Source organism: Erwinia sp. V90_4 (assembly GCF_029967685.1).
GTDB classification, from domain to species: Bacteria; Pseudomonadota; Gammaproteobacteria; order Enterobacterales; family Enterobacteriaceae; genus Erwinia; species Erwinia aphidicola.
The window spans coordinates 1-54322 of record NZ_JASCAQ010000047.1; the positions used below are offsets into that span (position 1 = coordinate 1).

Annotated in this window: 54 protein-coding genes and 1 pseudogene; 26 read left to right on the forward strand and 29 right to left on the reverse strand. The window is 57.3% G+C overall.

Annotated features, from left to right (window positions below; translation table 11 throughout):
• Nucleotides 1-724: 724 nt before the first annotated feature.
• The 11 genes from QLG07_RS11805 (at nucleotide 725) to QLG07_RS11855 (ending at nucleotide 9380) form a co-directional block, all read left to right on the forward strand.
• Nucleotides 725-919 carry a hypothetical protein gene (locus tag QLG07_RS11805; protein WP_282469278.1) on the forward strand — a complete coding sequence of 65 codons (195 nt, stop codon included), beginning with the start codon at nucleotides 725-727 and terminating at the stop codon, nucleotides 917-919.
• Nucleotides 920-1209: 290 nt separating this feature from the next.
• On the forward strand, nucleotides 1210-1899 hold the full coding sequence (locus tag QLG07_RS11810; RefSeq protein ID WP_282469279.1) for a hypothetical protein: 690 nt from the start codon (nucleotides 1210-1212) through the stop codon (nucleotides 1897-1899).
• A 224-nt stretch (nucleotides 1900-2123) separates the two neighbouring features.
• Nucleotides 2124-2603: a type VI secretion system tube protein TssD gene (tssD, locus tag QLG07_RS11815; RefSeq protein ID WP_187497458.1), complete on the forward strand. Its 480-nt coding sequence runs from the start codon at nucleotides 2124-2126 to the stop codon at nucleotides 2601-2603.
• Nucleotides 2604-2884: 281 nt separating this feature from the next.
• Nucleotides 2885-3661, forward strand: a complete 777-nt coding sequence (lldR, locus tag QLG07_RS11820; RefSeq protein ID WP_048914669.1) for a transcriptional regulator LldR — start codon at nucleotides 2885-2887, stop codon at nucleotides 3659-3661.
• Nucleotides 3658-4803, forward strand: a complete 1146-nt coding sequence (gene lldD, locus QLG07_RS11825) for an FMN-dependent L-lactate dehydrogenase LldD (RefSeq protein ID WP_133622773.1) — start codon at nucleotides 3658-3660, stop codon at nucleotides 4801-4803. The genes lldR and lldD overlap by 4 nt, the downstream gene beginning before the upstream one ends.
• Before the next feature lie 128 nt (nucleotides 4804-4931).
• Nucleotides 4932-5123 carry a stability determinant gene (locus QLG07_RS11830; protein WP_282469280.1) on the forward strand — a complete coding sequence of 64 codons (192 nt, stop codon included), beginning with the start codon at nucleotides 4932-4934 and terminating at the stop codon, nucleotides 5121-5123.
• Nucleotides 5123-5398, forward strand: a complete 276-nt coding sequence (locus QLG07_RS11835) for a type II toxin-antitoxin system RelE/ParE family toxin (protein ID WP_133622771.1) — start codon at nucleotides 5123-5125, stop codon at nucleotides 5396-5398. The genes QLG07_RS11830 and QLG07_RS11835 overlap by 1 nt, the downstream gene beginning before the upstream one ends.
• 125 nt (nucleotides 5399-5523) lie before the next feature.
• Nucleotides 5524-5985, forward strand: coding sequence for a nuclear transport factor 2 family protein (locus QLG07_RS11840; protein WP_048914667.1), 462 nt, complete (start codon nucleotides 5524-5526; stop codon nucleotides 5983-5985).
• A gap of 3 nt (nucleotides 5986-5988) precedes the next feature.
• Nucleotides 5989-6534: a TetR/AcrR family transcriptional regulator gene (locus QLG07_RS11845; RefSeq protein ID WP_282469281.1), complete on the forward strand. Its 546-nt coding sequence runs from the start codon at nucleotides 5989-5991 to the stop codon at nucleotides 6532-6534.
• A 245-nt stretch (nucleotides 6535-6779) separates the two neighbouring features.
• Entirely contained in the window at nucleotides 6780-8918 is a 2139-nt protein-coding gene (locus QLG07_RS11850) for an EAL domain-containing protein (protein ID WP_230049657.1), read from the forward strand.
• 126 nt (nucleotides 8919-9044) lie between these two features.
• A complete protein-coding gene (locus QLG07_RS11855) occupies nucleotides 9045-9380 on the forward strand; it encodes a hypothetical protein (RefSeq protein ID WP_048914664.1) in 336 nt (111 codons plus the stop codon).
• 6 nt (nucleotides 9381-9386) lie between these two features.
• Here QLG07_RS11855 and QLG07_RS11860 read toward each other — a convergent pair whose 3' ends face one another.
• A complete protein-coding gene (locus QLG07_RS11860; protein WP_187497041.1) occupies nucleotides 9387-10838 on the reverse strand; it encodes a methyl-accepting chemotaxis protein in 1452 nt (483 codons plus the stop codon).
• A 490-nt stretch (nucleotides 10839-11328) separates the two neighbouring features.
• Here QLG07_RS11860 and QLG07_RS11865 point away from each other — a divergent pair, with 490 nt between their 5' ends.
• The 3 genes from QLG07_RS11865 to QLG07_RS11875 are packed head-to-tail and all read left to right on the forward strand — an operon-like array spanning nucleotide 11329 to nucleotide 13771.
• Nucleotides 11329-11739 (forward strand): GNAT family N-acetyltransferase, encoded by a 411-nt coding sequence (locus QLG07_RS11865; RefSeq protein ID WP_048914663.1) that lies wholly within the window; start codon nucleotides 11329-11331, stop codon nucleotides 11737-11739.
• A 21-nt stretch (nucleotides 11740-11760) separates the two neighbouring features.
• A complete protein-coding gene (locus QLG07_RS11870) occupies nucleotides 11761-12450 on the forward strand; it encodes a PAS and helix-turn-helix domain-containing protein (protein ID WP_062818080.1) in 690 nt (229 codons plus the stop codon).
• 22 nt (nucleotides 12451-12472) lie between these two features.
• Entirely contained in the window at nucleotides 12473-13771 is a 1299-nt protein-coding gene (locus tag QLG07_RS11875; protein WP_048914661.1) for a cytosine permease, read from the forward strand.
• A gap of 42 nt (nucleotides 13772-13813) precedes the next feature.
• On the opposite strand, the gene wzz(fepE) is transcribed toward QLG07_RS11875, so the two are convergent.
• From wzz(fepE) to QLG07_RS11890, 3 genes are all read right to left on the reverse strand, one after another.
• The gene (gene wzz(fepE) / locus QLG07_RS11880; protein ID WP_099754408.1) at nucleotides 13814-14956 is read right to left on the reverse strand and encodes an LPS O-antigen length regulator Wzz(fepE); all 1143 of its coding nucleotides are present in this window, start codon (nucleotides 14954-14956) and stop codon (nucleotides 13814-13816) included.
• Nucleotides 14957-15280: 324 nt separating this feature from the next.
• The gene (locus tag QLG07_RS11885) at nucleotides 15281-15865 is read right to left on the reverse strand and encodes a YceI family protein (RefSeq protein WP_187497043.1); all 585 of its coding nucleotides are present in this window, start codon (nucleotides 15863-15865) and stop codon (nucleotides 15281-15283) included.
• A gap of 156 nt (nucleotides 15866-16021) precedes the next feature.
• The gene (locus QLG07_RS11890; protein WP_282469282.1) at nucleotides 16022-17044 is read right to left on the reverse strand and encodes a LacI family DNA-binding transcriptional regulator; all 1023 of its coding nucleotides are present in this window, start codon (nucleotides 17042-17044) and stop codon (nucleotides 16022-16024) included.
• 348 nt (nucleotides 17045-17392) lie between these two features.
• Between QLG07_RS11890 and QLG07_RS11895 the strand changes: the two genes are divergently transcribed.
• From QLG07_RS11895 to QLG07_RS11915, 5 genes are all read left to right on the forward strand, one after another.
• On the forward strand, nucleotides 17393-17716 hold the full coding sequence (locus QLG07_RS11895) for a PTS sugar transporter subunit IIB (RefSeq protein ID WP_048914657.1): 324 nt from the start codon (nucleotides 17393-17395) through the stop codon (nucleotides 17714-17716).
• Nucleotides 17713-19035, forward strand: coding sequence for a PTS sugar transporter subunit IIC (locus QLG07_RS11900; RefSeq protein WP_133622763.1), 1323 nt, complete (start codon nucleotides 17713-17715; stop codon nucleotides 19033-19035). The genes QLG07_RS11895 and QLG07_RS11900 overlap by 4 nt, the downstream gene beginning before the upstream one ends.
• Nucleotides 19035-19358, forward strand: coding sequence for a PTS lactose/cellobiose transporter subunit IIA (locus tag QLG07_RS11905; RefSeq protein WP_048914675.1), 324 nt, complete (start codon nucleotides 19035-19037; stop codon nucleotides 19356-19358). The genes QLG07_RS11900 and QLG07_RS11905 overlap by 1 nt, the downstream gene beginning before the upstream one ends.
• Before the next feature lie 65 nt (nucleotides 19359-19423).
• A complete protein-coding gene (locus QLG07_RS11910) occupies nucleotides 19424-20851 on the forward strand; it encodes a glycoside hydrolase family 1 protein (RefSeq protein ID WP_048914655.1) in 1428 nt (475 codons plus the stop codon).
• 150 nt (nucleotides 20852-21001) lie between these two features.
• Nucleotides 21002-22441, forward strand: a complete 1440-nt coding sequence (locus tag QLG07_RS11915) for a 6-phospho-beta-glucosidase (RefSeq protein ID WP_282469283.1) — start codon at nucleotides 21002-21004, stop codon at nucleotides 22439-22441.
• A gap of 148 nt (nucleotides 22442-22589) precedes the next feature.
• Here the strand turns inward: QLG07_RS11915 and QLG07_RS11920 are convergent, their stop codons facing one another.
• From QLG07_RS11920 to QLG07_RS11940, 5 genes are read right to left on the reverse strand one after another with little or no spacing between them, the layout of a single operon-like run.
• A complete protein-coding gene (locus QLG07_RS11920; RefSeq protein ID WP_048914653.1) occupies nucleotides 22590-23471 on the reverse strand; it encodes a MurR/RpiR family transcriptional regulator in 882 nt (293 codons plus the stop codon).
• Nucleotides 23468-24424, reverse strand: coding sequence for an ABC transporter substrate-binding protein (locus tag QLG07_RS11925; RefSeq protein ID WP_099754409.1), 957 nt, complete (start codon nucleotides 24422-24424; stop codon nucleotides 23468-23470). Before QLG07_RS11925 ends, QLG07_RS11920 begins: the two co-directional genes overlap by 4 nt.
• A gap of 21 nt (nucleotides 24425-24445) precedes the next feature.
• Entirely contained in the window at nucleotides 24446-25498 is a 1053-nt protein-coding gene (locus tag QLG07_RS11930; RefSeq protein WP_282469284.1) for an iron ABC transporter permease, read from the reverse strand.
• Nucleotides 25495-26520 carry an iron ABC transporter permease gene (locus QLG07_RS11935; protein ID WP_282469285.1) on the reverse strand — a complete coding sequence of 342 codons (1026 nt, stop codon included), beginning with the start codon at nucleotides 26518-26520 and terminating at the stop codon, nucleotides 25495-25497. Before QLG07_RS11935 ends, QLG07_RS11930 begins: the two co-directional genes overlap by 4 nt.
• Nucleotides 26517-27362: an ABC transporter ATP-binding protein gene (locus QLG07_RS11940; protein ID WP_048914649.1), complete on the reverse strand. Its 846-nt coding sequence runs from the start codon at nucleotides 27360-27362 to the stop codon at nucleotides 26517-26519. Before QLG07_RS11940 ends, QLG07_RS11935 begins: the two co-directional genes overlap by 4 nt.
• A 454-nt stretch (nucleotides 27363-27816) precedes the next feature.
• On the opposite strand from QLG07_RS11940, the gene QLG07_RS11945 reads away from it, so the two are divergent.
• Nucleotides 27817-29988 carry a TonB-dependent siderophore receptor gene (locus tag QLG07_RS11945; RefSeq protein WP_048914647.1) on the forward strand — a complete coding sequence of 724 codons (2172 nt, stop codon included), beginning with the start codon at nucleotides 27817-27819 and terminating at the stop codon, nucleotides 29986-29988.
• A 124-nt stretch (nucleotides 29989-30112) separates the two neighbouring features.
• Here QLG07_RS11945 and QLG07_RS11950 read toward each other — a convergent pair whose 3' ends face one another.
• The 8 genes and pseudogenes from QLG07_RS11950 to QLG07_RS11985 all read right to left on the reverse strand — a co-directional run bounded on the left by QLG07_RS11950 (nucleotide 30113) and on the right by QLG07_RS11985 (nucleotide 34768).
• Nucleotides 30113-30238 (reverse strand): type I toxin-antitoxin system Hok family toxin, encoded by a 126-nt coding sequence (locus QLG07_RS11950; protein ID WP_282469293.1) that lies wholly within the window; start codon nucleotides 30236-30238, stop codon nucleotides 30113-30115.
• Nucleotides 30180-30329: pseudogene (locus QLG07_RS11955) on the reverse strand (DUF5431 family protein); the annotation flags it as partial. The pseudogene QLG07_RS11955 and the gene QLG07_RS11950, both read right to left, overlap by 59 nt.
• A gap of 245 nt (nucleotides 30330-30574) precedes the next feature.
• Complete coding sequence (locus QLG07_RS11960; protein ID WP_048914646.1) at nucleotides 30575-30877, reverse strand: hypothetical protein; 303 nt, start codon at nucleotides 30875-30877, stop codon at nucleotides 30575-30577.
• Nucleotides 30878-30892: 15 nt separating this feature from the next.
• Nucleotides 30893-32158, reverse strand: a complete 1266-nt coding sequence (locus tag QLG07_RS11965) for a PTS sugar transporter subunit IIC (protein ID WP_048914648.1) — start codon at nucleotides 32156-32158, stop codon at nucleotides 30893-30895.
• A gap of 41 nt (nucleotides 32159-32199) precedes the next feature.
• Nucleotides 32200-32499, reverse strand: a complete 300-nt coding sequence (locus QLG07_RS11970) for a PTS sugar transporter subunit IIB (RefSeq protein ID WP_062818079.1) — start codon at nucleotides 32497-32499, stop codon at nucleotides 32200-32202.
• Nucleotides 32500-32588: 89 nt separating this feature from the next.
• Nucleotides 32589-33032 carry a PTS sugar transporter subunit IIA gene (locus tag QLG07_RS11975; protein ID WP_099755201.1) on the reverse strand — a complete coding sequence of 148 codons (444 nt, stop codon included), beginning with the start codon at nucleotides 33030-33032 and terminating at the stop codon, nucleotides 32589-32591.
• Between the two features lie 229 nt (nucleotides 33033-33261).
• On the reverse strand, nucleotides 33262-33843 hold the full coding sequence (locus QLG07_RS11980) for an AAA family ATPase (RefSeq protein WP_282469286.1): 582 nt from the start codon (nucleotides 33841-33843) through the stop codon (nucleotides 33262-33264).
• Nucleotides 33836-34768 carry a tagatose-bisphosphate aldolase gene (locus QLG07_RS11985; protein ID WP_048918056.1) on the reverse strand — a complete coding sequence of 311 codons (933 nt, stop codon included), beginning with the start codon at nucleotides 34766-34768 and terminating at the stop codon, nucleotides 33836-33838. Before QLG07_RS11985 ends, QLG07_RS11980 begins: the two co-directional genes overlap by 8 nt.
• Before the next feature lie 267 nt (nucleotides 34769-35035).
• On the opposite strand from QLG07_RS11985, the gene QLG07_RS11990 reads away from it, so the two are divergent.
• Together QLG07_RS11990 and ftnA are read left to right on the forward strand one after the other, a co-directional pair.
• The gene (locus QLG07_RS11990; protein ID WP_133622752.1) at nucleotides 35036-35941 is read left to right on the forward strand and encodes a sugar-binding domain-containing protein; all 906 of its coding nucleotides are present in this window, start codon (nucleotides 35036-35038) and stop codon (nucleotides 35939-35941) included.
• A gap of 326 nt (nucleotides 35942-36267) precedes the next feature.
• The gene (ftnA, locus tag QLG07_RS11995; protein ID WP_048914644.1) at nucleotides 36268-36780 is read left to right on the forward strand and encodes a non-heme ferritin; all 513 of its coding nucleotides are present in this window, start codon (nucleotides 36268-36270) and stop codon (nucleotides 36778-36780) included.
• Nucleotides 36781-37047: 267 nt separating this feature from the next.
• On the opposite strand, the gene QLG07_RS12000 is transcribed toward ftnA, so the two are convergent.
• The 4 genes from QLG07_RS12000 to QLG07_RS12015 form a co-directional block, all read right to left on the reverse strand.
• Nucleotides 37048-38175: an ABC transporter substrate-binding protein gene (locus QLG07_RS12000; protein ID WP_133622751.1), complete on the reverse strand. Its 1128-nt coding sequence runs from the start codon at nucleotides 38173-38175 to the stop codon at nucleotides 37048-37050.
• 142 nt (nucleotides 38176-38317) lie between these two features.
• Nucleotides 38318-38815, reverse strand: a complete 498-nt coding sequence (locus QLG07_RS12005; RefSeq protein ID WP_282469287.1) for a GNAT family N-acetyltransferase — start codon at nucleotides 38813-38815, stop codon at nucleotides 38318-38320.
• A 126-nt stretch (nucleotides 38816-38941) separates the two neighbouring features.
• Complete coding sequence (locus tag QLG07_RS12010) at nucleotides 38942-40024, reverse strand: porin (RefSeq protein WP_282469288.1); 1083 nt, start codon at nucleotides 40022-40024, stop codon at nucleotides 38942-38944.
• A 142-nt stretch (nucleotides 40025-40166) separates the two neighbouring features.
• Nucleotides 40167-41075 (reverse strand): LysR family transcriptional regulator, encoded by a 909-nt coding sequence (locus tag QLG07_RS12015; protein WP_048914638.1) that lies wholly within the window; start codon nucleotides 41073-41075, stop codon nucleotides 40167-40169.
• A gap of 132 nt (nucleotides 41076-41207) precedes the next feature.
• On the opposite strand from QLG07_RS12015, the gene QLG07_RS12020 reads away from it, so the two are divergent.
• The 3 genes from QLG07_RS12020 to abgT all read left to right on the forward strand — a co-directional run bounded on the left by QLG07_RS12020 (nucleotide 41208) and on the right by abgT (nucleotide 45597).
• Nucleotides 41208-42527: an amidohydrolase gene (locus QLG07_RS12020; RefSeq protein ID WP_133622749.1), complete on the forward strand. Its 1320-nt coding sequence runs from the start codon at nucleotides 41208-41210 to the stop codon at nucleotides 42525-42527.
• Nucleotides 42524-43972: a M20 family metallopeptidase gene (locus QLG07_RS12025; protein ID WP_282469289.1), complete on the forward strand. Its 1449-nt coding sequence runs from the start codon at nucleotides 42524-42526 to the stop codon at nucleotides 43970-43972. Before QLG07_RS12020 ends, QLG07_RS12025 begins: the two co-directional genes overlap by 4 nt.
• A gap of 101 nt (nucleotides 43973-44073) precedes the next feature.
• A complete protein-coding gene (gene abgT / locus QLG07_RS12030) occupies nucleotides 44074-45597 on the forward strand; it encodes a p-aminobenzoyl-glutamate transporter (RefSeq protein ID WP_133622748.1) in 1524 nt (507 codons plus the stop codon).
• Nucleotides 45598-45685: 88 nt separating this feature from the next.
• Here the strand turns inward: abgT and QLG07_RS12035 are convergent, their stop codons facing one another.
• The gene (locus QLG07_RS12035) at nucleotides 45686-46951 is read right to left on the reverse strand and encodes a phosphatase PAP2 family protein (RefSeq protein ID WP_282469290.1); all 1266 of its coding nucleotides are present in this window, start codon (nucleotides 46949-46951) and stop codon (nucleotides 45686-45688) included.
• A 178-nt stretch (nucleotides 46952-47129) separates the two neighbouring features.
• Nucleotides 47130-48353: an oxalate decarboxylase family bicupin gene (locus QLG07_RS12040; protein ID WP_048914633.1), complete on the reverse strand. Its 1224-nt coding sequence runs from the start codon at nucleotides 48351-48353 to the stop codon at nucleotides 47130-47132.
• Nucleotides 48354-48766: 413 nt separating this feature from the next.
• On the opposite strand from QLG07_RS12040, the gene QLG07_RS12045 reads away from it, so the two are divergent.
• Nucleotides 48767-49696 carry a LysR family transcriptional regulator gene (locus QLG07_RS12045; RefSeq protein WP_099754840.1) on the forward strand — a complete coding sequence of 310 codons (930 nt, stop codon included), beginning with the start codon at nucleotides 48767-48769 and terminating at the stop codon, nucleotides 49694-49696.
• On the opposite strand, the gene mdcH is transcribed toward QLG07_RS12045, so the two are convergent.
• The 6 genes from mdcH to mdcC all read right to left on the reverse strand — a co-directional run bounded on the left by mdcH (nucleotide 49686) and on the right by mdcC (nucleotide 54211).
• A complete protein-coding gene (gene mdcH, locus QLG07_RS12050) occupies nucleotides 49686-50585 on the reverse strand; it encodes a malonate decarboxylase subunit epsilon (RefSeq protein ID WP_099754842.1) in 900 nt (299 codons plus the stop codon). The genes QLG07_RS12045 and mdcH overlap by 11 nt on opposite strands.
• Nucleotides 50585-51193: a malonate decarboxylase holo-ACP synthase gene (locus QLG07_RS12055; RefSeq protein WP_282469291.1), complete on the reverse strand. Its 609-nt coding sequence runs from the start codon at nucleotides 51191-51193 to the stop codon at nucleotides 50585-50587. The genes mdcH and QLG07_RS12055 overlap by 1 nt, the downstream gene beginning before the upstream one ends.
• Nucleotide 51194: 1 nt before the next feature.
• Nucleotides 51195-52154, reverse strand: a complete 960-nt coding sequence (locus QLG07_RS12060) for an AEC family transporter (RefSeq protein WP_133622739.1) — start codon at nucleotides 52152-52154, stop codon at nucleotides 51195-51197.
• Nucleotides 52155-52285: 131 nt separating this feature from the next.
• Entirely contained in the window at nucleotides 52286-53086 is an 801-nt protein-coding gene (gene mdcE, locus QLG07_RS12065) for a biotin-independent malonate decarboxylase subunit gamma (protein WP_282469292.1), read from the reverse strand.
• Between the two features lie 2 nt (nucleotides 53087-53088).
• Nucleotides 53089-53919, reverse strand: a complete 831-nt coding sequence (locus tag QLG07_RS12070; RefSeq protein ID WP_048914628.1) for a biotin-independent malonate decarboxylase subunit beta — start codon at nucleotides 53917-53919, stop codon at nucleotides 53089-53091.
• Nucleotides 53912-54211: a malonate decarboxylase acyl carrier protein gene (gene mdcC / locus QLG07_RS12075; protein ID WP_187496976.1), complete on the reverse strand. Its 300-nt coding sequence runs from the start codon at nucleotides 54209-54211 to the stop codon at nucleotides 53912-53914. The genes QLG07_RS12070 and mdcC overlap by 8 nt, the downstream gene beginning before the upstream one ends.
• Nucleotides 54212-54322 lie beyond the last annotated feature (111 nt).

Sequence of the window (54322 nt, forward strand, 5' to 3'; positions counted from 1 at the left end):
TCACGCGGCATCCCTGCCGCGTGACGTCCGACTTACCTCAGGCCGAGCTCATCCTCCACTCGCATCGTGCTCGCTGTGGGTTTAAAACCGCGACGATGAGGCTTTGGGTGCAAGGAGGGAGGGCTGACTGCAGCAGGCTCCCGGGCAGGGATGGCCGTGCGGCCTCGCTACAGGGACGTATTCATGCCGGTGCGCAAAGCAGTCACCCCCCCTGAAACCTGGCACCTGTCATCCCGCGATAATATTCAAATCACTTTTTGTGAGGATCCCTCAGGGGCCGACCTTCTCTTCCGGTCGGCCTCAAGCACGATGGGGCGACCGAAAAGAAGGTCGCCCCTACAGCAATTCAATCCGCACTGGTTTTCATCATCGTTACATCTTTTTTCGAGGCAGATTCCAGTGTTGAACACTGATGGCACAACCTGGTGGCATAGTGAGATGAAAGGAGTAAGGTTTCTCTACCGGCAAAATCCGGTACAGGATTGGCGTCCTGAAATGCATACAGCGACAAATTGAGACGCGCTGGCGTCTTTTTTTTGTCGCAGCCTGAGCATCTCCTATTTTTGCGGTACACTACCGCAGAAAGCCTATGGTGAGCTGGCAAGGGGCTTCTCATGAAGCACCGGGAACTGTATGCACCGGTACGCCAACCTTGTTCAGCTCGCCACCATGAATTGGCGTTTCTGGTTGCGAAGTTATTTAATTGCATATGGATACAAAAATCATGAACTATGGAATGGCCGATACATCAATCCTGGAAACTAACGAACTATGCGATCAGTGTCGCGCGCTGGCTTTTGCTATCACCGAGTTAACACATCCCATTGCACGTGATGTGCTGCTGTGGGTTTTAGTGGAGCGCCTGGATTTGTTGGGGTTACGTTTTGAAGACGAAGAGTTAGTGCTGCAACTGGCCTGATTAAGTTAAAATACTTGATATTAGTGAAGCCCGTCGCATATCAGCACGGGCTTTTATGCCACTGTCTATAATAATCCTATAAAGAGCAACGATAATATTCTTTAGTGGATTCGTTAATAACACCCCAAACATCAACCTCTAGACTAAAATTAACATTAGCCAAAAGTGCGTTTTTTCAAAACAATAAAATATCTCTCTTGAACATATTTTCGATTGCTATAACCTGATTGCAAACTGAACTCTTTCTTCTAAAGATGCTAAGGATTAGCTCTCAACATTCAGGGATGACCATGTACTATAGCGATTCAATTATCACTTCGATGCAGGCCGAAAAAATCCTGGCGCTGAAGCTGGAACATGCACTTTCCGGCGTGAAAGATAACTTTATCGAACAGGCAAAACAGATGAGTTCCGGCGCGCAGCGTCTGGCATTTTACACTTCGTGTTTTACCGAAAATTATCAGGATATCTGCGCAAACCTAAGGCATGAGGAAGTCAGGTTTATTCAAGGTGCCTTTCAGTTTTTTAAAGACCGTAACATCATATTCTTGATGATTAAAATTTACATTGAGCTACTGATTAATAAGCATGATGATAAAAAAATATCGAACTTACAACGTTTGCTAATAGGTGCTAACGTTAAAGTTTCATCAATACATCTTAATAGGGAAGCATTCATAGCCGCAATAACTACAACCATATTCCTTAGTTTCAGGACTAGCACACTGATAAGTAAATACTCGAATAAGATAGCTGCACTTTCAACAAGTATCTTAAGTTACAGTGGGTTAGTTCAAAAATCTGCTGATAGTGCAAACCAACTCAAATCATTTAATTCAGTATACTATGCTGCACTGTATGCCAGGAAACTTGAAATGATGTATTTTATTATAGAGCCTGTAATTAAAAAAACACCCTTATCTACAATGACAACCTTATCTGACATGGACATTGTAAAAAAAATTGAAGAGATGATTTAATAATGAAATCATTTTTTAAAAGGTGGATTAAAATTCAGCTATCCCATTTCCTCTGGGGAGAACTACCTGTCATTGTTATTTTTATTTTCGCAATACTGGCATTAGCTTACTTCCCTGACCTTGCGGGATGGGCAACAGCCATCTTTGCCATTTTCATAATTTTTATTGTTTTCAAATATCTCTAATTACGCTGAATCATTTCAACATTTCATAAGGATATCACCATGTCTATTCCCGCTTATCTTTGGTTAACCGACGAAAATGGTTCGCCAATTGTCGGAGGATCTCTGGTGGCTGGTCGCGAAGGCGCTATTGAACTGCAATCGGTCACGCATAACATCTGGATACCCACAGATGGCAATACCGGCAGGCTGACCGGCACCCGAGTTCACGCCCCCATTACCGTACAAAAGGAATTTGATCAGACCACTCCGCTACTCTATCGTGCACTCAGTCAGGGCAGAATACTGCAATCGGCGACGCTGAAAATGTATCACATCCTCGATGCAGGTTTAGAAGGAGAATACTTTAACGTCATTCTTGAGAAGGTAAAGCTGGTGGCGATTACCCCGCACCTGTTCCCTAGCGGAATGACCAGCACGCATTTGGAGGAGATCCAGATGCGCTATGAAGCAATCACCTGGAAGCACTGCAATGGCAATATTATCTATAAAGATTCCTGGAATGAGCGCTGCGTGGCATAGAGACGGGCCAGCCAGACCCGCCCCCACATAAAACCTCCCCCGAGTTTCCCCCTCGTAGAGGCGGGGCATGCCCCGCCAATCGAAACGCACGAGAGTTTAATGGTCCTACCAATTCAGAAAAAATCTGAATCCCGTCCACAGAAAACTAAAAAACTGCGCGCTGCGATTGTCTTTTCTGCACAAAATATTAACTATCAGCCCCTGAAAGCCGTAGATGCGCTGAATTGGTCGGACCGAGTTCAGCGGCGGAAATCCCTTCCACCAGCAGGAGCTGCCCAGACATGACCACCCGCGCTGACCACCTGGCGAGCCGCATTCAGGCGCTGATCGCGCAGCGACAGCTGGCCCCCGGCAGCCGCCTGCCTGCGGAGCGCAAGCTGGCGCAGGAGCTGACGGTATCACGCTCTTCGCTGCGCGAAGCACTGCAGAAGCTGGTCGGCGAAGGCGTCCTGTTCAGCCGCACCGGCGGTGGACACTTTCTGTGTGATGCGCCCTCGCCGTGGTCTGAACAGCGTATTGTGCAGCCGCTGAAAGCGCTGGTCGCCGCCGATCCGGACTATCGCGATGACATTCTTGAGGCGCGCCACGCCATTGAAGCCAGCACCGCCTGGTTTGCCGCACTGCGCGCCACCGATGCCGATAAAGCAAAGCTGCAAACCTGCTTCGATGCCACGCTGAATTGTACCGAGAGCGATGCCCCGGAGCTGGCGGCGCAGGCCGACGTGCGCTTTCATCTGGCGATTGCCGAAGCCTCGCACAATGTGGTGCTGCTGCAGACCATGCGCGGCTTCTTCGATCTGCTGCAATCTTCGGTGATGCACAGCCGCCAGCGCATTTACAGCGCGCCGCACATTTTTGCCCAGCTGACCGAACAACACGAGGAGCTGCTGCTGGCGATCCTCGCCGGGGAGCCGGAGCGCGCCAGCCGCGCCGCCCGCGTCCACCTCGGCTTTGTCCACAGCACGTTGAAAACCATGCAGGAAGATGATGCCCGGCAGCAGCGCAGTACCCGCCTGCCGGACGATACAATCGATACACTCCAGGGAGAGAAACGATGATTATTTCAGCCGGCACCGACTACCGCGCCGCCGCAAAACGCATTCTGCCACCGTTCCTGTTTCACTATATCGACGGTGGTGCCTACGCCGAACATACCCTGCGCCGCAACGTGGATGACCTGGCGAATATCGCCCTTAAGCAGCGCGTGCTGAACAACATGTCCGAGTTGAGTCTGCACACTACGCTGTTCAACGAAACTCTGGCGATGCCGGTGGCGCTGGCACCGGTCGGGCTGTGTGGCATGTACGCACGCCGTGGCGAAGTGCAGGCGGCGAAAGCGGCGGCGGCGAAAGGCATTCCATTTACCCTTTCCACCGTCTCGGTGTGCCCGATTGAAGAGGTGGCTCCGGCGATTAACCGCCCGATGTGGTTCCAGCTCTACGTGCTGAAAGATCGCGGCTTTATGCGCAACGCGCTGGAACGCGCTAAAGCCGCGGGCTGCTCAACGCTGGTGTTTACCGTGGATATGCCCACCCCGGGCGCGCGCTACCGCGATGCCCACTCCGGTATGAGTGGCCAGAACGCCGCGCTGCGCCGCTACTGGCAGTCGGTTACCCATCCACAGTGGGCGTGGGACGTCGGGCTGAACGGCAAACCGCACGATCTCGGCAATATCTCCACCTACCTTGGTAAACCGACCGGGCTGGAAGACTATATCGGCTGGCTGGCGAACAACTTCGACCCGTCGATCTCGTGGAGCGATCTGGAGTGGATCCGCGAGTTCTGGGACGGCCCGATGATCATCAAAGGCATCCTCGACGCTGACGATGCGCGCGATGCGGTGCGCTTCGGCGCCGACGGCATTGTGGTCTCTAACCACGGCGGTCGTCAGCTTGATGGGGTGCTGTCAACGGCGCGTGCGCTACCCGCCATTGCCGACGCGGTAAAAGGCGACATCACCATTCTGGCCGACAGCGGCATCCGCAACGGCCTGGACGTGGTGCGCATGATTGCGCTGGGTGCCGACAGCGTGCTGCTGGGCCGCGCTTATCTTTATGCGCTGGCGACCGCGGGTCAGGCGGGCGTGGAAAACCTGCTGACGCTGATTGAGAAAGAGATGCGCGTGGCGATGACGCTGACCGGCTGTAAAACCATTGCCGATATTTCGCGGGAATCGCTGGTGAACCGCGGCCTGGCATAAGGCTTGCCTCACTTTCCGCAGTGAGCGGAAAGTGAGGCTAACGTTTCCTGAACCCATAAATAACTTAATTGGTTTGCCCGCCAGGAACCGTTATACTGATTATAAATCCATCAGTTATGGAGCGAATCATGACCCACAAATTATCCCCAATCGTCTCGGAGTTTGAGACACAGGAGCAGGCGGAAAGCTATGACCGCTGGTTTCGCGATAAAGTCGAAACGGCCATCAACAGCAAGGCACCGCACTCCCCGCATGATGAAGTCATTGCCGGGGCAAAAAAAATGATTGAACAAGTGAAAGCAAGGAGAAAGCTGGCTTAATGCTCCCCATCAAATGGACTGATGAAGCAAAGAGGGACCTCTACGCACTTATTGCTTTCATTGCTGAAGAAAACCCTTACGCAGCGGAATCGCTGCTCCAGCAATTGCAGGAGTCTATTCTGCCTGTCGCTGAGCATCCCTATATGTTTCGCGCGGGCAGGGTTCCCGGAACCCGAGAAATTGTGGCCCATCCCAATTACATCCTCATTTACAAGGTCCTTAATGATGCCATTCTGGTGCTGGGCGTGCTTCATTCGCGTCGTGAGTATCCGTAGCGCATTATCACTCCCTCTCGCTTTTGTCTGTTTGAACATAAAAGGGCGCACAATCATTCCGCACTGGACACGGACTGTAACGATCAGTACAGTCAATGCTCTTTAGTACACAAGCGGAGTTTTCCATGTCAGCTCTTGTCCCTCCCTTTACCCGTGAAAGCGCCATCCAGAAAGTTCGCCTGGCGGAGGATGGCTGGAACAGCCGCAACCCTGAAAGAGTATCGCGGGTCTACACCCCCGACAGCCAGTGGCGCAACCGCGCCGAGTTCGTCAGCGGGCGTGAGGAGATCGTCTGCTTCCTGACACGCAAATGGGCCAGGGAGTTGGACTACCGCTTGATCAAGGAGCTGTGGGCGTTTGGCGATAACCGCATCGCAGTGCGCTTTGCCTACGAATGGCATGACGATAGCGGCAACTGGTTCCGCTCCTTCGGCAATGAGAACTGGGAGTTTGATAAGCAGGGGCTGATGCAACAGCGCTTCGCCTGCATCAACGATCTGCCGATTAGCGCGGACGATCGCAAGTTCTTCTGGCCGCTCGGCCGCCGCCCGGACGATCACCCCGGCCTGTCTGAGCTGGGACTGTAAGCGATGCGCAGCGTATATCAACGCGAGGACGTGCTGCCGCTGGTGGCGGGCGTATTCCGCGAGCTGGGCTATGACGGCACCAGCATCAGCCGCATTACGGAAAAGACCGGGCTGGGAAAAGGCAGCCTGTATCACTTTTTCCCCGGCGGTAAAGAGGAGATGGCCGCCGCGGTGCTGGCCGAGGTCGACAGCTGGTTTACGCTGAATATCTTCACTCCGCTGCATGAGCAGGCAGCGGCCAGTGCCATCTCTGCCATGTGGCAGGCGGTGGAGAGCTATTTTCACTCCGGCCAGCGCATCTGCCTGCTGGGCGCATTTGCACTGGATGAGACGCGCGACCGCTTTGCCAGCACCATCAGCCGCTACTTCTCGCGCTGGATTGAGGCGCTGACTGCCGCGCTTATTCGCAACGGGCAGCAGGCCGCATCAGCGCGGGAGAACGCTCAGGACGCGGTGCTCGGCATCCAGGGGGCCATCACTCTGTCGCGTGCAATGAACGACCCCGCACTCTTTACTGCCGCGCTGGTGCGCCTCTCGCAGCGCCTGTAACGCGGGTTTCGTACCAGGCAAATCGACCGCCACCCGCTCAATCTGCGGGCTGCCGATGGCGTAAATCCGCAGTGACGGTTATACACAACCTTACGCCTCCTTTCCGCATGATTTTTTTCACTAATTTCAGACAATGCGTCATTTAATAACATCTTAATATTTGCCAATAATAGCCGATAAGGTAGTGTTTACTCTTTACAGAACCCGTGCTTACTGGGGCTACTCATCGTCTTTCCGGAACTTCAATGAAAATCGAACACAGCACGGTTGCTGAACTACGCCGCGAGTTTATGCGCAACGTTGTCGCACCAGTGGTTGCGGTCGTGGTGTTCGCCCTGCTGGGATGCGGATTTACCGCGTACTGGGTAACGGCACAGAGCAATGCGAAAGCAGAAGAAAAACAGCAGCAGGTCATTGAAAATATTTTTGCCCAGCATCTGGCTGATTTTGGCAACCAGCATAAAAACCTGCTGAAAGGCGCGGATTTACTGGTACAGATGGCGAAGCCGGACGAGTTTGGCAGCTGGCTCTACAGCCTCGCCGGTGACAACGAAATCTATCTGATGGACGCGCAGCACCGGCCAATTGCCGCCTGGCTGGCTGGCCGCGCAGCCCCGCTTTCCCGCTATGGCGGTGTCAGTCAGTCGCTAGCCAACTGGCTGCATCCTGCCGGCGGGGAGGATTTCACCCGCGATTTTATCCGCCTGCGCGGGCGGGTGGCGGAAGTGGTCATTGGCAGCCTGCCGGGCGATCGGGCTAATCGCCAGCTGGTGTTTATCCGCTATCTGCACTACAGCTTTATCGATTTTCTTGAACACCGTGGCGTCGTCAGCCGCTTCCGCTTTATCCCCAGCGATCCTGAACAGGCCAACAGCGCCGGTTTTCTGCTGACCTCGCAGCGCGGTATCCCGGTCAGCAGCGTCTCGTGGGAGCCGATGCGCCCGGGCACGCAAATGCTGAAAGTCACCGGGCCGCTGATTGCGGTGGCGATCCTCAGCATTACTCTGATGTGCATCCTGATGACGCACCGCCTGTGGTTCTCCTCGCTTAAACTCTCCAGCTCAATGCGTCGCCTGGCCGCCAGCGAAGCGCACGCCAGGCATCTGGCGCATCACGATACCTTAACCGGCTTGCCAAACCGTGCCTGGATTGAGGAGCAGCTCAACCGTCGCCTCTTCCAGCTGCCGCTAAAGGGCGAAAAACTGGCGCTGCTGCTGCTCGATCTCGACCGTTTTAAAATGATCAACGATACCTACGGCCATCATACGGGTGACGATCTGATCGTCGAAATCGGCCAGCGCCTGTCAAGACTGCTGCCGGGAGAGAATGCCGTGGGCCGTCTCGGCGGCGATGAGTTTGTGGTGATGCTCAGCAAGATCGAGAGCGAACAGCAGGTCGCGGAGATGTGCCAGCAGATCATCACCCAGCTGGCCGCGCCGATGACGCTGCGCGGCCACAAGCTGTGGGTTGGCGTCAGCATCGGCGTGGCGCTGGCTCCCGAGCACAGCACGGACCTGCTAGAGCTGATGCGTAAGGCGGATATTTCGCTGTACGCCGCCAAAGCAGAGGGCGGCGGGCGCTACTGCCTGTTTATCCCAACGATGGATGAAGCGCTGCAAAAGCGTCAGCGGCTGGCCCAGCAGCTGCGTGTGGCGCTGGAAAACAATAATCTCGGACTGATGCAGTGGTATCAGCCGATTATGGATATCAGCGGCACTAAGCTGTTCGCCGTCGAAGCCCTGCTGCGCTGGCAGCACCCGACGCTGGGCGCCATTTCGCCGGCGGAGTTTGTGCCGATAGCGGAGGAGACCGGGCTGATTATCCCGCTCGGCGAGTGGGTGATTGAGCAGGCGTGCAGGCTGGCAACCCGCTGCCCGAAGCTGATCGTCGCAATCAATGTTTCGCCACTGCAGTTCCTGGCGCCCGGCTTTGTTGATACGCTGCGCGAAATTATCACCCGCCACAACGTAAATCCGCGTCAGATCGAGCTGGAAATTACCGAGGGCGTGTTGCTGGAAGATGAGCAGCAGGCGCTGAGAACCATCCGCACCCTGCGCGCGGCCGGGTTCTGCATCGCGCTGGATGATTTTGGCACCGGCTACTCCAGCCTGAATTATTTGATCCAGTTCCCGGTGGATACGATTAAAATCGACCGCGCATTTATCCAGTCGCTGGGGGTACGTGCGAATTCAGCCACCATCGTGAAGTCGGTGATCAACCTCGGTCACAGTCTGGGGATAACGGTCACAGCGGAAGGCGTGGAAACCGAAGAGCAGCGTTTAATGCTGGAAGCCGCCGGCTGCGACCGGCTGCAGGGTTTCCTGCTGAGCCGCCCGCAGCCGGCGGAGCAGTTACGTCAGCTGCTCCTGGAAAAATTCACCTGACCAACGGGCGGACCGAACAAAATGGTCCGCCCCTACAGGACAATATAACCGTAGAGAGCGACCCTTTTTTCCGGTCGCCCCGTGCCAATGATTCGCAGCAAAATTTAACCTAATAAACGGAATAAAATGAAAAAGCTCTCCCTGGCAATAATCATGCTGGCCATCGCACTGCTGACCTGGTGGTTTGGTTTTCGCACTCCGCCGCACGACCCGCACTATGACGCCGCCGCCTGCGTGGCGCTGGATGTGCTGGGCACGCCAACCAGCGAGCAGGATTTTGTCGAGAAAATCCGCACGGTGATCGTCAACGAGAACAACTCATACTCGTTCAAACAGGTGAGCTACGACGACCAGCAGGGCCAGATGTCGATCGCTAAATATCGGGCGTTAAGCGCAGAGCAGAAAGCCACGGCGGCCAAAGACGTCGACAGCTGCATCCGCGTGATCTCCGCCAGCCACTGATTGTCCTCAGGCGAAGCGGAACACCGCAATCGCCTGCTGAAGCGCCTCAGCCTGCTGCTGCTGCTGCTGTGCAACCTCCAGCGTCTCCGCTACGTGCTGCAGGTTGTGCTGCACGCTGCTGTCAATGCTCTCCACACTCTCCTTCATCTGCGTAATACTGCTGAGCTGCTGGTCGTTCATCTGCATCAGTTCCTCAACCAGCTGCGCCAGGCCGCTGATAGTGGCGATCGCTTCCTGCATGGTTTTGCCTGCTGCGGCTACCTGCTCGCTGCCGCTTTGGCTGCGTTCCACCGAGGTGGCGATCAGTGTACGGATCTCCTTCGCCGCGTTTTCACAGCGCATCGCCAGGGTGCGCACCTCCGCCGCTACCACGGCAAAGCCCTGGCCGTGCTGACCGGCGTTGGCGGCTTCTACCGATGCATTAAGCGACAGGATATTGGTCTGGAAGGCGATGCCGTCGATCAACTCCAGAATCACATTAATGCGCCGCGACTCCTGCTCGATCTGCGCCATTGAGCCGATGGCCTGTTCGAGATTTTCACCTCCACGCCGCGCCACCGCATTAGCCTCGTGCGCCAGCTGCTGTACCGCATGGGCTTTTTTGCTGGTCAACGAGGCCGCCGCATTCATCTGCTCCATCGCGCTCGCCGCCACAGCCAGCGCGCGCGCCTGCTCATCGGTGCGCTGCGACAGTGCGGCATTACGTTGCAGAATACTGTCGGACTCCTCCAGCAGCAGCCCGACGCCATCACTGACGCGGTTTAGCGTGCCGTGCATGGCGCCGAGCGTGGTGCTGAAGGTCCGGGCGAACGGCGTGGTGCTGCGGCTGTCTTCCGCCGTCAGCGTCAGGCGGCCCGGCTCGCGGTTGATCCACGCGGCTAACTGCGCCACTTCGCTGGCGGCACGGGCATCCGCCGCCATGCGCTGCGCAATGAAAATCAGAATGGCGGTTTGTGCCACGACGAATACCGCGTGGAACAGCACCATATGAAAACCAGGGTGCGTAAAGCAGACGATGCCGTAAAGGTCGTTTTCCTGCAAATAGTTGAACAGGGCGTGATGAATCGCGGCGGTGGCGGCACCCATCAATAACGGGCGGTAGTCGCGGTAGGCTAGCAGTGCCGAGAGCAGCACAAAAATAGAGAAGTGATATTCGACTTCACCTTCTCCAAGCTGGATCATCAGCGCCGAAAAGGCGATCAGGGTAACGGCAAACCACAGGCGGGTGGCCAGGCTTCCCGGCAGCAGCGCGCGCAGCAGTGTGCTGGCGAACGCCAGCGCGCCGCCGACAATCAGCGCCAGCATCAGCGAATCCATCACCCAGCCCACCACACTGGTGATAGTGAACATCCCCCACACCAGAAACAGCATCAGCAAATCGGCCTGGCGCCAGATTTTTTCCAGCGAGATAACTTCTACCGCCTGACCATTGCCCTGCTGAAACGTTGTAGCGTCCATAGGTACCCCAAAAAGAGAGATTATTGAGCAGATCATCGGCACGCGCTGGGTAAACATGAATCACTGCGAGGCTTTTTGTGATTGCGCTCACCTTTCAGCCAATGAAAAAGGGACCGCGAGTTAGGCGGTCCCTTTAGGCAGGAATTTTCTTTTATAAAAGATTAGCTGAAGTTACTTTTGGCATCATCTTCAGTAATCTTTACTATTTCTCTTTCTGTCCGCTACCTGAGGTAGTCGCCGAAAAAGGTGCTGCGTGAGTAATTTCCCTGGTGAGGCGGAATATTTGCCTTGCCAAACTGGCGAGACGAAATGATATTAGTGTGATCTTGTTCACGGCTTCGTCTGATGGGTGACACCATAAGCGTTTTTGGCACCCGAGGGAACGGGGGGAAAACACTCTTGAAAAAAAGGCAAATTAATGATAATTACCCCTCAGTAATATGCAGGTTATCTTATTAATTTTTAGTCAAATAATGAGTGCACGAAGCCAATGAAGATCCTTGTTACCGATACACCCGCTGCTGCTGATGAAGAGTACGTCATCGACAGCCTGTGGGCACATAATGCAAAAATAACGCCGGTGGATATCCACCCGCTGTTTATCACCCTGCGTGATGACGACAACCAAATCTACGCCGGGCTGGTTGCCAGAACCTGGTGGGGTGGACTGGAAGTTCAGTATTTATGGGTCAGCGATGCGTGCCGGGGGAAAGGGACCGGTCGTGACCTGATGCAAACCGCCGAAGCAGAAGCCCGCAAGCGCGGCTGCCATATGGCGTATGTCGACACCTTTGATTTTCAGGCGAAAGGTTTCTACGAAAAATTAGGTTATGCGCCTTACGGTGAGCTGGGCGATTACGCCCATCTGCACACCCGCCACTACCTGGCAAAAAAACTCTGACCGCACGCCCCCAGGAGGAAAATGGAATTGTCACCGGATAAGCCCGCATCCAGCTTCAGCGCATTGATTGCGATGATGGAGCATTTAACCGATCCCTGGGGGATTAAAGATCCCGAATCGCGCCATCTGTATATGAACCGCGCCGCATACAGCTACACCAATACGCCGGCGGATTTTAATATTGAAGGTCGCCTGGACAGCGAGTTTCCCGCTGCCTGGGCCGAATGCGAAGATGAGCTGATCGAACACGACCGCCGCACTCAGGCTTCTAACAGCCGGGTGGCGGTGATTGAGACCCACTACTGGTTCGGTCAGAAAACCTTAACGCCGTACGTCAGCGAGAAGCTGCCGCTGTATGACGAGCGCGGCGAGTATATCGGCGTAGCCTGGAATGCCAGGATCCTCGATACCATGTCGCCACTGAAATACATCACCCAGCAGAAGCCGGGGGTGCTGACCACCGAAGTCAGCAGCGATCTGTTCACCCGCTCCGAGCTAGATACGCTGTTTTTAATGCTGCAGCGCCTGTCGACCAAGGAGATTGCCCGCATTTATAACCTCAGCCATCGCACGGTAGAAAACCGTATTTACAACATCTACCAGAAAGCTGGCGTACATACGCTGAGTCAATTTGAAGAGTACTGTCGCCACACCGGGCTGGACAACTTTATACCGGACCGCCTGATCGAAAAGGGCATTCAGTTTATTTAACTTTTAAGCAAGGAACCTCTCTGTGATCCGTATTGAAGATTACCCGCTCGAGCGCGTGCCGGACAATAAGCGCGTCTCATTTCTCAGCGTTGCGGTGGTGCACATGGGCATGCTCACCGCGCTCGATCAGTTTATGCTCGGCGCCGTGCTGGGCGACTCCATGAGTCTGGCCTCGGCCTTTATCGCTATTCTGGCCGGCAGTGTGATTTTCGGTATTGTCACCTACGGACTGGGCTATGCCGGGATGCGCGAAGGAATTTCCGGCAGCCTGCTGGCGCGCTGGTGCGGATTTGGCCGTATCGGGTCGGTGCTGATTGGCCTGGTGGTGGCGGTCAGCCTGCTGGGCTGGTTTGGCATTCAGAATGCTATCTTCGCCAAGTCGCTGAACTTTGCGCTTGGCGGCGTGCTGGGCTTCCCGCTGGCGGCCAGCCTTTCCGGCCTGCTGCTGACGGTGCTGGTCACCTTTGGCTTTAAGGCGCTACGCGTCACCGCACGCATTGCCGTGCCGCTGTTTATCTGCCTGGTCGGCTTTATCTCCTTCCATACCCTGGCTGGCCACACCCTGCAGCAGATTATCGACCTGCCGCCAACGGGCAGCCCGCTGACCATCAGTGCGGCAATCACCATGGTGGTGGGCGGGGCGATTGTTGCCAGCCTGATGACCCCCGACCTGACGCGCTATTCGCGCTCGTCGAAGCACGTGGCGGGTATCACCCTGATGACCATTATTGCCGGGGAGTTTATCGTGAACGGGCTGGCGATTATGATTGCCCGCACGCTGCAAACCGCTGATGTGGTGACGATTATGTCGCAGGTCGCGGGCGGGGTTGGCCTGCTGGTGGTGATCCTCTCCACCCTGCGCGTCAATGACCTTAACCTTTACTCTTCGTCCCTTGGGGTGATAAACGCCGTTGAGGGCATCTGCGGCGTCAAGCTGCAGTACCGTTACACCACGCTGGTGATTGGCCTGCTCGGTACGCTGCTGTCGGTGCTGGGCATTCTCGACCGCTTTGTCGACTTCCTGACGGTACTGGGCGTGGTGTTCCCACCGATCCTCGGTATCATGCTGGTCGATTATCTGCTGCTGCGCAGCCATCGCGCCGCACTGGATAGCAGCCGCGCCGCCGGCAAGCTGCCAACGGATGCCGAGACGCCGGTGATTGGCTGGACGGCGATTGTCGCCACGCTGATAGGAAGTGTGATTGGCCTGATGACCGAGTGGGGCGTACCAACCATCAATTCGCTGCTGGTGTCCTGTGTGATCTACATCGTGCTGTCGCTGGCGCTGCGCCGCAACCGCGTGGTGCAACCTTCCGTATAAATGTTCAGGGCGACGCACGCTGCGTCGCCCTGCTGTTCCTGATTACTTCACGCGCTCAGGCAGTAAATCAATCGTCTGGCTGCGCCTCTTCATCACGCTGTTCAGCAGTACCCAGGCACAGCTTGCCACCAGCCCCGCCAGAGCAAACAGAACCGCAATCAGCATCCGCTTCGGACCATCACGCTTAATGGGCTCGTAAGGCGCACGCATGTACTTGAACGGCTCAACGGTCAGCTCATCAATTTTCAGGTTGTTCAACTTTTCAATATACAGGCGTCGGTTTTGCAGGTCAGCGCTCAGTTGCGACGGGTCGGTAATGGACTTCTCAATCGCCAGTTTACGCTCCAGACCGTCGGCCCCCAGGGTGACGGAAAAGTCCGGGTCGTCCTGAATGGCAGTGCCATTGCTCCAGGAAGGTTTTTTCAGACCGGCAGAGCGGGCGATATCGAGGGCATACTGCAGGCGGTCAAGCTTAATCTGATGCAGATTTTTCGCCTGCACTAAATCAAATTCATAGCGCCCAATCTCTTTGCCTTTCAGCATATCAACCTGATATTTCAGGCGCTGATGCAGCTCCTGCTCCACCACCGTGGTGACATAGTTGATATAGCCTTCCAGCAGGTCGCGTGCGGCGGTGGGCGTTTCGGCGGTGTATTTGATCTCGTAATAACGGTACTCTTTTTTATCACCGTCTTTGTCCTGCACCGAACTGTGCGAATCGATATTGCCATTGAGAATGGCATTGATCAGGTGATTACGCATCTCCGGGCTGTCGGCTTTGTCCTGCACCAACTCTTTAAAATAGGTAGTGTTAACCAGATATTTTTCGCGCAGAGTGCGTGAATCGAAGTTGCGCATAAAATCAGACAGCAGCGAGTCCGGGTTGATATCGGTTTTGATATTCAGCACCGCCAGCTCGGTCAGTACCTTTTCCATGCTGCGCAGCTGCGGCGCTTCGGCAGGTACCAGCACAGTGGAGCTGGTCCAGCGCTGCGGCATCAGATAGCTGACGCCAATCCCCGCCAATAATGCCAGCATGGTAAAACCCGCAATCAGATACTTTCGCTTTAGAATAATAGAGAGCAGCTCAAGCAGATCAATTTCGTCATCGGGGTGAGAATATGAATGACCAGAATTTTCGATACGCCGGGGGTGCGAATGCTCGTCAGAGGTGATGTAACTCATAGGTTCCTTTCCTGTAATACTTGCAATAGCTCAGGGCGGGAGACACAGCGACCATACGTTAAACAATTGATATTTAACGAAATACATCACATTACTGCCATCACATCCCTTGATGGGCATTAATGTAACACAGACCATTCTTATTTTAAAAATAAAATTAACCGCAAATTAATCGTTAACAAAAAGTTATTTACTGGCAAAAAAGAATTAATAGGCTTACATAGCTTGCGTCTTATTTGCTCGCGACAAGCCAAGAATTTTCCTAGTATAGCAAGTGTATTTACCCGGCGGCGAAGCATTATCGCTCCGCCGCCGGTTGCAGCATTACTTCGCGTAAGCTTCGGTGCTGACGTGGATTTTCACCTCATCACTGACTGCCGGAACATACTTGTCGAGCTTAAAGTCAGAACGTTTGATGGTGGTTTCAGCATCAAAACCTATTGCCTGTTTTTTCACCATCGGATGCTCACCCTGCTTGTTCAGCACCGCGTGCAGGATCACCGGTTTGGTGATGCCTTTGATGGTCAGGTCACCATACACGTCCAGCTTGTTCCCGCCTTTGCTGACCACTTTGCTACTGCTGAAGGTCGCCGTGGGGTATTTCGCCACGTTAAAATAGTCCGCGCCTTTAAACTCGCTGGTCAGCGCCGCTACGTGCGTATCAATAGTGTCAATCGGCAGGCTAACCTGTACTTTCGATGCCGCCACGTTGGCCGCATCATAGGTAATTAAACCAGTAACGTTAGAGATATCCGCCGTGGGGTTAGAGAAACCGAAATGGTTCCAGGAGACCACCACGGCGGTATGGCCCGGGTCGATATCATAATTTTGTGCTGCGGCCATGGTGAACTGAGAATAGAGTGCGGCGCTCATCAGCAGCGGCAGGGCGATCTTTTTCATTGCAGACATTCAGGGGCATCCTGTTAGTAGAGTGACCTTTGAAGTCTGCAAGAGAAAGCGCGCCAGTGATATTGAAGATATTTGACCGCGACGTTCAAAAAAGCCACCTAATACCGGCAGGTTAATATCCCAATAAATTACTGTTTATAGTAGTGATTATATTTATTACGTCCGCCCTTTATACGGCCCGACCGCCACTGAATCACGCAGCACCAGCTGGCCATTGAATGCTGGCAGCGGTGCGGTTGGCTGACCATCCAGCATCAGCACCAGTTTTTCCAGCGTGTGTTTGATCATCTCGCCAACCGGCACATGTACCGTGGTCAGCGGCGGCACAAAGAAGGAGGCCATCGGGATATCATCAAAGCTGAGCAGCGACACATCCTCAGGAATGCGTTTACCGCTGGCGTACAGCGCCCGCGCCGCGCCAATTGCCATATCGTCGTTGCTCGCCACCAGCGCGGTAAATTCAACTGCGCGCTGCAGCAGCTGCTGTCCGGCTTCAAACCCGCTAAGCGGTGTCCAGCTGCCGTGAGCGACTAGCCGTTCATCAAACGGCAGATGATGCGAATGCAGAGCCGCACGATAACCGTTGAGTCGGCTGGTGCCGGTCGGCGAACCGGGCGAGCCGGCAATAAACGCGATGTCGCGATGCCCCTCGGCGACCAGGTAATTAACTGCATCAAAAGTATTTTGCTCGTGGGCGGCAAAGACGCAGTGCTGCGGATGCTGTTGCAGCTGACGATTGACGACAATAATCGGCTTGCTGGTTTGCTCAATAATCTCATCCAGCTCGGCGGTATTGAGAAAGCGCGGATAGATAATGATCGCATCACAGCGCAGATCGAGCAGGAACTCGATGGCCTGGCGCTCCTGACGGGCGTCATGCTTGCCATCAGCGAGGATCAGCTGGCGCCCATGCTGCTCGGTGACGGTGGCCGCCTGAAATAACAGTTCACTGAAATAGGGGCCGTTATATAAGGTATTGGTCACCACCAGCCCGATATTTTGCGATTTACTGGTGGCCAGATTGCGCGCCAGCAAATTAAGACGATAGCCCGTCTCTTCAATCGCCTTAAATACTTTATCCTGGGTAGTTTTACTGACGTAACTGTTTCCCGCTAATACCCGGGAAACGGTGGCTTTTGATACGCCCGCTTTTTTCGCAACATCCAGCATAGTAATCATTGAGGCATCCTGAAGACTAATTCCTGTTTGCCATAATACCCTGTTTTATCACCTGCCCCAACCTGATGTAGTAACAGCATGAAATTATTAGCTTTGTTGAGGTTCACTGTTGCCCTCCTTCGACTTTAATGCTGATAGATCCGTGAGTTAATAATAATTAAACTCGCTGATAACCTGCAGGTAACCTGATTAAAGATATATCTATTACCAGCATAAAACTGAGGTTTTACTCGGGCGATAACGGGCGATTGGGATCGCGCTCACAGAACGATTCAAAGAATATGAAACCGGTTGCAGAAACGGGGTTCTTTCGGCTATTTATTAAAAAAACCAGACCGGAGAACAACCATGAATAAGATCTTACTCTGTTGTGCTGCAGGTATGTCCACCAGCATGGTGGTACAGCGAATGGAAAAATCCGCGCAGGAAAAAAATATTGATGTTGAGATCAATGCCGTAGGTTTTGATGAGTTTAACCAGCAGATAGGCAGCTACGACTGCTGCCTGCTTGGCCCACAGATCAAGTACAAGCTGGTAGATTTCAAACCGATCGCCGACAAGCTGCACAAACCGATTGCCGTTATCAACATGATGGATTACGGCATGATGAACGGCGAGAAGATCCTTACCGACGCGCTGGCAATGATTGCCAATAACGGGGCAGCAAAATGAGTCGCCTCAGCGAGAAGCTGTTTGGCGTCATTGAGAACCGCATCAGCCCGATTGCGGCACGCTTATCCAGCCAGCGACACGTGGTGGCGATCAAGGACGGCTTTATCTCCTCGATGCCGTTTCTGATTGTCGGTTCGTTTATGCTGCTGTTCGCTCACCCACCGTTTGGTGCCGACAGCCAGTGGGCATTTGCGCAGTGGTGGCTCGGCATGGTTGAGCGCCACAGCGAACAGATTATGATGCCGTACAACATGACGATGGGCATCATGGCGGTATATATCTGCGCCGCCATCGCTTACAACCTGGCGATCAGCTACAAAATGAACGGCTTTATGGCCGCTTGTCTGGCGCTGATGTCCTTCCTGGTGGTGGCCGCGCCGCAAACTAACGGCGCGTTACCGGTCAGCTCGCTGGGAGGGGAAGGGATCTTCACCGCGATTATTGTCAGCCTCTACGCCACCGAACTGATGCACTTCCTGCAAAAACACAATATCGGTTTTAAGCTGCCGGAACAGGTGCCGCCAAAGATCCGTCAGTCGTTCGATCTGCTGATCCCGATCCTGGCGATCTTCCTGACGCTGTTCCCGCTCAGCCTGCTGGTGCAGGATCAGTTTGGCATGCTGCTGCCGCAGGCGATTATGGCGATCTTCAAGCCGATTATCTCCGCCTCGGATTCACTGCCTGCCATTCTGATTGCGGTGCTGCTGTGCCACCTGCTGTGGTTTGCCGGGATCCACGGCGCGGTGATTGTCGGCGGTATTTTGCAGGCTTTCTGGCTGACCAACCTCGGGATAAACCAGCAGGAGCTGAACGCCGGGCAGCCGATTACCCAGATCTTTATCGAGCCGTTCTGGCAGTTCTTTATCGTGGTCGGCGGTTCCGGTTCCACGATGGGGCTGGTGTTCCTCTACCTGCGCAGCCGCTCGGCGCACTTGCGCTCAATCGGCAAGCTTGGCCTGGTGCCCAGCATGTTCAATATTAACGAGCCGATTATCTTCGGTTCCCCGGTGGTGATGAACCCGCTGCTGTTTATCCCGTTTATTACCGCCCCGCTGGTCAACGCGGTGATCGCTTACGTTGCCACGCGCACCGATTTGGTCAATCACGTGGTGTCGCTGGCACCGTGGACCACGCCCGGCCCGATTGGCGCGGCCTGGTCTACCGGCTGGGATTTCCGTGCGGTGATCCTGGTTGGCGTGCTGATCGTGATTTCCACGCTGATCTACTACCCGTTTTTCAAGATGTACGAGCGCCAGTTACTGGCAGCAGAAGCCCCTGCCCCGTCCGAGGGTGAACTGAAAACAGTGGAGAATGCATGATGGATATGGAAAGCACGGTGATGGAGCTGATCATTAACGCTGGCGAAGCCCGCTCCTGCGCGATGCAGGCGCTGCGCGCAGCCCGCCAGTATGACTGGCTGGAAGCGGACGCGCAGTTGACGGCAGCGACCGCGGCGGCAAAGGCAGCGCATAAGATCCAGACCGCCTTAATCGGTGAGGATGAAGGCGTTGGCAAGCTGCCGATGAACCTGATTCTGGTGCATGCCCAGGACCACCTGATGAACGCCATGCTGTGCCGCGAGCTGGCAGAAGAGATTATCCTGCTGCACCGCGAGATTGCGGCCTTGAAGCACAAGGGCTGAGGCTGCGGGCAGACCGAAAAGAGGGTCAGGCGCGCCTGCCCCGTTAAACACGCAAGGAGAACCGGATGCAATACCCACAGTTAGCGCCCTTCCCTGACGGATTTTTATGGGGAGCGTCCACTTCGGCCTACCAGGTTGAAGGGGCGTCACTTGAGGATGGCAAAGGGCCATCGGTGATTGATAAAGCCAGCTTTGACCCGCGCCTCACCGACTTCACCGTCACCAGCGATCACTACCACCGCTTTAAAGAGGATGTGGCCCTGTTCGCTGAGCTGGGCCTGAAGACTTACCGTCTGTCGATCTCCTGGAGCCGCCTGTTCCCGAACGGCAGCGGCGAGCTGAACGCGAAAGGCGTGGAGTTCTACCAGCAGCTGCTGAGCGAATTGACCCAGCACGGCATTGAACCGCTGGTTACGCTGTACCACTTCGATCTGCCGTGGGCGCTACAGGAGAAAGGCGGCTGGTCCGATCCGGCGACGGTCGACGCCTTCGAGCACTTCGCCCGCACCTGTTTTGAACTGTATGGCGACCGGGTGAAATACTGGCTGACCATCAATGAACAGAACATGATGATCCTGAAAGGCGACGTCATCGGTACGCTGCCGGCCGGAACGCCCGATCCGCATAAAACCCTGTATCAGCAGAATCACCATATGATGCTGGCACAGGCGCGGGCGATGATCGCCTGCCATCAAATGCTACCGGGCGCAAAAATCGGCCCGGCGCCGAATATCTCCTGCGTCTATCCGGCCAGTTCTAAGCCTGAGGATGTGCTGGCGGCCCATAACTTCACCTCTATTCGCAACTGGCTGTACCTCGACCTTGCCTGCCATGGCCGCTACAACACCGTGGCGTGGCGCTTTATGCAGGAGAAAGGCTGGCTGCCAAAGATTAATCCGGGAGATATGGAACTGCTGAAGCAGGCGAAGCCGGACTTTATTGCCTTCAACTACTATGCCTCTGCCACCGTGGCTGCCGCGCAGGATGAGGCGGGCGAAGGCAGCCAGAAGGTGGATCAGCAGATGGCAGGCATCGATAAGGATGTTTACGTCGGCACCAATAACCCGCACCTGAAGAAAAACCAGTTTAACTGGTATGTTGACCCGGTGGGCTTCCGCATTACCGCACGCGAGATTTACGATCGCTACACGCTGCCGCTGATTATTACCGAAAATGGCCTCGGTGCCTTTGATGAACTGACTGCCGACAACAAGGTGCATGATGACTACCGCATCGCCTACCTCAGCGACCACCTGGCACAGCTGCAGCTGGCGATCAGCGACGGCGTGGAGATCTTCGGTTATTGTCCGTGGTCGGCTATCGATCTGGTCAGCACGCATCAGGGCATCAGCAAGCGCTACGGCTTTATCTACGTCAATCGCGACGAGCACGATCTGAAGGATCTGGCGCGCTACCGCAAGAAGAGTTTCAGCTGGTACCAGCGGGTGATCGCCTCGAACGGCGCGAATTTGCATAAAGATATCGGGTATTAAACCCGTAGGGATCGGGCATGCCGATCCCTACGGATTTCTCGGTTTCGCTGGGCGCGGCTCACCCGCCCCCAGCGGATGTTCCACTATTTTGTAGCGGCGAGGCATACCTCGCCCAGGACGTTGTTAATCTCACCAGATAAGGAAAAGGTTATGTCACAGCAGTTACCCAACGATTTTTTATGGGGCGGCGCGGTCGCGGCACATCAGGTTGAAGGCGGCTGGAATGAGGGCGGCAAAGGCCCGAGCATCGTTGACGTATTGTCCGGCGGCTCCCACGGCGTTGACCGCCAGATCACCGACGGCATCGACCCGTCGCTCAACTACCCGAATCACCTGGCGGTAGATTTCTACCATCGCTACAAAGAAGATATCGCGCTGTTCGCCGAGATGGGCTTTAAGTGCTTCCGTACCTCGATTGCCTGGACGCGCATCTTCCCGAAAGGCGACGAGCAGGAGCCAAACGAAGCCGGATTACAGTTCTACGATGACCTGTTTGACGAGCTGCTGAAGCACGGCATTGAGCCGGTGATCACTCTCTCGCACTTCGAGATGCCGCAGCATCTGGTCAAGGAGTACGGCGGCTGGCTGAATCGTAAAGTGGTCGACTTCTTTGTGCGCTACAGCGAAGTGGTGCTGAAGCGCTATCAGCACAAAGTGAAATACTGGATGACCTTTAACGAGATTAACAATCAGCGTAACTGGCGCTATCCGCTGTTTGGCTACTGCAACTCCGGGGTGATTTTTACCGACCACGATAAGCCAGAGCAGGCGATGTACCAGGTGCTGCACCACCAGTTTGTTGCCAGCGCACAGGTAGTGAAGCTGGGCCATGAGATTAACCCGCAGCTGCAGATTGGCTGCATGCTGGCGATTGTGCCGCTCTACCCGTGGTCGTGCCACCCGGACGACGTAATGTTCGCCCAGGAGTCGATGCGCGAGCGCTATCTGTTCGGCGATGTGCATCTGCGCGGCTACTACCCCTCTTACATCCTGAAAGAGTGGCAGCGTAAAGGCTACCAGATCGAGATGCAGCCGGGCGACGAGCAGGTGCTGCGCGACGGCTGTGCCGATTACCTTGGCTTCAGCTATTACATGAGCAATGCGGTGCAGTTCTCCGCCAAGGACAGCGATGATGGCCGCCATATTGAGGGCTTCCCCGGCAGCCGCCCGAACCCGCACGTGAAAGCGTCCGACTGGGGCTGGCAGATTGACCCGGTAGGCCTGCGCTACACGCTGAATGCCTTCTGGGAACGCTATCAGAAGCCGATGTTTATCGTGGAAAACGGCTTTGGCGCTTACGATACCGTGGAAGCCAACGGCGAGATCAACGACGACTACCGCATTGCCTACCTGCAGGCGCATATCGAGCAGATGAAGATTGCGGTGCTGGAAGATGGCGTTGAGCTGATGGGCTACACGCCGTGGGGCTGTATTGACTGCGTGTCGTTCACTACCGGCCAGTACAACAAGCGTTACGGCTTTATTCACGTGGATAAAAACGATGACGGTACTGGCACCCTGGCGCGCGCTAAGAAGAAGAGTTTCGCCTGGTATCAGCGGGTGATCGCCAGCAACGGCGCAGATCTGTAAAGCTGGAAAACATCGGGGCGACCGAAAAAATGGTCGGCCCTGTTACTCTCCCCTCCACATCCTGTAGGGGCCGACCGCTTTTCTGGTCGACCCGCATATCGATGCACAAGGTAAAACGGGCGAGGCATGCCTCGCCCCTGCGAGAAAACTACGCTTTCTTGCCAATCGAACGGTGCAGATCCTGAATGCGTTTCATCGACTTCATGGTTTTTTGCGGCGCCGTGGATGCCACCGACATCACCAGCATCTCCAGACACAGCAGCACCGAACCGTGCAGCGCCACTTTGCCGTTTTCCCCGCCGCGCGGCACGACGATTACCGTATGCGCTTCGCGACTGAAGCGTGAATCCGGCGCATTGGTCAGCAGAATCGCCGGAATACCGAGACGCCGCGCTTCGGCCAGCGTGGTCAGCCCCTCCCGATGCGCCGACTTCTGCCCCATCATGATCAGCACGTCGCCACGCTGCAGGCTCAGCAGCTGTTCTGCCAGCAGAATGCCGGTGCGGTTGAGCGCATAAGCCGGGGTGCCAATGCGCGTCATCATGCGCGCCGTATAGTCCGCCAGCACGCCGGAGGCACCAATGCCGAAAATCGCTATCTGCTGCGCCTCGGCCAGCAGCGCCACGGCCTGCGCCATCGCCAGGCGATTTTTCGGCTCGCTTAATACTTCGCAGGCGCGCTGGTGCCCCTCAATGACGAAATCGATACTGGCATTGATATCGCAGGAGAGCGCGCTGACGGTGGTGTTCATCTTCTCCGCCGAGTTCAGCCCCGGCCCGAGAAAGCCTTCCATCGTCAATTTCACATCGCGCAGGCCAGCAAAACCCAATGCCTGAATGGCGCGGATCACCGTCGCATCGGAGCTTTGCGTGGCGACCGCAATTTCCATGGCCGTATGTTCCAGTACCACGTGGCGATGTTCGTTGATATAGCTGGCAACGGCATACAAACGGGGAGAAAGCTGATGCGCCCGTGCTCGAAAGCGCTCGCCGTACAGATCGGTGCGCCGACGGCTGCCTGGCAGGCTCATTGCGCCTCCGCTTTTTCCGGCAGCGTGCGCCCGGAAAGATGGGATTGAACTTGCGCCACCAGCAGGCCGAGCGAAGCGAATGAGTTAGAGATCACCTCATCGCGCGACAGCAGAATGTAGTGCCCGCTGCGGCAGGCTTTGAGGAAATCACAGAAGCCGGGGATGACCCGGTTCATGTCGGCGATCTCATCTGCTGGCTTACCGCCAGTATCGGCACGCCAGGTATCAAAGACGTAATCGGCATCCAGCTCCGGCAGGCGTTCTGCACTGACATCGATGCGGCCCCCGTCCGGGATGCTGTCGACCAGCGGCGGGAACCTGAACCCGGCATCGCGCAGCACCCGGCCCAGCGAGTGATAGCTGTGATGCACGGTAATTTTGCCGTTGTTAGCCTGGATAACCGACACGCTGATGTGCTGCGTGTCGACGACGTGCTTCAGCTGCGCGATCTGCTGCTGATAGCGGCGTTCGAGGATCGCCAGCTGCGCCTGGGTGCCGGTGAGCTGCGCCAGCTTGCTGTAGATGCGCGGCGCCCCGCCAACCAGATGATCGATGCTGACGGTCGGCGCGATTTTCTCCAGCTGCTCTACCGCCACGTTGCGGCTCGGTTCGGTGATAATCAGGTCCGGTTTGGCGGCGGCAATCGCTTCGATATCCATGTCAGCGCTGCCGATAAACTGGATAGCGGAGTTATCAAAATCGACCCCGGTCAGCAGCCCGCTGGAGCGCAGGAAGTGACTACCGTCCGGGCGCGTTCGGCCGTGGCTGGCCACCGGCGGCGCGCCAAGCTCGATCAGCGGAATCGTGATATCAAGATCGTGCAGTGAGACGATGCGCGTGGGGTGCAGCGGCACGGTCACCGTGCGCCCGAGGTCGTCGGTAAATTGCTGGGTGGGTGCAGCCGCGCCCGCCGAAGCTGCCAGCAGCAGCAGGAAAACAGTGAGAATACGCATCAGATATCCATGAAGTAAGGCTTACAAAATATCGCGCCGCCGCCACAGCAGCAGCAGGAAAAACGGGCCGCCAACCAGCGCCATCACAATGCCCGCCGGAATTTGCAGCGGGGCAAACGCCAGCCGCCCCAGATTATCAGTGACCAGCACCAGCAGAGCGCCAATCAGCGCGCTGCCGCTCAGCAGGGCCACCTGGCCGCCGCGCAGCAGAAAACGCGCCATATGCGGGGCGATCAGCCCGACAAAGCCCAGGCTGCCGACGCAGGAGACGCTGGCCGCCGTCAGCAGCACTGGCGCGAAAAAACGCACCCGCGACAGCCGCTGCAGGCGCACCCCAAGCCCGGTTGCCGCCTGATTGCCAAGCAGCGCCACGTCGGATGCGCGCGCAGTGAGAAACAGGATCAGCGCAGCGGGCAGCGCCCAGGCGAAGGCCACCGTCAGCAGAGGCCAGGTAGCGGCATGCAGGCTGCCCGCCATCCACACCAGCGCCGTCTGCACGTCACGCACGTCGGCAGTGGTGATAAAAACGCCGATGCCCGCGGCAAACAGCCAGGAAACGCCGATGCCGATCAAGATAAAACGCGGCCGTGAGAAGTCGCGCGCCAGCGCCATGACCAGCAGCGCCACCATCACTCCGCCCGCCATCCCCGCCAGCGGTCGCCACAGCAGGCTGAGCGCCGGAAATAACAGGATCAGCGTCAGCACTACCGCGCTGGTGCCCTCTTTCACACCAATCAGGCCGGGGTCGGCCAGCCCGTTACGGGTGATCGACTGCATTGCCGCCCCGGCCATGCCGAGCATCGCGCCGCACAGGGCCGCCATCAGCAGGCGCGGCAGGCGGATATCCCAAACGATATAGTGCTGCTGTACCGGCAGCGGCTGCGGATAAAACAGCGCCCGGCCAATCGCGGAAGCCGGAACCGGCAGCGAGCCTTGCGTCAGGCCGAACGCCAGCAGCGCCACGGCGCAGGCGGCCAGCAGCAGGCCAATCATCAGCAGGCGCGGGCGCAGCAGCAGCGTGCAGCGCGCCATTTGCAGACGGTGGAAACCGACGCGCTGTGCGGCACTTTTCATTTGAAGAACCTTGAGGCAATAAAGATAAATACCGGGGCGCCGACCAGCGCGGTCATCACACCGGTGGCCAGCTCCTGCGGGGCAATCAGCGTGCGCGCGGCAATATCCGCCAGCAGCAGCAGCAGGGCTCCACACAGCGCCGACAGCGGAATACCAGCGCGAATATCATCGGTCATCAGTCGCCGCACGATATGCGGCACCACCAGGCCGATAAAGCCGAGCGGGCCGGCAACCGACACCGCCGCACCACACAGCAGCGCCGCTGCAATCAGCCCCAGCAGACGGGTACGGGCGATATTGACGCCCAGCCCGCTGGCGACAACATCCCCCAGCGCCAGCACGTTAAGATAGGGCGCAATCGCCAGCGCCAGCAGCAGGCCAATCAGCGCAGGCAGCGTAGCCGCCGCCGTCACCGCCCAGCTCAGCCCGGCAAGATCGCCAGCCAGCCAGGTGCGCATGGCCAGCAGAGTCTGCTCGTCGAGGATCAGAATGGCAGCGGTAATGGAGGAGGCAAAGGCCGAGAGCGCTACGCCGCACAGCGTCACCTTCAGCGGCGTCAAACCGCTGCGCCCGGCAGAGGCCAGCAGCATCACGACGGCAAACAGCGCGGCAGCCCCGCAGGCGGCAATCAGCGGGCGGCCAAACAGCATTCCGCCCCAGCTGGCGCCAAGCGCCGAACTGATGATCACCGCCAGCGCCGCCCCGGCATTTAAGCCAAGAATATGCGGCTCGCCGAGCGGGTTGCGGATCACCGCCTGTAACAGCATCCCGGCCACGCCGAGCGCGGCGCCGGTCAGCAGCGCCGCCGCCAGCCGCAGCAGGCGCAGGTCGACAATCACCCTATGGTCAAAGTTGCGCGGGTCATACTCCAGTAACGCCCGCAGCACGGTTGTCGGGCCGATATAGCGCGCCCCCAGCCCGAGATGCACCAGCGAACAGGCCAGCAGCAGCGCCAGCAGGGTCAGCAGCGCGCTGAACGGGCGAGCGCGACGACGGCGCAGGATAGCGGCGAGAGCGCTCATCCGGCAGGTGTCTCGCGGCGGCGAAATGGCATAAAGAGAGGCTTGCCGGTCAGCGGGTTAAGCGACATCTGCACCTCGACGTCGAACACCGTTTTGATCAACTCCGGAGTGCAGCTTTCACCCTCGTTAATCACGCCCGCCAGTCGCCCCTGCTTGAGGAACACCAGCATATCGGCGTAGTTGACCGCAAAGTTAAGGTCATGCAGCACCACCACCACGGTACGGCCATGCAGGCGCGTAAGGTCGTGCAGCAGTTCGAGGATCTCCACCTGGTAGCGCAGGTCGAGGAAGGTGGTCGGTTCATCCAGCAGGATAGTGGCGGTCTGCTGCGCCAGCGCCATGGCGATCCAGCAGCGCTGACGCTGCCCACCGGAGAGGCTGTCGACGGGCTGATGAGCAAACTCCAGCGTGCCGGTCAGGCGCAGCGCCTCTTCCACCGCCTGCTCATCCTGCGCTGACCACTGGCGCATAAACCCCTGCCAGGGAAAGCGCCCGCGCGACACCAGCTCAAACACCGTCAGCCCTTCCGGCAGCAGCGGCGACTGCGGCAGCATGCCGAGCTGGCGCGCTACCGCTTTGGTCGGCTGCTGATGAATGGATTTGCCGTCGAGCCGCACGCTGCCGCCGAGCGGCAGCAGCATGCGCGCCATAGTGGTCAGCAGCGTTGACTTGCCGGAGCCGTTAGCCCCCACCAGTACGGTCATTTTCCCGTGCGGAATGTGCAGGCTGACGCCATTAACAATCAGCTGCTTGCCGTAACCTGCTGACAGCTGGTCAAGGACCATTCCGTGCTCTGCTGGCGCAGTGATTTCATCTGCTGTGTTCTCCACCCGCTGTGGCATTGCTGGCTCCTGCACCGCCACGGCGTGACGGCAGAGCCAGCGCGCGCGTAGGTATCAAATAAAAATAACTCTCATTCGTTTTCTCGATCATGCGTAGAATGACTGTAGTAGTCAAGAACTAATAGCGAGCTGAACTACCGCGCAGGCTCACCCTTTTTATGGAAATAACAGGAAAGATAAATAAATATAATACCTTTAATTTTCAATTAACTAATAAAAAACAACCTCAAATAAAACAGGACAACAATCCGCTTTTATTCTTGTCGGTTTGATTGCTGTTTTTTACGTTTACTACTACATCACTACGTGTTTGAATGATTCTCAATTACATATCCGACTCCCGTTTGCCGGGTCTCACGGATAGCGCTGCGCAGAGACGCAATCATCGGGCAATGACAATAACTCACCATCATCCCCGGAAAGGGGAGAGAATCGCTTGCGGGAAAAAGAACCAATGAAAGAATTATCCTGGCTTCTGGGGAAAAAAGGATCGGCTTTATTTTCACTGATGTTTGTCGGTGCTCTGGCCTCGCCTGCCGCTCTTGCAGCGGAGAAGGAAAGCGCAAAAACTTCAGCGGATGCCAGCGATGGCGGGACGCTGACCGTAGAGGCCAGCGTCGCTGACGCAGACGCGGCAATGACTTCCGGCTATCAGCCGCTCAGCTCCTCCACCGCCACCCTGACCAATATGCCGCTGCTGGATATTCCGCAGGTGGTGAATACCGTCAGCGACCGGGTGATTCAGGATCAGCACGCCACCACGCTGGATGAAGTGCTGAATAACGTCAGCAACGTGGTACAGACCAACACGCTGGGCGGCACTCAGGATGCGTTTGTACGCCGTGGCTTCGGCAGTAATCGCGACGGCTCGGTGATGACTAACGGGCTAAAAACCGTGCTGCCGCGCAGCTTCAACGCCGCCACCGAGCGGGTGGAAGTGTTAAAGGGCCCGGCCTCAACGCTGTACGGCATTCTCGATCCGGGCGGAATGATTAACGTCATCACCAAGCGCCCGCAGACCACTTTTGGCGGCGCGATTGAAGCGACCTCCACCAGCTTCGGGGGCGGTACTGGCAGCGTCGACCTGACTGGCCCGATCGCCGGAACCCGGCTTGCTTACCGCCTGATCGGCTCATATCAGCACGAAGATTACTGGCGTAATTTCGGCAGCGAGCGCAGCAGCTTTATCGCCCCCTCCCTGACCTGGTTTGGCGATGACGCGACGGTAAACGTCTCTTACGCACACCGTAACTACAGCACGCCGTTCGATCGCGGCACTATCTTTGACCTGGATACCGGCCATGCGGTCAACGTCAGCCGCGAAACGCGCTTTGACGAGGCTTACAATATCACCGACGGCGAATCCGACCTCGCGCAGCTCAACACCGAGTACCGCATCAACAATCAGTGGACGGCTAAGTTTGACTACAGCTTCAGCCAGGATAAGTACAGCGATAATCAGGCACGCGTGATGGCCTATGATGCGGCAACCGGCAACCTGACACGCCGCGTCGATGCCACCCAGGGATCGACCCAGCGCCAGCATTCCGCGCGCTTCGACCTGCAGGGCGATGTGGTGATCGGCGGGTTGTATAATGAGATCCTTACCGGGCTGTCGTATGAGAACTACGATCTGCTGCGCACCGATATGATCCGCTGCAAAAACGTTAAAGATTTCAATATCTACAATCCGTCCTACGGCGCAACCGGCAAATGCACCACCGTGTCGGCCTCCGACAGCGACCAGACTATCAAGCAGGTCAGCTATTCCGGCTACGTGCAGGACTCGCTCTACCTGAACGATAAATGGATTGCCGTCAGCGCCATGCGCTACACCACCTTCACCGAATACGCTGGTAAAGGCCGCCCGTTCAACGTCAATACCGACAGCCGCGACAGCCGCTGGGTGCCGAAATTTGGCCTGGTGTATAAGGCCGCACCGAACGTCTCCTTCTTCGGTAACGTCTCGCAGTCATTTATGCCGCAGTACTCTATCGCCAGCTACATCGGCGAGCTGCCGCCGGAAACCGCCACCTCATATGAAGTGGGTGCCAAGTTCGACCTGTTCAGCGGCGTGACCGCTAACGTTACCCTGTTCAACATCGACAAGCGTAACGTGCTGTATACCGACACGGTGAACGGCGAAAGCGTGGCGAAAACCGCCGGAAAAGTGCGTTCGCGCGGCGTTGAGGTCGATGTCGCCGGGGCGCTTACGCAGAACGTTAACGTGATCGCCAGCTACGGTTATACCGATGCCAAAGTGCTGGAAGACCCGGATTATCAGGGCAAGATGCTGCCTAACGTGCCGCGTCACACCGGCTCGCTGTTCCTGACTTACGATTTCCACAACGTCATCGGCGGTAATACGCTGACCGTCGGCGGCGGCGGCCACGCGGTCAGCCGCCGTTCCGGCGACAACGATGAGGATTATTCGCTGCAGGGCTATGCGGTGGCCGATGCGTTTGCCTCGTATAAGATCAAGACGCAGAACCCGGTCACCCTGCAGGTCAATGTGAAGAACCTGTTTGATAAGACTTACTACACCTCGTCTATCGCCAGCAATAATCTGTCCAACCAGATTGGCGACCCGCGTGAAGTGCAGTTTACCGTGAAGATGGATTTCTGATAGCCGCCGATCAACGTAAAAAAGGGCTGCCCGGGAAGCGGACAGCCCTTTATAAAGGCGCTTGCGGTGCCAGCACAGCATCGGCTGCCTGAAAAGGCAGGGATCGCTCCCCGCCTCCAGGTTGCTACTTACCGGATTCGTAAGCCATGAAAGCCGCCACCTCCCTGTCTCCATCTCTGTAGCGAATTTCGCACAGCGACTTTCGCGTCAGCCAGGTGAATATTAACAGTGTGAAACACACGATAAATATGCACCAGATAAGGGTACTGCGTGGCAGTTTCATAGCCGGCTACTCCTTGCCTTGCGGCGGGTAAGAGGCTATCCTGATGTTGGTTGGACATAGGGTGAGCCTCGTGGGTTAATGAAAATTAACTTACGGGGCTTTCTTCTTTCTGCCTCACTACAAACCAGCATCACTACCGGCCACATGAGGCAAAAAGCCTCAAGCGCCGCGCCGACTATAGCGCCATTCCCTCCGGGTTGACAAAGGTTAAATTTCAAAAAAACCTTTCTAATTAGTTAGTTAAATAACCTATTTCGTTAACCGGCATCCACGCCCGGGCCGGGTCGCCGCTGTGATTTGGGCTTAAAAGCCGTAGCGGATTGCGTCCTTGCTCTGCTGCATCAGGCCGTCAATTTTCTCTGAGTACAGCTCCATCCCTTTGCCGTCCCCGGCCTGCGAGCAGGCGCGGCGTTTGGCGTTGTAGGCCTTCATCAATTGCGCCTGGGCAAAGCCCGGCTTACCGTAGCTGGCCATACTCTGCTCCCAGCACTGGATGGCGCTGTCGCCGTCACCCGACTCAGAGAATGCTTTACCCAGTTCGTTAAGCGCGGCGGCGCACTCCTTCGGCGCCAGGCCCTGCTGTAAGATCTTGTCAATTGCGTCCATAAAGCCTCCGGTTAATTAATGGAAGAAGTTAAGGATGTGGCCAAACACCAGACCGACGCCGATCACGTCCGAATCGCTAAAGGTGACGTTCTGGAAGCCGTACTGACCGAGCAGCGGCAGCAGCAGCGCCGGTAACAGGGTAATAAACAGCCCGTGGAACACGCCGCCGATAATCGCCCCGCGCCGCCCGCCAACCGCGTTAGCAAAGATGCCTGCGGTGCCGCCTGCGAAGAAGTTAGTCAGCATGCCCGGCAGGATCATCGCCAGCCCGACCCACGGGAACAGGAACATGCCAATCACCGCGCCGACGGTGGTCGAAATAAAGCCGACAATCACCGCGTTCGGCGCATAGGGGAACAGCACCGGGCAGTCGAGCGCCGGAACCGCATCCGGCACCACGCGCAGGGCGATGCCGCGAAACGCCGGGACGATCTCCGCCAGCAGCAGGCGCACCCCGGCCAGCAGCACGTAAACGCCAACCACAAACTGAATCGACTGCAGGAAGGCGTATACCAGATAGTTGACGCCGTTAGAGGATGCCGCCACCACTTCCGGACCGGCCGCAATCGCCGGGATCAGGTAGATCGGGATCATCACCACCATCATCGACAGATAAGTATCCTGCAGGAAGGAGAGCGCGGGTGGCAGCTCCATATCCTCGGTGCTTTTGCTGACGTCGCCGGTGACTTTAGCGACCCCGGCCTGCACCATATAGCCGATAGTACAGAAGTGGCCGAGGGCGATATCATCACCGCCGGTGATCTTACGCACAATCGGCTGCGCAATCGCCGGCATCAGCACTGCCATCAGCCCGGCAATCACCCCGCCGAGCAGGATCAGTTCCACCCCGCGCAGGCCGCCCATGTAGCCGATAACCGAACAGACGGTCGCCATCCACAGCGAGGCCTGCCCGGTGAGGAAGATATACTTCCAGCGCGTCAGGCGGGCAACCAGGATATTGACGATAAACGCCACCACCATGATCAACGCCGTCTCACGGCCGAGAGTTTGCTGTGCAATCCCGGCGATAGAACCCACATCGGTTACCACGCCGCGCATATTAAAGCCTTTCTGGAATATCTCCCCGAGGAAGGTCAACGTGGCGACAATAATGCTGGCACCGGATAGCAGAACTAAAAAACCCAGTAACGTTTTTAATGTTCCGGTAATGACCTGTCCGGGGCTTTTTTTCAGGGCGATCAGGCCGATCATGGCAATCAATGAAATAAGAATTGACGCCTGCCCCAGTACATCATGGACAATAAAGGTAAGGAAAGACATAATACTCCCCTGTTCACTTATAATCGGATTTAAATGAAAAATTAAATAAGATAGCCTTTCTCTTTAAGGATTGGCTCTAGTTTTGTTTTTATTTCGTTTTTATCCACCAGCCGCTTGAGGTAAATAATGGTGGAGTTAATGGTGTAATGCTGAAACTGTGAACGGAAGTTTTCACCGGTCATGATAATATCAACGCGAGATGAGGTGGCACTGGATATATCACAGTGCGACAGGTCCGCATCGACACCCAGATCTTTTAGCGCCGCTTCAATACTCATTTCGCAGGCAAAGCTGCTGCCAAGCCCGGCGCCACATACCGCCAGAATGGATAATTTTTTCATCAGGCATACCTTAATTAAGTGTCTGTTAGTCCGCGACTACTGACTGCGGGTATGTTGACGGGCATCCCTTCCCCTGACCGCTCCGGGGTTCAGAACTGGCGTAAAATCTCCAGCACTGCTGATGGTTCTCTCGCCTGGCGCAGCCGCTCGACTACGCCATCTTCACAAAACAGCTGTGACAGACTGGCGATCATTTCAATATGAGAATGGCTGTCGACAGCAGCCAGGGCAAATATCACGTACACCGGGTCATTATCTTCACTGCCAAAACTCACGCCCTCTGAAACAATTAATAAAGAGAGCGCGGTTCTGATAACCCCTTCTTCTGGCCGGGCATGCGGCATCGCAATACCTTCACCCAGCACATAATAGGGGCCAATCTGCTTATGCATATCATAAATAGCATTAAGGTATCGGGGTTCCACTGCACCATTATCGATCATCGGCTGCAGCGCAATCTCTACCGCTTTTTGCCAGTTATCAGTATGCGTTAACAGTTTCAGATTACTGTTATTAATCCAGTCGGTTAACATTCGGCTGCCCTTGTTTATTGTTCAGAGAGTTAATTCACTATACTTTCTGTCGAATATTAAAAACGTGATCAAACTGACTTATTGAATAATAAATAATTAAATATCACTCAATTAAAATTAAAGCCATGGCATCAAGCTGGTTATTTCAACCAGTATTCGTCATTAATTTAATTCCTGTGAACCCTCAGGAAAGATCGACTTTAATTATCGGCGATAGTTAAAAGGTTTATTACTCCCGTTCGATGATCTCCCGCACCCACTGGGTTAACTGGCTGAAGTCGATGTCGCTGCGCTGATCGGCCAGCCATACTGGCCCCAGACTCATCGGCTCAGCGCTGTCGGCTAGCAGCTGCAGTTCGGCGACATATTCCGCCCCCGGATGACCCGGCAAGCGTGTATTCAGCCTCGCGGCGTAGCGCTGTGCCGCCAGTTCACCTGGGATCTGGCACCAGATCTCTGCCACCGTTTCAATGCCTGCACCGCAGATAAAGTCTTCGAGATCCGCCTTCGGCTGAAAGCCAAACCACGCATCGACAATAAAGGTGTTCCCCGCAGGTGCCGCCGCAATAATCGACCAAATCGCCTGATAAGCCGCAATACCCAGCTTACGGTTCATCGGACGATCCACGCCGGTCAGCTGGCGCATAAACGGCTCTTTAATCGTGTCCAGCGTCAGCAGCGGCCAGCCGGTTTCCGTTGCCAGACGGGTCGCGATATGGCTCTTGCCCGACGCGGGTACGCCGTTAACCATCACCAGGCGTTTAGCGCCGGGCTGCTGGGCAGTGGGCTGCAGAGTGGACATATCAGGCATGGCTGGTGCTTTCCTCTGTGGTAGTACGCGGCTGGAAATGTTTGCCAATCACCGCCTGGATTTCACGCAGGCGCGGGATAGCCAGCGTCTCCAGCTTTTCACGAGTGACGCGGTGATCGAGCGAGATGCAGTCCTTCCACAGCGCCCGCCCGGCAATCACGCCGGAAGCACCGTTGCTCATCGCATCCGCCACCTGGCCTAAGAAGGTACTGTGATCGACCCCAGCCGAGAGTACCGCCCACGGCACGTCCCCGGCAAGTTCGGTGATCGCCGCACAGTCTTTGGCCGAGCCAGGATAAGGGATTTTCAGCACTTTGGCGCCCAGCTCCAGCGACAGCCTGGTGCCTTCGTAGATCAGCGACGGCACGCGGCTTTTATACGCTTCTTCGCTTTCGTCGGGCAGAGCGTAGGTGAGGAACTCAACCACCAGCAGCAGGTCTTCACGGGCGAAGTCCTCTATACAGTGGCGCAGAATATCGAGGTTATGACCATTGGCGTCCGGGCGATCGGCGCGCAAATAGACCATAATTTTCCCCCCGTTAGCGCCCAGTTCGCGCACGCGGCGGGCGCTGATGCCCTCCACCAGGCGCGAATTGCGGTAGCCTTCCGGCGTGGTGTCAAAGCCGGATGCGTCAAGGCCGATCAGCAGCGCGGTATCGCGGGCAATAATGCCGTCATCAACCAGATCCGGCACCGCGCAGACGGCGTCCACCAGTACGCAAGAGGCCTGGCTGGCAAGATAGCGGGTGATATCGGCTTTAATGCCGCCCAGCTGCTGCTCAGAGATCGCTTTCTGCTGTTCCGGGTCGGCGCTCAGCAGGGTACGCATGGCCCCGCGCTGATCGCAGGCGATCACCAGCATCGCGCCGTTGCTGCCACAAATTTGCTGATAGCCGCGCAGTTCGGAAGTAGACATGTGTGACATAGGGTGGTCCTCACTTAGTACTAGGGTAAAAAAAGCCGTCATCGACGACCAGAAAGTTACCTTTAGCCTGTGTGCACGACCGCGGGCTGATTCCGCTGAATCTCCTGTCCTGTCAGGGGTTTCTGCCACCTGTGCACATTGCAATTTGTCTGGTGTTGCGCAATAATTCTCCAACCGATGAACTGAGTGTAATACATTGCAGAAAGGAATTACAACCTGAAAGAGCCACTTTTACAAGATCCCGCCACCACCCGGGCGATGATGCACATGGTGGCGAAGCTGCACTATCAGTCCGATATGTCGCAGGTTGATATCGCTAAAAAACTGGGCGTTTCCACCGCTACCATCTCGCGTCTACTGACCAAAGCGCGCGCGGCGGGGATCGTGCGGATCGAGGTGATTGAGCTGACGTCCCCCGAGGAGATCACCGCCGATCTCATTGCTCAACTGGGGTTAAAAAGTGCAGCGGTAGTGGAGTCGCCACCCGCAAACGTGCTGAGCGCGCTGAGCGCTCCGCTCGCCTCGCTGCTGCAGCAAGCGGATCTGGTTAGCGGTTCTGTGGTGGGTATCGGCTGGGGGCGGGCAGTGCGTGAAGTCACGCTCTCCGGTCTGCCGCGCCTGCCGGGAGTCATAACCGTGGCGCTGAACGGCGGAATGCAGCAGGCGGCGGCGCATTTTCAGATTAACGAATTTGTGCGCCAGGCCGCAGAACAGATGGGCGGCACACCGCATTTTCTGCATGCGCCCTATATCTCCTCCCCGGTGCTGCGCGATGCGTTTCTTTGCGACCCCGGCGTGCAACAAATTACCTCGCTGTGGGACAAGCTCGACGTGGCGATTGTCGGCGTGGGCCTGACGCATCATGCGCCGCAGCCGATGGAAGCCAGCACCGCCACGCCGGACGAGCAGGCGCTGAGCCATGCCGCTGGCGATGTGCTGCGCCATTACGTTACCGAAGCGGGAGAAGTGCTGGACTGGGAGGGGGAACAGCGCATGATCGCCGCCTCCCCCGATCAGCTGCGCCGCACGCCACTGTGCATTGGCGTGGCCGCCACCCCAGAAAAAGCGGCCGGGATCATCGGCGCCGTGCGTTCCGGCATGATCAACGCGCTGGTCACCGATATTAAAACTGCCCAGGCGATACTCGACCGCCTGGTAAGCGAAACGCTCTGACTCTTGCGATGTGCCTTTACCTTAAGGGTAAAGGCACTTAACCTCATAAAAATCATCAGTTATTAGAAATATCTTATATCTAAGTTACTCTCATTTCGCTTTTTTAACCCGCCAGTTATTAATAAGAATAATTATCAAACTTATTTAAAAAACAGAACAATTTAGATTCAGCAAGGAATGATTATCACTTACCAATCATAACTTTAGGTAAGCAAATTTAATTTAGCCTTTGCTATATAAAACGGTTTTTATTTGTTCTTAATGCATGCATAATGCGCAGAAATCACCTGTTTGCTTCACCCTATAAATAAATTAAAGGAGTCACCATGCTGACTAACGAAATGACTGCTCAGTTGAACGATCAGCTGAATCTGGAATTCTATTCTGCCAACCTGTACCTACAGATGAGCGCATGGTGCAACGACAAAGGTTTTGAGGGCGCGGCTGCTTTTATGCGTGAGCACTCTAATGAGGAGATGCAGCATATGCAGCGTCTGTTCAACTACCTGAGCGACACCGGCGCGATGCCAGTGCTGGGTACGATTGAGGCACCGCCGGTGACCTTTAACTCCCTGCACGAAGTGCTGGAACAGGCCTATCAGCACGAGCAGCTGATCACTGGAAAAATCAACGAGCTGGCGCACGCGGCGATCACCACCCAGGACTATTCGACCTTCAACTTCCTGCAGTGGTATGTGGCTGAGCAGCACGAAGAAGAGAAGCTGTTTAAATCAGTACTGGATAAGCTGGCGCTGGTAGGCAACAGCGGCCAGGCGCTGTTCTTCGTGGATAAAGATTTGCAGAAGCTGAGTGAGCCAGGCGCAGGTGCGCACGGTTAACAAGCGGCAAAGGGCCGATCGAAATGAGGGTTGGCCCCTGAGTTATCCTCAGAAGTGACTGCGATTGCTAAACGTCGGCTAACCGGTCTGCGCTCAGCCTGAGCACGCCGGAACGGCGACGCTCCCTGCGGGCTTCGGCACGCGGCATCCCTGCCACGTGACGTCCGGCTTTATCTCCGTCCGATCTCCTTCCCCGCTATTACCGTGCTCGCAGTGGATCTATCACCGCGACGATAAGGCTCTGGGTGAAAGCAGCCCTGCCCCCTGTTACCCTTTCGGCTTCAACGTCACCCAGTATCCCGGCTGATAGTCGATCGGCAGGAAACGCTGGTGGAACTCGCGGAAGGTGGCATCGGGGTCGATATCCTTGAACAGCTCGGGATGCAGCCACTTTGCCAGCGCCTGAATGGCGACGAACTGGTACGGACTGTCGTAAAACTGGTGCCAGATAGCGTGCGCGTTCCCGTTGGTTGCCACCGGCAGCGTGCGAAATGCCGGGCGGGCCATCAGCGCCGTCAGCCGCTGGGTGGCTTCGCTGATATTGGCGCCGGGGCCCACTCCGACCCAGCCTCCGGCGGTGTTGTAGTTCTTCCAGTTAGCGCCGGTCACCACCACCACATCCGGGCGGGCGGCAATAATCTGCTCCGGATTAAGAGTGCCGAAGGTGCCGGGAATCAGCCCTTTAGCGATATTAATCCCGCCAGCCACTTCGACCATGCGGCCAAAATTCTCATCGCCGAATGACATGCAGCACTCTTCGGTATAGCCACCCGCCCTATCCAGCATCACTTTAGGCCGTGTACCCTGAAAGTTTTTCAGACGATCGGTAACGATGTCGATCTGCTGCTGGCGGAAGGCAATAATCTCCTCCGCCCGCTGCGGCTTGCCTACCAGCTGCCCCATGATGCGGATACTTTTCTCGGCATTCTCAAACGGCTTCTCGCGGAAATCGATAAACACCACCGGAATGCCCAGCTTGTTCAGTTTTTCCGTCAGCTGGGATTCATCAGTTGCGGCTTTTGACTCAAGATTCATCAGCACCAGATCCGGCTTCAGCGTTAGCGCCTGCTCGACGTTGAAGGTACCATCTTTCGCGCCGCCAAAAGTTGGCAGCCGGGTGATAGACGGGTATTTTTTCGCGTAGACCTGGTAGCTGTCAAAGTCTGCTTTGGGCAGATCGTCACGCCAGCCCACCACGCGCTTGAATGGGGCATCGGTATCAAATGCGGCCAGCAGGTAGATTTGCCGCCCTTCACCCAGGATCACCCGCTGCACTTCGGATTTAATCTCAACTTTACGCCCGCTGACATCTTCCACCACGAACGGCGCGGCCAGCAGACTGGCGGATGAGAGCAACCCGCCAGCAACGATTAATGCTTTACCCCAGAACGTCATAGCCAACCTCATAAAAGAAAATGATTATTATTATCAATATCGCAATTACGTGGCGATGCTACGACGAGCGGCTGATTATTACAAGATGTGTCAGAGAGAAATTTCGGGCGGTGATTATCACGGCGCCCGGCGGCGCCATGATTCAGAAGCTGAACTGGTAGAATTTGCTGTCAACCGCCATCAGCGGGAAACTGGCGGGCAGCTCCGCGGGGAGGATTTCACTGAAGCCATTTTTTTCGTAAAAACGATGCGCGGCGAGGAAGGCGGAGGTGGTACCAAGAAACACGTCCTTTACGCGGCGATCGCGCGCCGACATGATCAGCGTGTTCAACAGCGCCGAGGCTACGCCGTGCTGCCTGCCGCGCCATTCTGCCGCAACAAACATCTTGCGCAGCGCCGCCTGCTGGTTGCCGATATCCTTCAGGCCGATGCAGCCCACCACCTTATTGCCCACCAGCGCCAGCCAGAAATCCCCGCTGCCATGCTGATAAAAGTTTTCAATATCTCTGAGATCCGGCTGCTGCTCCGCCGTGATATTAATGCCGAACTCTGCGGTCTGGATCGGCAGGATCAGATCGACAACTCCAGCCTGAAACTCCGACCGATAGCGCTGAATGGTGACATGCTGTGTGGGCATCATGGTGAGCTCCGCTTTGGTTAAGATAATTCTGGCATTGCGGATTAATCTAGCGCTTTGGTCATGCATTGGCGAATGAAAATTCGCCAATGCTGAAATGAAATTTTCTCCACTCTCTGCTGGAACTGCTTAGAAATTATAGTAAAACGTCAGCCAGGTTTCATCGGGATCGTTGTCACTGCTGGCGGTGAACGTCCGCTCCAGGTAAACGCTGAAGCCCCATCCGATATCGGCCCCCATCCCAACATAGGTGTGATTCGCATGGTAGTTTTCATCGCTTTTCAGGCGCAGACTGTCCACCGCCACATAGGGTTGAATCGATTGTAGGCCGGGTTTGTTAATCTTGAAGGTGTAGCCGCCAAACGCCTCCAGGCCGTAGCCATCCCCGGCCAGATAGCGATCGATGCGCTCGGCGTGCTGATTAGGCAGGAAGTGACGGTAATAGGTCGCGGTCCCCGCCAGATACCAGTTATTTGGCTGCCAGGTTAACGCCATGCCGGAATAGTGCTGCTGATAGCTGGTTTGCGTGCCGTTGCCATGTTTTATCGTTGCTTTGGTCTGATCCCACGCCGCGCTGAGCGTCAGATCTTTATCCAGCTGATAATCGAAGCCAATCGCCGCGCCGCGATCGCGACGGTAATATTTGTTGCCGCCGAGCACCAGATCATTCTGCGGCAGCAGCCAGGCGGTATAGAGCGTCAGGTCGCCAAAGGTGTTGGTGTAGTGGATGCTATTTTTGGGGCGGTTGCCACCGTCGTAGTCCCCAGCCACCCCGCTGCCATCCGCCGCCGCATGACCGTCATTATCCCAGACGTCACTTTTTACCCCGACGGTCTCATAATAAACGCCGTACTGATGGCCGAATGTCAGCTTGCCGAAGCGATCGTCTTTGATACCGCCATACAGCTGGCGCTGCTTGTCCCAGTTGCCATCGTGATCGTAATGATTTTTCAAACCGAGCATATGTGCGGTATCAATACCCCATTCGTAATAGGCAATAATGGAGGTGTCTGACGTCAGGGCATAATCACTGCTGAAGCGTAAACGCGTGCCGCCATCATGACCATTATGATTATCCGGCCCGCGGTTCCAGATAAATTCCGGGCGGATACTGCCGCCAATTTGCAGGCTTAACGGATCGAGCCAGCCAATATCAAAAGCCTGCTTCTTTAACAGCGTCACTTCCGCATGAGAGGCCGGAACTAAAGCCATCAGCGCGCTCGCGCCCAGTAACATCCTTGTATATTGCAAAATATCGCTCCATTGCTGTTAATAAATTCTGATAAGAAATCCGCGAATGGAGACGTATAAAATATCAATTAGATCATCGTCGTGATCTTTAGTGCTTTAACCATTATTTAACCGATTTCCCGCAATAAATGCGAAATAAACGCGCCAGCTCGGCCCCCATTGGCGTTAGCGTAGTGTCCTTCCGCTGAATTAAATAGAAGGTGGCATTAGGCAGCTGCTCTTTGATATTTAGCGCTACCAGCTGATTGCCCAGAATAGGATCGCCAATCACATCGCTGGAGAGAATACTGACAAAGTCACTCTGCGCAATCAGGCTGGTGCAGGCCATAAAGGTTTCGCAGGTAACGCTGATGGCCGGGGCCATGCCCATATCGTGCAGCAGATCGTGCAGCAGGCGGTAGTAGCTACCGCGCGGCGTTGGCATGGTCCAGTCGCAGTGCTGCAGTTCCGCCAGCGAAGTCGCGTGCTGGCACGGGTGCCCCTTGCGTACCACGACGCGGTATTCACGCTCCATCAGCCGTTCATAGCTCAGCTCGCTGTCCAGGTGGCCGGGATAGGAAGTGTTAATGGTGAAATCCAGCTCGCCCTGGCGCAGTTCGGGGATCATCGAGACCAGCTGCCCTTCAACGATGCGGATCTTCACGTTGGGAAACTGACGCCGGAACTGGGTGATCACCTGCGGCATCAGGGTGCGTGCAATGCTGCCGCCCACCCCGATATTGACCGTGCCGCCCGCCAGCCCCAGGCGCTGCTGGATATCCTCCTGCGCGACGCGCAGCTCTTCTATGATCAGGCTCGCATGTTGGAAAAAGTTATCACCGATTTCGGTGAGTGCCACGCCCTGACGACGGCGTATAAAAAGCCGCGCGCCGAGCACCTCCTCCAGTTCCTGAATCGATTTTGTTAAAGCGGGCTGAGACAGGCCTGCGGCGCGGCTGGCGGCGCGAATACTGCCGTGGCGCGCCACATCAACAAAGGCGCGTAGCTGGTGCAGCTTGATGGATGCGGGCATCGGAACTCCGTTTTTGTGATAACTGTTGATTATCAATCACAAGATATTGGCATCTTCTGCCTGCGGGATCCATTGTGTAGAACAGAAGGTGAACCCCTGAAAAAATTAAGCCCAATTCAGAAGGATGAACCGATGCACCAGGCTATTGCTGACTTTGTGAAAGAGATTGCGCCACGCCTGCAGGCACAGCGCCGCGACCTGCATAAATTTGCCGAATCCGGCTGGCTGGAGTTCCGCACCGCCACGCTGGTCGCCGCTGAACTGCATCGTCTTGGCTACGCGCTGCAGCTCGGCAAAGAGGTGGTCAACGCCGAAGCGCGCATGGGGCTGCCCCCCGCGCACGTGCTGGCCCAACACGAACAGCGCGCGCTTGAGCAGGGGGCGCTGCCCGAATGGCTGCCGCACTTCTCCGGCGGCTTCTGCGCGATTGTCGCCACGCTGGCAACCGGCCGGCCCGGTCCGGTGATGGCATTTCGCGTCGATATGGATGCGCTCGACGTGGTTGAGAACCAGAGCGCGGAGCACCGCCCGCACGCCGAGGGCTTCGGCTCTATTAATCCAGGCATGATGCACGCCTGCGGCCACGACGGCCATACCACCATCGGACTCGGGCTCGCGGCGGTGCTGAAACAGTTCGCCGGGGAGCTGTGCGGCACAATTAAGCTGATTTTCCAGCCTGCCGAAGAGGGCACGCGCGGCGCGAAATCGATGGTTGCAGCGGGGGTGGTCGACGATGTCGACTTCTTTACCGCTATTCACATCGGCACCGGGGTGCCCGCCGGGGAGCTGGTGTGCGGCAGCGATAACTTTATGGCCACCACTAAGCTCGACGTTAGCTTTCGCGGCAATGCCGCCCATGCCGGAGCGCGCCCGGAAGAGGGCAGCAACGCCCTGCTGGCCGCCGCGCAGGCCGCGCTGGCGCTGCATACCCTGACTCAGCACAGCGGCGGCAGCGCCCGCGTCAACGTTGGCGTGCTGCAGGCGGGCACCGGGCGCAACGTCGTGGCCGACCGGGCGATGATGAAGGTGGAAACCCGCGGTGCCACCAACGAAATCAACGACTTTATCTATCAGCGCGCCCTGCAAACCCTGGCCGGTGCCGCCGCGATGTACGGTGTGGAACATCAGGTGACGCTGGTGGGTGCGGCGCGCAGCAGCCAGCCGACCGCGCCGTGGGTACGCTATATCCGCCGCCAGGCGCGGCATATTCCCGAGCTGACCTCGCTGGTGGACACGCGCGGTGCGGCCGCCGGTTCGGAAGATGCCACCTACATGATGGAGCGGGTAAAACAGCGCGGCGGCCAGGCCTCCTACATTATTTTCGGCACCGAGCTGAGCGCCGGGCATCACAACGAAAAATTCGACTTCAACGAGCAGGTGATGGCCGTGGCGGTGAAGACCCTCGCGGCAATTGCCTTCAATATTGAACAGTTTGAGCCGGAGGCCGCATGAACCCTGAGATGAATGACTTTGTCGCCCGCTATATCGACCAGCATCAGGCGCGCTTTACCGCCTTAAGTGACGCCATCTGGGACCAGCCGGAAACGCGCTTTACGGAAACCTTCGCCGCCGGGCTGCTGTCCGGCGCGCTGGAACAGGAGGGTTTTCGCATTGAGCGGGCGGCGGGCGGTATCGAAACGGCATTTATTGCCAGCTACGGCAGCGGCCAGCCGGTGATTGCCCTGCTGGGCGAATATGACGCGCTGGCCGGCCTGAGCCAGCAGGCGGGAAGCAGCACGCGCACGCCGCTGGTGGCCGACGGCAACGGGCACGGCTGCGGGCATAACCTGCTCGGCACCGCCGCGCTGGCCGCCGCCTGCGCGCTCAAAGCCTGGTTACAACAACATGGCACTAAGGGCACCCTCCGCTTTTACGGCTGCCCGGGCGAAGAGGGCGGTTCCGGTAAAACCTTTATGGTGCGCGAAGGGCTGTTTGACGACGTCGACGCCGCGCTCACCTGGCATCCGGAAGGGTTCAGCGGCATGTTTAATACCGCCACCCTCGCCAATATCCAGGCGGCTTTCCACTTCAGCGGCGTCGCCTCCCACGCCGCCAACGCCCCGCATCTCGGGCGCAGCGCACTGGACGCCGTCACATTAATGAACACCGGCGCTAACTTCCTGCGCGAACACATTATTCCTGAAGCGCGGCTGCACTATGCGGTGACCAACAGCGGGGGCAGTTCCCCCAATGTGGTGCAGGCGGAGGCGGAAGTGCTCTACCTGGTGCGCGCCCCGCAGCTCGACCAGCTGCAGGATATTTACCAGCGGCTGACCGATATTGCGCGCGGTGCAGCACTGATGACCGGCACGGAAATGACGCTGCGCTTTGAAAAAGCCTGCTCTAACTATCAGCCCAATCGGACGCTGGAACGGCTGATGTATCGCCAGCTCAGCCACTTCGGCCTGCCCGAATACAGCCACGCTGAGCGCCAGTTTGCCAGCGAGATCCGCCAGACGCTGAGCGCGGACGATCTGCGCAACGCGGGCCTTAACGCCGCGCGTACCGGGGGGGATGCAGGCCGTAAATGGGTTGAGGCGTTGGGGGACCGCGTGCTGATGGACAGCGTGGCGCCCTACTGCGCCAGCGAGGAGGTACTTTACGGCTCCACCGACGTTGGCGACGTCAGCTGGGTGGCGCCAACCGCGCAGTGTTTCACCCCCTGCTTTGCCTTCGGCACCGCGCTGCACAGCTGGCAGCTGGTCGCCCAGGGACGCACGTCGATTGCCCATAAAGGCATGTCTCTTGCAAGTAAAACGCTGGCAGCGACCGCGCTGGCCCTGTTCAGCGATGCGCAGCTGCTGGCAGAGGCGCAGCAGGAGTTTCGCCAGCAGCGGGCAAAACAGCCCTATCACTGCCCTATTCCGGCCGGAGTAAAACCGACGCCGCTGGCATAACGCATCAAGCACCACCCGGAGGCCTGGCTCGATCCCGGCCCCGTAAAAAAAACCAAAAAACGCAAACAACACCGTAACGACGACAAGGCTAAGGATGATCCATGAGCGAAACCACAGCGGCCAACAAAAGCCCGGGAAAAATCTTTTACTGGATTGAGCGCATCGGCAACAAAGTGCCCAATCCGTTTCTGTTATTTGTTTACCTGATCGCGGTGCTGATGGTGTCGACCGCGCTGCTCTCCTGGTTTGGCGTAGCGGTGAAAAACCCGGCCAGCGGCAAAATGGTCGAGGTAAAGAACCTGCTGAGCGTGGCGGGCATTCAGTGGATCCTGCCGAATATCATCAAGAACTTCAGCGGCTTTGCCCCGCTTGGCTCAATCCTTGCCCTGATGATCGGGGCCGGTTTAGCCGAGCGCACCGGGCTGCTGCAGGCGCTAATGAATAAGATGGCCTCGTTTGTCAGTGCCCGCTACGCCAGCTATATGGTGCTGTTTATCGCCTTCTTCAGCCATATCTCGTCCGATGCCGCGCTGGTGGTGATGCCGCCGCTCGGCGCGCTGATGTTTATCGCCGTCGGCCGCCACCCGGTCGCCGGGCTGCTGGCGGCGATTGCCGGAGTGGCTTCCGGCTTTACCGCTAACCTGCTGATTGTCACCACCGACGTGCTGCTCTCCGGCATCAGCAGCGAGGCAGCGAAAGCCATCAGCGATACGGTGCACGTCAGCGTAGTGGACAACTGGTTCTTTATGGCAAGTTCGGTGGTGGTACTGACGATTGCCGGCGGGCTGCTGACCGATAAATTCGTCGAGCCGCGCCTGCCCGCGTGGCAGGGCAGCAGTGAGGAGAAGCTCGCCAGCCTGACGCCGTTGCAGAACCGCGGCCTGCTGATGAGTGCGATTGCCGCCGCGGTGTTTATTGGTCTGGTCGCGCTGATGGTGGTGCCGGAAGGCTCGATGCTGCGCGATCCGGCCAGCGGTTCGATCATTCCCTCGCCGTTTATCAAAGGCATCGTACCGCTGATTATTCTGTTCTTCTTTGTGGTGGCGATTACCTACGGCGTGGCGACGAAGCAGATTAAACGCCCGGACGACGTGCCCGCCCTGTTAATTGAGCCGATGAAGAGTATGGCCGGATTTATCGTGATGGTGTTTCCGCTGGCCCAGTTTGTCGCCATGTTTAACTGGAGCAACATGGGAACGTTTATGGCGGTCGGGCTGACCGACCTGCTGGAGCAGCTGGCGATGACCGGCGCCCCGGCGTTTATCGGCCTGATGTTCCTGTCGGCATTTCTGTGCATGTTTATCGCCAGCGGTTCGGCTATCTGGTCGATTCTCGCGCCGATTTTCGTACCGATGTTTATGCTGCTTGGCTTCCATCCGGCTTTTGCACAGATGATTTTCCGCATCGCCGACTCCGCCGTGCTGCCGCTGTCGCCAATGTCCCCTTTCCTGCCGCTGTTCCTCGGCTTCCTGCAGCGCTACCGCAAAGATGCGCAGCTCGGCACTTACTACACGCTGATCGTGCCGTACCCGCTGGTGTTTTTCGCCGTGTGGATTGCACTGCTGCTGGCGTGGTATGCGCTGGGCCTGCCGATTGGACCGGGCGTGTACCCGGCAATGCCGTGATGGATTTACTACGGGCCAGGCATGCCTGGCCCCTACGATTGAATGGCGTAGGGGGCGGGCACGCCCGCCCCATGTATTTAACCCGGGATTAACGCCTGCCCGCGCTTACCGCATCGTGCAGATTCACCCGCTGCCAGAAGCTCTGGTCGGCATTGCCGGAAAGCGGATAGCCGTTCGCCAGCGCAGTGCGGGCCAGCAGCTGGCGGCGCTGGGCGGCGCTCAGGTTTGGCAGCGGCGCTTCCAGCAGCACTTCCGCCCCCTGCGGCACCACAACTGGCGCGGCTTTCACCGGCTGCGCGGGCAGGTTGTATGTCATCGTGAAGCGGTAGAAGGTCTGCATCGGCTGCGCCGCGTACGGATCCGCCTTCAGCGGCACCTGCGCGCAGGCCTTCAGCGACATGCCGCACTCTTTCTCCAGCGCATCGCGCAGCTGCTGCTTCGCCTCATCAAACAATTTACGATACGCCGCATCGTTCAGGTAGTGCGCCACGTTGCGCTGCGCCACCATGCGTGACCCCATCACATCCAGCGGATAATGCACGCCGAGTACGATACGCGAATAGCCGTAGCGCGCCCCGCGGTCGATCAGTGGCACAAAGCGCTCCGGCACCATCTGCGCCATCAGCAGCGCATCGGTATAGCCGGTGTTGGTATGGCCGCTGGGGAACGATCCCCCGTCGGCGGTGTAGGGCTGATTATCTTTCACCACCGCGCTGTCCGGTACCAGGTGAATGGTGTTGCCCGGGATCAGGAACGGGCGCTTATAGTCGAAATGCTTTTTTGCCTCGCCTGTGCTGACTTCGCTGGCTTTAATCAGCGCGGCAGCTTTGCCCAGCTCGCCTTTGTTATAGGCATTGACGAAGGCCTGACCGAGGCGCGGCCCCAGCGCATCGGCGAGAAAGTAGAGATAGTTCTGCCCTTCAGCATCGATCAGCGCCTGCTGGCGCAGCGTGGCGCTGGCATTCAGGTTGATGCTCTCTACCGTCTCCAGGCTCTGCTTCAGCGTGTCTTGCGGCAGCGCGCTGAAGGCGCTAAGCAGCGCAATGCCCGCCTGCTGATTGTCCTTTTTGCCAAAGTCGTAGCCGCTGGCTTTCAGCCACGCTTTATCGGCCAGCGCGTTACCCTGCTTCGCCTCTTCCAGCTGGCCGCGCTCAATCTTCTCGTGCTGGCCTTTGATGGCCTCCACCAGCGCGCTCTGCACGTGATTCTGCAGCGCCAGATAATCCGCACTGCCATTCGCGTTGGTCACGCTGTCAGCGATGGCGGCCACGTCAGGGAGGGGGGAAGTTGTTTTTGCCTGGGAAAGCGGGCTGACCAGCAGCGCTGCGGTCAGTAAGGTCAAACGAAAGCGCATAAACCATCCTTATTTTTTAAGTAGAAACCTTGCCGCTTGCCAGGCTAATCCCTCCCGATGACGCTTTTATTACAATTCATATTCCGATACAGATTACTCCGCTCTCAGCGGCCGTCAGGCGTGCGCAGCAACAGAGAAATGAGACGGGCGGGGCTTGCCCCGCCTGGAGCAACAGGGGTTAGTCGACGATCGGAGTTTTACTTTTATTCAGCGCAGCCATAAAGGCGTCGTCCAGATGCAGGTGCTGCTTCACCAGCGCAGGCGGGGTCAGCGCCAGCCACTGATTGAGCGACAGATCCGCATAGTAATCGCTTTTGAACAGCTCTAAGAAACGCAGCGGCTTATCGCCGGTATTCTCAATGTAGTGCCCCATGGCAAACGGCACATAGCCGACGTCGCCGGCACGGAAATCAAAGGTGCGTGCCTGGCCGGACGAGGCGAATACCCCCATGCGCCCCTGCCCTTCAAGATAGTACTGCCACTCGTCGTTGTTCGGGTGCCAGTGCAGCTCGCGCATCGCGCCCGGTTCCAGCTCGACCAGCGCGGCGGCAATGGTTTTGGAAATTTTAAAGGTGGAGGAGTCGGTAATCCGCACCGTGCCGCCCTTCAGGGTTATCGGTTTCTGCGCCATCATGCGGTGGCTGAACTGCAGCGTGGAGCGCTTTGCCCCACTCATCGCATCCGCACTCAGCGCGCCGGGAACCTCGCCGGCAAAAATATACTCATCAGACGGCGACGGCAGCCGGTCGAAGGTGCTGGCGGGCACGCCGAAGTTTTTCGCCAGCACCTCCGGAGGAATATGCTTAAACCAGTCGCTGAGCAGGAAAGTGCTGTCCTCATCGAAATTACCGTCGTCGAAGGCCAGCAGGAACTCGCAGCCGTCCGGCCCCAGCCCCTGAATTGAGTGCGGCATACCGGGCGGGAAGTACCACAGGTCACCCACGCCAACGTCATCCACAAACCAGCCACCGTCGGTATCCAGCGCGGTGATGCGCGCCCTGCCGTAAGTCATATAGGCCCACTCCCCCTCTTTGTGCCAGTGCAGCTCGCGGATGCCGCCCGCGTTGAGGCGCATGTCCACCCCGGCAATGGTGGTGGAGATCCCCAGCTCGCGCTGAGTGACCTGGCGCGTCCAGCCGCCGCTGCCTTTGCGCACATGGGCGTCGCTAAAGGAGAAACGCAGATTCGGCAAGGTGCCGTTGTCGGTAGCGGGGGGATTAACGATATCCGGATTTTCCCCTTCGCGCATCGGGTCATGCGGCCCCGGGTCGGTGCCGCCCATTTTTCCACTCCACGGCTGCGCATTAATGGTTTTGTCATGGGCATGGACACTGCCTGCTGCCAGGGCCACGGTGCCGCCGGCGGCAAAGGCCATAAAATTACGACGTGAGATAGGCTTCATACGCTGCTTCCTTTTATCAGCTTAAAATAGACCTCAGAGAATGGCGGGATAAGCCACTCAATGATTAGCCTAGGCGATGTATCTGAACTCACCAGCAACAGCGGAAGATGATTAGCGCATGAATTGTAAATAGAAATCCATTGAAAATTTTAATTAAGCCACGGCATAAACATCAAAATTGTTAACGTTATCTAATTATTGTTTAGGTTACATTGATGTTAAATACTTTATCGGCGACTCTTTTAGCACAAAACGGCGCTTCAACATCAAGTCTGTTTATCAAAATTATGCTGCTGTTGTCATGGCTGGTTACAGGCACTGCGCTACGATGCGTCAAGAAACCCCCTGACGTCGGCACTAAAATAGCCGGCTTACTCTGACCTGTTTCTTACCTTCTACCTACACGGGCGACTATGAACATCGATTCGGATATCACTTTTCGTAAGCTGGAGATCTTCATTGCCTTCATGAGCCGTGGCAACCTGGCACGCACCGCAGAAGCGCTGGGGATCAGCAGCGTCAGCGTTCACCGCGCCCTGCATAGCCTGGAAGAGAGCGTGCGCTGCCCGCTATTTATCCATCAGGGACGCAACCTGGTGCCGCTGCCTGCGGCGCAAACCCTGTGGGAATACAGTCAGGAGGCGCTGGATACCCTGTCACGCGGCGTGGAGGAGACGCGTAAAGCGGCGGGTATCGGCCAGGGGCATATTCGCCTTGGCACGCTCTACTCGCTGACGCTGGAAACCATTCCGAAGCTGATTATGGGGATGAAACTGCGCCGCCCGGACCTCGAAATGGAGCTGACGATGGGGTCGAATCAGCTGCTCACCACAAAGCTGGAGGATGGCTATCTTGATGCTATTCTGATTGCGCTTACGCCCGGCGAGATCGACTACAGCCGCTTTGAAATACTCCCGCTGTTCGATGACGATATCTTCCTGGCGGCTCCGGCCGCTTCCGGGCTGGACACCAGCTTTCCCGCTGACCTGCGCGATTTTCGCCAGCAGAAATTTGTCTCGCTGGCGGAAGGATTTGCTACCTGGCAGGGCTTTCAGGAGGCGTTTAACGTTGCCGGATATGAGCCGGATATTGTCACCAGGGTAAACGATATTTTTTCCATGCTGAGCCTGGTGCAGGCGGGTGTCGGCTATACCCTGCTGCCGGGGAGGATGAAAAAAGTGTATGAAAATTCCGTGCAGCTGCTGCCGCTGGCGGAGCCATACCAGATGCGCCAGAACATCGCGATTGTCTTCGAGCGCAACCGCGAGCATGACCCCAACCTGCTGGCGCTGGTGGCGGAAGGCCGCATGTACAGCCGCCAGCGTCAGCAAACTAAGGCTTAATTCGCGCCACCAGACGGCGGGCCAGCAGCAGCCCGCCCTGCTCCAGCGCTATCGCCTCCCCACGAGATAACGGCCCGCGCGTCAGCCCCGTCAGCACCGCGCCGGGCGGCATCTCAATCGCCAGCCCGACTTCTCGCTCATTCGCCGCCACCATGGCTTCATGCCAGCGCACGGTACGCGCCATGTTCTGCGCCAGATCGTCGGCGATCTGCTGCGGCTGCCATAGCACCCGGGCGCTGCTGCCGCTAAGGTACGCACAGCGCGGGCGCTGGAGGGTTAGCCTGCTGAAGGCGGCCGCCAGCTCTGCCGCCGGAGCGGCCATTAGCGCGCAGTGCGAAGGCACACTCACCGCCAGCCGATGCACTTTCTGCGCCCCGGCGGCCAGCGCTTTGTCTGCTACCTGCGCCATCAGCGCGTCGCTACCGGCAATCACCAGCTGCTGCGGCGCGTTGATATTCGCCAGATAACAGCCCGTCTCCAGCAGCGGTTCCAGCTGCTGCTGCTCCAGCCCGACAATTGCCGTCAGGCCATAGCCCTGCGGATAAGCCTGCTCCATCAGCTCGCCGCGCAGCGACACCAGCCGCAGCGCATCGTCAAACGCCAGCGCCCCGGCAACCACCGCCGCCGGAAACGCACCGATCGACAGGCCGCAGGTGATATCCGCTTCCACCCCCTGCCGCTGCAGCGCGTGCGCATGCGCCACTGCGGTAATCAGCAGGCACAACTGCACCGCCCGCGTGTGCTGCAGCGCCTGTGCATTGTCAAGCGCTCGGGCATCCTCATGCAATACTTCACTGGCGCGATCCAGCAGCGCATCCCCCTGCGGCAGCTGTTGCAGCATGCCGGGGCGCTGCGGCCCCTGGCCGGGAAAGGTGAACAGCACTTTCATCATGGGCTACTCCACGGCTGAGCGGTGAGGCGCGGGCCAAGGTTGGTTTTCAGCAGGACCTGACCATCGCGCAGCCATTCATTGAGGGCAAAGGCACCGTACGGCGTTTCGACCTGGGTATCGACCCGGCACGGCAGCTGGCTGACAAACGCCTGCCAGCGCCGCAGCTCCGTCTCCGCGGCCGGATGCGGGCAGCGGATCAGCAGGTCGAGATCGCTGGTCGCTGACAGCACCGGCACTTCGGTCGCCAGCGCATAGCCGACGCTGCCGGTAATGCCCCAGGGCCACCACCAGCGCTGCTGCACCAGCTGGATCGACGCCTGCACCGGCTGCTGCGAAACAAACGGCGAGGCCAGCAGCCGCTCCACGCTGCTGAACGCTTCCGGGTTTTGTACCTGCACGATGTCAGCGGCAGCCACCCAACCGGCCGCACGCTCCTCGCGCCGCAGCCCGCGCACGCCAACCGGGACACGCCCGTTCTCATCGCTGTCGCGGCGCACCACCAGCGGCAGCGCGCTGCGCCACTGGCTGCTGACCCAGGCGGGCAGATCGCCCGTCAAAGCCTGCGAGTGGCGGATCCAGACCAGGTCGTGGGGCGTATAAGTCATATCAGAGTCCTGCAGTCAGCGTAATAAATAGCGGTAAGGTAATAATACATAACAGCGAACTGATCAGCAGCGTGGCTTCCGCGTCCGGCGAATAGACGCCAAAACGGTTGCCAAATACCACGCCGAAGAAACCCGCCGACAGCGCAATCATCAGAATGCCGGTCACGGCAACACGCCCATGCAGCCCGAACAACAGCACCAGTCCCCATGCGATAAAGGGTTCGATTAGCATGGTGGTAAGGCTGGAGATCACCACGATCCGGCTGAGCTTCAGTTTGCGCGCAGAGAGAATAACGCCGGTCAGAAACAGCGCAGCCGCCGTCGCGGACAGCCCGAGAGGATGGATCGCCGCCAGCACCAGGTCCGGCATTTTCAGCTGCACCCCGGACAAGACAACCCCAAGCAGCGGCCCCCAGACTATCGGTTTGGTGACGGAACGCCACATCAGCAGTGGCAGCATCCCTATTCCGCCGTGCTGACTATGGCCCGCTGCACGCGCTTTTTCACGCTCAAGGATCAGCAGGCAGAAGGGCGTCATCAGCACCGAGCCGCAGGCAATCGATGCCGCCACCGACAGTGAGGTTGCTGGCCCGGGCCCCAGCACGCTGCCGAGGATCGGCAGGCCCAGCGCGGCATAGTTAGGCAGTGCCACGGTGAGCGTCAGCACTGCCGCATCCTGCGGTGACTTATGAAAGTATCGGGTACTAATAAAGTAGATCGCGGCATAGGTCACCCACATGGTTAATGCCAGCACCACAATCAGCGGGGACTGCGCAATAATACCCTGCCACGGCGTCTGGACGGTCGCGCCAAATAGCGCCGCGGGCAGGGCGAAATCCATCACAAAGATATTCAGCGTCACGACGTTTTTATTATCAACCATTCCGGCTTTACCCGCATAAAAGCCGAGTAACATGATGACAAAAATAGGGGCAAGAGCATGGATAATAACGTAAGTCATAGCATCACCTGTTAGTTAACGCCGCGCGCAGGCGCGACAATTATTATTTTTTTCAGGCGGGAGTGAGGGCTATTTGCGTGCCGCTCCCGCCCTGCAGGTAGTTATGTTACTTATTGCCGTCAGGTGGCCGTTCACCAGGCCGCGCGCATTCTCGCACGCACCGCTTTCGAGCTGCGGCGATGCTCCGCCTGCAAACGGCACTGCAGACCTGGATCGCGCCGGGCTGCCGTCACGGCATCGTTCAGCGCCTGCTGCACCTGCTTGACGTCAGCCTCATCGGGCGCGTCCGGCTGGCGGATATCCAGCAGCGCTTCCAGCAGCCCCAGCGAGTGGTAATTTTTGATGTCGTAGGCCATCGGTGGAATGGTCTGAGCCAGTTTTTCCAGCGCCGCAACGCTGCGCAGGGTGATACGCGCCGCAGCCTCTTTACCCATGGCGTGGATCTGTACGCCCGGGTCGTTAAAGGCAATCAGCCGGTTGGCCTGATAGCCGTGCGCGAGGAAGGCGCCGGACATCGCCTTGCCGACGATCAGTCCGATGACAATATGCCCGGCGAGACGCGCTTCGGCATAGGCTCCGGCAGCGGCGGCCAGCGCCTGATGTATGCCAAAAGCCTCTTCCCGGCGGCCGTAGGCCTGGCTTGGCACATCAATCACGGCGATAATCAGCCGCTTGCCTGCTTTACCCGCATCCTGCTGCACCGCTTCACTGACCACTTTCGCCAGCGTCCAGCCCTCCAGCAGCCCGACCTCACCGCCCGCCGCTCGCGGATAGTGGTTAGCGGCATCCGGCACCACCGCGATAAAGCGTGCGGCCTCGCCGTTCAGCTCGCCATCCGCAGCCTGTACCGATGGGCAGAGCCCGGGCAGCCGGCTGGCACCGGCGGTGAGCTGTTGCAGCCAGGTTTCGCCGCGTGTGATGGTTTTTTTCATCCTCAATCCTCCCTGCTAAAGAGCTGTGTAATCTGCTGCGCATCCGCCTGCTGGCGGCTGTCAAACTGCGTCAGGCGCGGCAGATACTCCTGCCAGCGCTGCGAACGATGCTGCGCAGGAATGCCTTTTGCCAGCGCTGCGCGCATGGCGTTCTTTACTGCCTGCTGGCCATCCGCCACCAGCGTATCCACCAGCCCGCTGCGCGCGCGCACTTCGCCGCCGGTCATGCTCCAGATAAACGGCCGGTCGCGGGAGTCGTACTCGTCGATCCCCGCCTCCTGCTCAATCACCTGCGGACCATTCAACCCGAGGCGTGCCTCGCGGGTGGCGATCAGCGTGCTGCACAGCCCGGCGGCTATCGACATGCCGCCAAAGCAGCCAACGGTCCCGGCGATGATGCCAATAACCGGGGTGTAACGGCGCAGGTCGACGATTGCCGCATGGATATCTGCAATCGCCGCCAGCCCGAGGTTGGCTTCCTGCAGGCGCACGCCGCCGGTTTCAAAGCACAGCACCGCACGGGTTGGCGTGCCGTTACGGTTATCTTCTGCCGCCAGTTCCAGCGCGGCCGCCATTTTGGCCCCGGACACTTCCCCCATGCTGCCGCCCTGGAAAGCCCCTTCGATGGCGATGGCGACCGCGGGCTGGCCGTCAATGGTGCCCTTCGCCACGACCATGCCATCATCCGCCTGCGGCACGACGCCCTGCGCAGCAAGCCACGGCGACATAACGCCGTCAAACGGGTCGAGCAGTTCGCGGTAGCTGCCCTCATCCAGCAGCAGTCGTGCGCGCTGGCGGGCATTAAGCTCGATAAAACTGCGGTCGTTACGCATCGGCGACCTCCTCAAATACCTGTTCAATGCGGATGCGCGCCACGCCGGGCGTGGCGCCAAAATCGTGGATGGTCATCTGCCCGGCGGGCAGTGCGCCCAGGCTGCTCAGGCGATTAAACAGCGCCTGCCAGCGTGCAGCGCTGTTATCTACCGAGGTGGTGACATCGACCTGGAGGAGATCGCTATCCCTGGCGATGTACAGCACCTCCATGTCGCCGGAGCCAACCACGCCCGCGAGCGCTTTACCGCTGAGCTGGCGCGAAGCCGGAAATGAAAACGTGAACTGTTGCATAAGAACCTCTGAAAATGTGTTTTCCCTTTGCGGGCGGCACCCATAACGCCGGGCCAGGCATGCCTGGCCCCTACGGGGTATTCGTGGGGGTGGGCATGCCTGGCCCCTACG

Excerpts from the sequence above, each read along its gene's own strand:
- QLG07_RS12040 (WP_048914633.1), bottom strand. The coding sequence starts at position 48,353 with ATGAAGCCTATCTCACGTCGTAATTTTATGGCCTTTGCCGCCGGCGGC.
- QLG07_RS12060 (WP_133622739.1), bottom strand. The coding sequence starts at position 52,154 with ATGACTTACGTTATTATCCATGCTCTTGCCCCTATTTTTGTCATCATG.
- QLG07_RS11915 (WP_282469283.1), top strand. The coding sequence starts at position 21,002 with ATGTCACAGCAGTTACCCAACGATTTTTTATGGGGCGGCGCGGTCGCG.
- QLG07_RS11900 (WP_133622763.1), top strand. The coding sequence starts at position 17,713 with ATGAGTCGCCTCAGCGAGAAGCTGTTTGGCGTCATTGAGAACCGCATC.
- QLG07_RS12015 (WP_048914638.1), bottom strand. The coding sequence starts at position 41,075 with ATGCCCGCATCCATCAAGCTGCACCAGCTACGCGCCTTTGTTGATGTG.
- QLG07_RS11910 (WP_048914655.1), top strand. The coding sequence starts at position 19,424 with ATGCAATACCCACAGTTAGCGCCCTTCCCTGACGGATTTTTATGGGGA.
- lldD (WP_133622773.1), top strand. The coding sequence starts at position 3,658 with ATGATTATTTCAGCCGGCACCGACTACCGCGCCGCCGCAAAACGCATT.
- QLG07_RS11935 (WP_282469285.1), bottom strand. The coding sequence starts at position 26,520 with ATGAGCGCTCTCGCCGCTATCCTGCGCCGTCGTCGCGCTCGCCCGTTC.
- QLG07_RS11890 (WP_282469282.1), bottom strand. The coding sequence starts at position 17,044 with ATGATTACTATGCTGGATGTTGCGAAAAAAGCGGGCGTATCAAAAGCC.
- QLG07_RS11885 (WP_187497043.1), bottom strand. The coding sequence starts at position 15,865 with ATGTCTGCAATGAAAAAGATCGCCCTGCCGCTGCTGATGAGCGCCGCA.
- QLG07_RS11830 (WP_282469280.1), top strand. The coding sequence starts at position 4,932 with ATGACCCACAAATTATCCCCAATCGTCTCGGAGTTTGAGACACAGGAG.
- abgT (WP_133622748.1), top strand. The coding sequence starts at position 44,074 with ATGAGCGAAACCACAGCGGCCAACAAAAGCCCGGGAAAAATCTTTTAC.
- QLG07_RS12000 (WP_133622751.1), bottom strand. The coding sequence starts at position 38,175 with ATGACGTTCTGGGGTAAAGCATTAATCGTTGCTGGCGGGTTGCTCTCA.
- ftnA (WP_048914644.1), top strand. The coding sequence starts at position 36,268 with ATGCTGACTAACGAAATGACTGCTCAGTTGAACGATCAGCTGAATCTG.
- QLG07_RS11980 (WP_282469286.1), bottom strand. The coding sequence starts at position 33,843 with ATGCCTGATATGTCCACTCTGCAGCCCACTGCCCAGCAGCCCGGCGCT.
- QLG07_RS11835 (WP_133622771.1), top strand. The coding sequence starts at position 5,123 with ATGCTCCCCATCAAATGGACTGATGAAGCAAAGAGGGACCTCTACGCA.
- mdcE (WP_282469292.1), bottom strand. The coding sequence starts at position 53,086 with ATGAAAAAAACCATCACACGCGGCGAAACCTGGCTGCAACAGCTCACC.
- QLG07_RS11930 (WP_282469284.1), bottom strand. The coding sequence starts at position 25,498 with ATGAAAAGTGCCGCACAGCGCGTCGGTTTCCACCGTCTGCAAATGGCG.
- QLG07_RS11860 (WP_187497041.1), bottom strand. The coding sequence starts at position 10,838 with ATGGACGCTACAACGTTTCAGCAGGGCAATGGTCAGGCGGTAGAAGTT.
- QLG07_RS12070 (WP_048914628.1), bottom strand. The coding sequence starts at position 53,919 with ATGCGTAACGACCGCAGTTTTATCGAGCTTAATGCCCGCCAGCGCGCA.
- QLG07_RS11975 (WP_099755201.1), bottom strand. The coding sequence starts at position 33,032 with ATGTTAACCGACTGGATTAATAACAGTAATCTGAAACTGTTAACGCAT.
- QLG07_RS12045 (WP_099754840.1), top strand. The coding sequence starts at position 48,767 with ATGAACATCGATTCGGATATCACTTTTCGTAAGCTGGAGATCTTCATT.
- QLG07_RS11870 (WP_062818080.1), top strand. The coding sequence starts at position 11,761 with ATGGAATTGTCACCGGATAAGCCCGCATCCAGCTTCAGCGCATTGATT.
- QLG07_RS12010 (WP_282469288.1), bottom strand. The coding sequence starts at position 40,024 with ATGGCTTTAGTTCCGGCCTCTCATGCGGAAGTGACGCTGTTAAAGAAG.
- QLG07_RS11855 (WP_048914664.1), top strand. The coding sequence starts at position 9,045 with ATGAAAAAGCTCTCCCTGGCAATAATCATGCTGGCCATCGCACTGCTG.
- QLG07_RS11805 (WP_282469278.1), top strand. The coding sequence starts at position 725 with ATGAACTATGGAATGGCCGATACATCAATCCTGGAAACTAACGAACTA.
- QLG07_RS11940 (WP_048914649.1), bottom strand. The coding sequence starts at position 27,362 with ATGCCACAGCGGGTGGAGAACACAGCAGATGAAATCACTGCGCCAGCA.
- QLG07_RS11970 (WP_062818079.1), bottom strand. The coding sequence starts at position 32,499 with ATGAAAAAATTATCCATTCTGGCGGTATGTGGCGCCGGGCTTGGCAGC.
- QLG07_RS11810 (WP_282469279.1), top strand. The coding sequence starts at position 1,210 with ATGTACTATAGCGATTCAATTATCACTTCGATGCAGGCCGAAAAAATC.
- QLG07_RS12025 (WP_282469289.1), top strand. The coding sequence starts at position 42,524 with ATGAACCCTGAGATGAATGACTTTGTCGCCCGCTATATCGACCAGCAT.
- QLG07_RS11945 (WP_048914647.1), top strand. The coding sequence starts at position 27,817 with ATGAAAGAATTATCCTGGCTTCTGGGGAAAAAAGGATCGGCTTTATTT.
- QLG07_RS11990 (WP_133622752.1), top strand. The coding sequence starts at position 35,036 with ATGGTGGCGAAGCTGCACTATCAGTCCGATATGTCGCAGGTTGATATC.
- QLG07_RS11925 (WP_099754409.1), bottom strand. The coding sequence starts at position 24,424 with ATGCGTATTCTCACTGTTTTCCTGCTGCTGCTGGCAGCTTCGGCGGGC.
- QLG07_RS12055 (WP_282469291.1), bottom strand. The coding sequence starts at position 51,193 with ATGACTTATACGCCCCACGACCTGGTCTGGATCCGCCACTCGCAGGCT.
- QLG07_RS12020 (WP_133622749.1), top strand. The coding sequence starts at position 41,208 with ATGCACCAGGCTATTGCTGACTTTGTGAAAGAGATTGCGCCACGCCTG.
- tssD (WP_187497458.1), top strand. The coding sequence starts at position 2,124 with ATGTCTATTCCCGCTTATCTTTGGTTAACCGACGAAAATGGTTCGCCA.
- QLG07_RS12005 (WP_282469287.1), bottom strand. The coding sequence starts at position 38,815 with ATGATGCCCACACAGCATGTCACCATTCAGCGCTATCGGTCGGAGTTT.
- QLG07_RS11920 (WP_048914653.1), bottom strand. The coding sequence starts at position 23,471 with ATGAGCCTGCCAGGCAGCCGTCGGCGCACCGATCTGTACGGCGAGCGC.
- QLG07_RS11985 (WP_048918056.1), bottom strand. The coding sequence starts at position 34,768 with ATGTCACACATGTCTACTTCCGAACTGCGCGGCTATCAGCAAATTTGT.
- mdcC (WP_187496976.1), bottom strand. The coding sequence starts at position 54,211 with ATGCAACAGTTCACGTTTTCATTTCCGGCTTCGCGCCAGCTCAGCGGT.
- QLG07_RS11960 (WP_048914646.1), bottom strand. The coding sequence starts at position 30,877 with ATGGACGCAATTGACAAGATCTTACAGCAGGGCCTGGCGCCGAAGGAG.
- lldR (WP_048914669.1), top strand. The coding sequence starts at position 2,885 with ATGACCACCCGCGCTGACCACCTGGCGAGCCGCATTCAGGCGCTGATC.
- QLG07_RS11840 (WP_048914667.1), top strand. The coding sequence starts at position 5,524 with ATGTCAGCTCTTGTCCCTCCCTTTACCCGTGAAAGCGCCATCCAGAAA.
- QLG07_RS11905 (WP_048914675.1), top strand. The coding sequence starts at position 19,035 with ATGGATATGGAAAGCACGGTGATGGAGCTGATCATTAACGCTGGCGAA.
- mdcH (WP_099754842.1), bottom strand. The coding sequence starts at position 50,585 with ATGAAAGTGCTGTTCACCTTTCCCGGCCAGGGGCCGCAGCGCCCCGGC.
- QLG07_RS12035 (WP_282469290.1), bottom strand. The coding sequence starts at position 46,951 with ATGCGCTTTCGTTTGACCTTACTGACCGCAGCGCTGCTGGTCAGCCCG.
- QLG07_RS11965 (WP_048914648.1), bottom strand. The coding sequence starts at position 32,158 with ATGTCTTTCCTTACCTTTATTGTCCATGATGTACTGGGGCAGGCGTCA.
- QLG07_RS11850 (WP_230049657.1), top strand. The coding sequence starts at position 6,780 with ATGAAAATCGAACACAGCACGGTTGCTGAACTACGCCGCGAGTTTATG.
- QLG07_RS11845 (WP_282469281.1), top strand. The coding sequence starts at position 5,989 with ATGCGCAGCGTATATCAACGCGAGGACGTGCTGCCGCTGGTGGCGGGC.
- QLG07_RS11865 (WP_048914663.1), top strand. The coding sequence starts at position 11,329 with ATGAAGATCCTTGTTACCGATACACCCGCTGCTGCTGATGAAGAGTAC.
- QLG07_RS11895 (WP_048914657.1), top strand. The coding sequence starts at position 17,393 with ATGAATAAGATCTTACTCTGTTGTGCTGCAGGTATGTCCACCAGCATG.